This is a genomic window from Butyrivibrio sp. XPD2006, assembly GCF_000420865.1.
GTDB lineage: Bacteria > Bacillota > Clostridia > Lachnospirales > Lachnospiraceae > Butyrivibrio.
Genome location: NZ_ATVT01000003.1, coordinates 345322 through 402992 on the forward strand (window position 1 = coordinate 345322; position 57671 = coordinate 402992).

The 57671-nt window shown below is 43.8% G+C and carries 53 protein-coding genes and 1 tRNA gene (2 of these 54 only partly in view); 53 read left to right on the forward strand and 1 reads right to left on the reverse strand.

Annotated features, from left to right (window positions below; translation table 11 throughout):
* The 51 genes from G590_RS18525 to G590_RS0105575 form a co-directional block, all read left to right on the forward strand.
* On the forward strand, positions 1-497 hold the 3' portion of the coding sequence (locus tag G590_RS18525) for a MurR/RpiR family transcriptional regulator (protein ID WP_022764641.1). Its footprint begins 445 nt before the window's first position; 497 of the gene's 942 nt are visible here — the last part of the coding sequence; its start codon lies off the left edge, out of view; it ends in the stop codon at positions 495-497.
* A gap of 1 nt (position 498) precedes the next feature.
* Positions 499-1767, forward strand: a complete 1269-nt coding sequence (locus G590_RS0105330) for an NAD(P)/FAD-dependent oxidoreductase (protein WP_022764642.1) — start codon at positions 499-501, stop codon at positions 1765-1767.
* Between the two features lie 17 nt (positions 1768-1784).
* On the forward strand, positions 1785-2456 hold the full coding sequence (cmk, locus tag G590_RS0105335; protein WP_022764643.1) for a (d)CMP kinase: 672 nt from the start codon (positions 1785-1787) through the stop codon (positions 2454-2456).
* A gap of 1 nt (position 2457) precedes the next feature.
* Entirely contained in the window at positions 2458-3309 is an 852-nt protein-coding gene (gene ispH, locus G590_RS0105340; protein WP_022764644.1) for a 4-hydroxy-3-methylbut-2-enyl diphosphate reductase, read from the forward strand.
* Positions 3290-4438, forward strand: a complete 1149-nt coding sequence (gene rpsA / locus G590_RS0105345; protein ID WP_022764645.1) for a 30S ribosomal protein S1 — start codon at positions 3290-3292, stop codon at positions 4436-4438. Before ispH ends, rpsA begins: the two co-directional genes overlap by 20 nt.
* Before the next feature lie 159 nt (positions 4439-4597).
* Positions 4598-5383 carry a CheR family methyltransferase gene (locus tag G590_RS0105350; protein ID WP_022764646.1) on the forward strand — a complete coding sequence of 262 codons (786 nt, stop codon included), beginning with the start codon at positions 4598-4600 and terminating at the stop codon, positions 5381-5383.
* Positions 5384-5508: 125 nt separating this feature from the next.
* Positions 5509-6699 carry a ribonuclease H-like domain-containing protein gene (locus G590_RS0105355; protein WP_026493947.1) on the forward strand — a complete coding sequence of 397 codons (1191 nt, stop codon included), beginning with the start codon at positions 5509-5511 and terminating at the stop codon, positions 6697-6699.
* 128 nt (positions 6700-6827) lie between these two features.
* Positions 6828-8144, forward strand: coding sequence for an electron transport complex subunit RsxC (gene rsxC, locus G590_RS0105360; RefSeq protein WP_022764648.1), 1317 nt, complete (start codon positions 6828-6830; stop codon positions 8142-8144).
* A 13-nt stretch (positions 8145-8157) separates the two neighbouring features.
* Complete coding sequence (locus tag G590_RS0105365; RefSeq protein WP_022764649.1) at positions 8158-9108, forward strand: RnfABCDGE type electron transport complex subunit D; 951 nt, start codon at positions 8158-8160, stop codon at positions 9106-9108.
* Positions 9105-9713: an RnfABCDGE type electron transport complex subunit G gene (locus G590_RS0105370; protein WP_022764650.1), complete on the forward strand. Its 609-nt coding sequence runs from the start codon at positions 9105-9107 to the stop codon at positions 9711-9713. Before G590_RS0105365 ends, G590_RS0105370 begins: the two co-directional genes overlap by 4 nt.
* Before the next feature lie 5 nt (positions 9714-9718).
* On the forward strand, positions 9719-10498 hold the full coding sequence (rsxE, locus tag G590_RS0105375) for an electron transport complex subunit RsxE (RefSeq protein ID WP_022764651.1): 780 nt from the start codon (positions 9719-9721) through the stop codon (positions 10496-10498).
* Positions 10498-11085 carry an electron transport complex subunit RsxA gene (gene rsxA / locus G590_RS0105380; RefSeq protein ID WP_022764652.1) on the forward strand — a complete coding sequence of 196 codons (588 nt, stop codon included), beginning with the start codon at positions 10498-10500 and terminating at the stop codon, positions 11083-11085. The genes rsxE and rsxA overlap by 1 nt, the downstream gene beginning before the upstream one ends.
* A 17-nt stretch (positions 11086-11102) precedes the next feature.
* Positions 11103-11897: an RnfABCDGE type electron transport complex subunit B gene (locus G590_RS0105385; protein WP_022764653.1), complete on the forward strand. Its 795-nt coding sequence runs from the start codon at positions 11103-11105 to the stop codon at positions 11895-11897.
* A 120-nt stretch (positions 11898-12017) separates the two neighbouring features.
* Complete coding sequence (locus tag G590_RS18530) at positions 12018-12236, forward strand: hypothetical protein (RefSeq protein WP_022764654.1); 219 nt, start codon at positions 12018-12020, stop codon at positions 12234-12236.
* Between the two features lie 104 nt (positions 12237-12340).
* Positions 12341-13018: a DUF4230 domain-containing protein gene (locus G590_RS0105395; protein WP_022764655.1), complete on the forward strand. Its 678-nt coding sequence runs from the start codon at positions 12341-12343 to the stop codon at positions 13016-13018.
* The gene (locus G590_RS0105400; protein ID WP_022764656.1) at positions 13008-13733 is read left to right on the forward strand and encodes a hypothetical protein; all 726 of its coding nucleotides are present in this window, start codon (positions 13008-13010) and stop codon (positions 13731-13733) included. The genes G590_RS0105395 and G590_RS0105400 overlap by 11 nt, the downstream gene beginning before the upstream one ends.
* 287 nt (positions 13734-14020) lie before the next feature.
* Positions 14021-18007: a hypothetical protein gene (locus G590_RS0105405; protein WP_022764657.1), complete on the forward strand. Its 3987-nt coding sequence runs from the start codon at positions 14021-14023 to the stop codon at positions 18005-18007.
* Between the two features lie 150 nt (positions 18008-18157).
* Positions 18158-18229, forward strand: a tRNA-Glu gene (locus G590_RS0105410).
* A gap of 121 nt (positions 18230-18350) precedes the next feature.
* On the forward strand, positions 18351-19496 hold the full coding sequence (locus G590_RS0105415) for a GGDEF domain-containing protein (RefSeq protein WP_022764658.1): 1146 nt from the start codon (positions 18351-18353) through the stop codon (positions 19494-19496).
* A 45-nt stretch (positions 19497-19541) separates the two neighbouring features.
* Positions 19542-20006 carry a PaaI family thioesterase gene (locus G590_RS0105420; protein WP_022764659.1) on the forward strand — a complete coding sequence of 155 codons (465 nt, stop codon included), beginning with the start codon at positions 19542-19544 and terminating at the stop codon, positions 20004-20006.
* Between the two features lie 18 nt (positions 20007-20024).
* Positions 20025-21224, forward strand: a complete 1200-nt coding sequence (locus G590_RS0105425; protein ID WP_022764660.1) for a hypothetical protein — start codon at positions 20025-20027, stop codon at positions 21222-21224.
* A 119-nt stretch (positions 21225-21343) separates the two neighbouring features.
* Positions 21344-21805 carry a ribosome maturation factor RimP gene (gene rimP / locus G590_RS0105430; RefSeq protein ID WP_022764661.1) on the forward strand — a complete coding sequence of 154 codons (462 nt, stop codon included), beginning with the start codon at positions 21344-21346 and terminating at the stop codon, positions 21803-21805.
* A gap of 23 nt (positions 21806-21828) precedes the next feature.
* Positions 21829-22989: a transcription termination factor NusA gene (nusA, locus tag G590_RS0105435; RefSeq protein ID WP_022764662.1), complete on the forward strand. Its 1161-nt coding sequence runs from the start codon at positions 21829-21831 to the stop codon at positions 22987-22989.
* A 23-nt stretch (positions 22990-23012) separates the two neighbouring features.
* Positions 23013-23270 carry an RNase P modulator RnpM gene (gene rnpM, locus G590_RS0105440; RefSeq protein WP_022764663.1) on the forward strand — a complete coding sequence of 86 codons (258 nt, stop codon included), beginning with the start codon at positions 23013-23015 and terminating at the stop codon, positions 23268-23270.
* Between the two features lie 2 nt (positions 23271-23272).
* Positions 23273-23611: a L7Ae/L30e/S12e/Gadd45 family ribosomal protein gene (locus tag G590_RS0105445; RefSeq protein ID WP_026493949.1), complete on the forward strand. Its 339-nt coding sequence runs from the start codon at positions 23273-23275 to the stop codon at positions 23609-23611.
* A complete protein-coding gene (infB, locus tag G590_RS0105450) occupies positions 23598-26483 on the forward strand; it encodes a translation initiation factor IF-2 (protein WP_022764664.1) in 2886 nt (961 codons plus the stop codon). The genes G590_RS0105445 and infB overlap by 14 nt, the downstream gene beginning before the upstream one ends.
* A 16-nt stretch (positions 26484-26499) precedes the next feature.
* A complete protein-coding gene (gene rbfA / locus G590_RS0105455; protein WP_022764665.1) occupies positions 26500-26922 on the forward strand; it encodes a 30S ribosome-binding factor RbfA in 423 nt (140 codons plus the stop codon).
* Positions 26919-27872: a DHH family phosphoesterase gene (locus G590_RS0105460; RefSeq protein ID WP_022764666.1), complete on the forward strand. Its 954-nt coding sequence runs from the start codon at positions 26919-26921 to the stop codon at positions 27870-27872. Before rbfA ends, G590_RS0105460 begins: the two co-directional genes overlap by 4 nt.
* A gap of 44 nt (positions 27873-27916) precedes the next feature.
* Positions 27917-28876 (forward strand): tRNA pseudouridine(55) synthase TruB, encoded by a 960-nt coding sequence (gene truB / locus G590_RS0105465; protein WP_022764667.1) that lies wholly within the window; start codon positions 27917-27919, stop codon positions 28874-28876.
* A 34-nt stretch (positions 28877-28910) separates the two neighbouring features.
* Positions 28911-29819 (forward strand): bifunctional riboflavin kinase/FAD synthetase, encoded by a 909-nt coding sequence (locus tag G590_RS0105470; RefSeq protein ID WP_022764668.1) that lies wholly within the window; start codon positions 28911-28913, stop codon positions 29817-29819.
* 15 nt (positions 29820-29834) lie between these two features.
* Positions 29835-31553, forward strand: coding sequence for a 6-pyruvoyl-tetrahydropterin synthase-related protein (locus G590_RS0105475; RefSeq protein ID WP_022764669.1), 1719 nt, complete (start codon positions 29835-29837; stop codon positions 31551-31553).
* A gap of 122 nt (positions 31554-31675) precedes the next feature.
* A complete protein-coding gene (gene rpsO / locus G590_RS0105480; RefSeq protein WP_022764670.1) occupies positions 31676-31942 on the forward strand; it encodes a 30S ribosomal protein S15 in 267 nt (88 codons plus the stop codon).
* Positions 31943-32132: 190 nt separating this feature from the next.
* Positions 32133-34220, forward strand: coding sequence for a polyribonucleotide nucleotidyltransferase (locus G590_RS0105485; protein WP_022764671.1), 2088 nt, complete (start codon positions 32133-32135; stop codon positions 34218-34220).
* Positions 34221-34327: 107 nt separating this feature from the next.
* Positions 34328-35932: a peptide chain release factor 3 gene (locus tag G590_RS0105490; RefSeq protein ID WP_022764672.1), complete on the forward strand. Its 1605-nt coding sequence runs from the start codon at positions 34328-34330 to the stop codon at positions 35930-35932.
* A gap of 22 nt (positions 35933-35954) precedes the next feature.
* On the forward strand, positions 35955-37415 hold the full coding sequence (locus G590_RS20460) for a transglutaminase domain-containing protein (RefSeq protein WP_022764673.1): 1461 nt from the start codon (positions 35955-35957) through the stop codon (positions 37413-37415).
* 28 nt (positions 37416-37443) lie between these two features.
* Entirely contained in the window at positions 37444-37830 is a 387-nt protein-coding gene (locus tag G590_RS0105500) for an Asp23/Gls24 family envelope stress response protein (RefSeq protein ID WP_242829763.1), read from the forward strand.
* Between the two features lie 15 nt (positions 37831-37845).
* Positions 37846-38247: a transcription antitermination factor NusB gene (gene nusB, locus G590_RS0105505; protein WP_026493952.1), complete on the forward strand. Its 402-nt coding sequence runs from the start codon at positions 37846-37848 to the stop codon at positions 38245-38247.
* Complete coding sequence (gene xseA, locus G590_RS0105510) at positions 38237-39463, forward strand: exodeoxyribonuclease VII large subunit (RefSeq protein WP_022764676.1); 1227 nt, start codon at positions 38237-38239, stop codon at positions 39461-39463. The genes nusB and xseA overlap by 11 nt, the downstream gene beginning before the upstream one ends.
* Positions 39464-39481: 18 nt before the next feature.
* Entirely contained in the window at positions 39482-39706 is a 225-nt protein-coding gene (xseB, locus tag G590_RS0105515) for an exodeoxyribonuclease VII small subunit (RefSeq protein WP_022764677.1), read from the forward strand.
* Complete coding sequence (locus G590_RS0105520) at positions 39707-40651, forward strand: polyprenyl synthetase family protein (RefSeq protein ID WP_022764678.1); 945 nt, start codon at positions 39707-39709, stop codon at positions 40649-40651.
* 22 nt (positions 40652-40673) lie between these two features.
* Positions 40674-42524 (forward strand): 1-deoxy-D-xylulose-5-phosphate synthase, encoded by a 1851-nt coding sequence (gene dxs / locus G590_RS0105525; protein WP_022764679.1) that lies wholly within the window; start codon positions 40674-40676, stop codon positions 42522-42524.
* An 8-nt stretch (positions 42525-42532) separates the two neighbouring features.
* The gene (locus tag G590_RS0105530; RefSeq protein ID WP_022764680.1) at positions 42533-43432 is read left to right on the forward strand and encodes a TlyA family RNA methyltransferase; all 900 of its coding nucleotides are present in this window, start codon (positions 42533-42535) and stop codon (positions 43430-43432) included.
* 9 nt (positions 43433-43441) lie between these two features.
* Positions 43442-44290 (forward strand): NAD(+)/NADH kinase, encoded by an 849-nt coding sequence (locus G590_RS0105535; protein WP_022764681.1) that lies wholly within the window; start codon positions 43442-43444, stop codon positions 44288-44290.
* A gap of 14 nt (positions 44291-44304) precedes the next feature.
* Complete coding sequence (gene argR / locus G590_RS0105540) at positions 44305-44760, forward strand: arginine repressor (protein ID WP_022764682.1); 456 nt, start codon at positions 44305-44307, stop codon at positions 44758-44760.
* Between the two features lies 1 nt (position 44761).
* A complete protein-coding gene (recN, locus tag G590_RS0105545; RefSeq protein ID WP_022764683.1) occupies positions 44762-46450 on the forward strand; it encodes a DNA repair protein RecN in 1689 nt (562 codons plus the stop codon).
* 21 nt (positions 46451-46471) lie between these two features.
* Positions 46472-47119: a DUF1836 domain-containing protein gene (locus G590_RS0105550; protein WP_022764684.1), complete on the forward strand. Its 648-nt coding sequence runs from the start codon at positions 46472-46474 to the stop codon at positions 47117-47119.
* Positions 47119-49560 (forward strand): ATP-dependent helicase, encoded by a 2442-nt coding sequence (locus G590_RS0105555; protein WP_022764685.1) that lies wholly within the window; start codon positions 47119-47121, stop codon positions 49558-49560. The genes G590_RS0105550 and G590_RS0105555 overlap by 1 nt, the downstream gene beginning before the upstream one ends.
* Before the next feature lie 56 nt (positions 49561-49616).
* A complete protein-coding gene (locus G590_RS0105560; protein WP_022764686.1) occupies positions 49617-49883 on the forward strand; it encodes a hypothetical protein in 267 nt (88 codons plus the stop codon).
* An 8-nt stretch (positions 49884-49891) separates the two neighbouring features.
* Positions 49892-51307 carry a 23S rRNA (uracil(1939)-C(5))-methyltransferase RlmD gene (gene rlmD, locus G590_RS0105565; RefSeq protein WP_022764687.1) on the forward strand — a complete coding sequence of 472 codons (1416 nt, stop codon included), beginning with the start codon at positions 49892-49894 and terminating at the stop codon, positions 51305-51307.
* 156 nt (positions 51308-51463) lie between these two features.
* Positions 51464-51862, forward strand: a complete 399-nt coding sequence (locus G590_RS0105570; RefSeq protein WP_155828727.1) for a hypothetical protein — start codon at positions 51464-51466, stop codon at positions 51860-51862.
* A gap of 56 nt (positions 51863-51918) precedes the next feature.
* Positions 51919-53688, forward strand: coding sequence for an ABC transporter ATP-binding protein (locus G590_RS0105575; RefSeq protein WP_022764689.1), 1770 nt, complete (start codon positions 51919-51921; stop codon positions 53686-53688).
* A 4-nt stretch (positions 53689-53692) separates the two neighbouring features.
* On the opposite strand, the gene G590_RS20465 is transcribed toward G590_RS0105575, so the two are convergent.
* On the reverse strand, positions 53693-54850 hold the full coding sequence (locus G590_RS20465) for a PqqD family protein (protein ID WP_022764690.1): 1158 nt from the start codon (positions 54848-54850) through the stop codon (positions 53693-53695).
* 159 nt (positions 54851-55009) lie between these two features.
* Between G590_RS20465 and G590_RS0105585 the strand changes: the two genes are divergently transcribed.
* Both G590_RS0105585 and G590_RS18545 read left to right on the forward strand, forming a co-directional pair.
* Complete coding sequence (locus G590_RS0105585) at positions 55010-57409, forward strand: toll/interleukin-1 receptor domain-containing protein (protein WP_022764691.1); 2400 nt, start codon at positions 55010-55012, stop codon at positions 57407-57409.
* Between the two features lie 149 nt (positions 57410-57558).
* On the forward strand, positions 57559-57671 hold the 5' end (the start) of the coding sequence (locus G590_RS18545; RefSeq protein ID WP_022764692.1) for a C39 family peptidase. It continues 373 nt past the right edge of the window; only the first 113 of its 486 coding nucleotides appear in the window; the start codon lies at positions 57559-57561; its stop codon lies beyond the right edge, outside the window.

Sequence of the window (57671 nt, forward strand, 5' to 3'; positions counted from 1 at the left end):
CTCTTGCTGATTTCCTTCACTTTTATCTGAATATGATAAGGGGTAACAACGTTCTCATAAGGACCACCAGCGTCAGTGAGATGTTCGAGCAGATGATAAGGATTGGCGACAGGGACTGTATCATAGGCATCAGCTTCCCGAGATATTCCATGAGAACATTAAAGTGCATGGAATTTGCCAATGACAGGAATGCCAAGGTTATTACCATCACGGATTCGGTTCATTCGCCGATGAACCTGTACTCCTCCTGTAATATCCTTGCCAAGAGTGAGATGGCTTCGATTGTTGATTCTCTTGTGGCGCCTCTTAGCGTTATAAATGCTCTGGTGGTTGCTCTTTGCATGAGACGACCCAATGAAGTGCAAGCTGACCTCAAGATGCTTGAGGAAACATGGAACAATTACCAGGTATATCTCAATGACGAGATAGACTTTGCTTCTGATGAACTGGGAATGCATCTTATGAATGCACACCTTCGTCATAAGGATAAGGATTGATATGAAAAAGATAGCGGTGATCGGCTGCGGTGCAGCCGGCATGATGGCGGCGCTTGCTGCTGCGGAGAGCGGCGGTAGCGTCACTATTTTTGAGAAAAATGAAAAGCCCGGCAAGAAGATATATATTACCGGCAAAGGAAGATGTAATGTGACCAATGCCTGTGATGTTTCTGATTACTTTGACAACGTCAGAAGAAATCCCAGGTTTTTGTACAGCGCCATATACAGCTATGACAACAGGGCTGTAATGGACTTTTTTGAAGATAACGGATGTCATCTCAAGGTGGAAAGGGGCGACAGAGTATTTCCTGTCTCCGACCACTCTTCAGATATCATCAGAACTCTCTTTAATGCTGTCAAAAAAGCCGGAGTCACGGTTAAACTTGAGGTTGAAGTATTTTCTGTAGAGTCGGCTCAGGGAGCAGTTCAGGCCATAACCTACAGCAAAAAGGATGAGCCTATAACGAGAGAGGAATTCGACAGTGTCATCATTTGTACCGGCGGAATGTCATATCCGTCAACTGGCTCTACCGGAGACGGATACAGATTTGCAAGGGACTTGGGACACACTGTGGTGCCTCTCAGACCTTCTCTGGTTCCGTTTGAGATAGAAGAAGACTGGTGCCCTGATCTTCAGGGACTGTCCCTTAAAAATGTCGGTCTGAGACTCTTTATGGAAGATGCAGAGAAAGGCAAGGCATCTGCCAAAAAGGTTAAGCCTGTCTATGACGGATTCGGAGAGATGCTCTTTACTCATTTCGGAGTGAGCGGACCTCTGGTGCTTACAGCCAGCTGCTATTATGACAAAGACAAAAAGGGACGCCTTTTACTTGATTTGAAGCCGGCGCTGGATGAGCAGCAGCTTGATAAACGTATTTTAAGGGACTTCGACGATGCTCCCAACAGACAGTTTAAAAACTCTCTTGGAGGTCTTTTCCCGTCTAAACTTATCCCTGTTATGATAAGACTGTCCGGAATCGATCCGGAGAAGCCTGTTAACAGCATTACCAGGGAAGAGAGAATGGCCTTTGGCAAACTCATCAAGAACCTTCCGATGACAATTAGGAAGACAAGGGACTTTAATGAGGCTATAATTACTAGAGGCGGAGTAAGTGTAAAAGAGGTAGATCCCTCCACCATGGAATCAAAACTGGTTTCCGGGCTTTATTTTGCCGGAGAAGTTCTTGATGTGGACACGGTGACCGGCGGCTTCAACCTTCAGGTGGCCTGGTCTACTGGACATCTGGCCGGGACATGCGCCGCAAACTAATATTCAGGAGATAATTTATGAGCAGAAGCATAGCAATAGACGGACCTGCGGGAGCAGGAAAGAGCACAATAGCCAAAAAAGTGGCAAAAGAACTTGGATTCATTTATGTGGATACGGGTGCGATGTACAGGGCGATGGCTCTGTATATGATAAACAACGGAATAGATGCAAGTGAATCCGACAAGATCAGTGCAACATGCCAGAGTGCGGATATCACGATCAAATATGAGAACGGAATCCAGGTGGTTTATCTTAACGGTGAGAACGTTAATGCTCTCATAAGGACAGAAGCTGTGGGAAACATGGCATCTGCCAGCAGCGTAAACGGAGACGTCAGGAAGAAACTGGTTGAACTTCAGCAGAAGCTTGCACAGACCACTGATGTCGTAATGGATGGAAGAGATATAGGAACCGTAGTACTTCCCGGTGCCGATCTCAAGGTTTATCTGACTGCAAGCTCCAAGGTGAGAGCTGAGAGGAGATACAAGGAGCTCACTGAAAAAGGCGTGAGTTGTGACTTTGACGCAATAGAAAAAGACATCATCGACAGGGATTACCGTGATATGCACAGGGAGATATCTCCCCTGAAGCAGGCTGACGATGCGGTGCTGCTTGATTCATCGGATATGACCATAGATGAAGTTAAGGACAGGATACTTGAACTGTACCATATTGCTGTGGGAGAATGATATGGAAGTAATCGTAGCTGAGCACGCGGGCTTTTGCTTTGGAGTTACCAAGGCGGTTGAGACCGTATATGAGCAGATTGAAAAAGAAAAATCGAATATTTATACATATGGACCCATCATCCACAATGAGATAGTGGTCTCGGATTTGGAGAAAAAGGGAGTTAAGGTGATCGAGAGTCCTGACGAGCTTAAGGGCATAAATAACGGAACTATCATCATACGCTCTCACGGTGTTACCAAAGAGGTACACAAACAGCTGGAAGAGACCGGGCTTCAGATAATAGATGCCACCTGTCCCTTTGTTAAGAGAATACACAGGATTGTAGAGGAAGAGAGCGGCAAGGGCAAGAGCATCATTGTTGTGGGCAGCAAGAGTCATCCGGAAGTTGAGGGAATTGTAAGCTACGCAACAGGCCCTGTGTATGTCATTGAGTCACCAGAAATGGCCAGAGAATTTTCCGGTGACAAAAAACCGGAATACACAGTTGTGTCTCAGACCACCTACAATAAAAACAAATTTCAAGAAACCATTGAAATCTTTAAAAATGTTGGTTACAATATTAATATTGTGAATACAATATGCAATGCGACTGACGAAAGGCAGTCTGAAGCGGAGGAAATCGCATCCAAAGCTGACGTTATGATTGTCATAGGTGGCGCACACAGCTCCAATTCTAGGAAACTGTACGAAATTTGTGCGCAGAAGTGTGCAAATACATATTTTATTCAGACTTTAGATGATTTACATCTGGAGATACCCGAATCGGCAGAGCTGATTGGGATTACCGCCGGGGCTTCAACCCCAAAGAACATTATTGAGGAGGTTCAGAAACATGTCAGAACAAACTTTTGAACAGATGCTTAACGAATCGTTCAAAACAATTCACACAGGGGAGGTTGTAGAGGGAACTGTTATTGACGTTAAGCCTGACGAGATAATCCTTAACATTGGTTACAAGTCCGACGGTGTTTTAACAAAGAGTGAATACTCAAACGACAACAGTATTGACCTTACAACCGCCGTTAAGGTTGGCGATACAATGGACGTTAAGGTCCTTAAGACCAACGATGCTGACGGTCAGGTTATTCTTTCATACAAGAGACTTGCCCTTGACAGAGGCAACAAGAGAATCGAAGAGGCGTTCAACAACAAGGAAGTTCTTACAGCTAAGGTTGTACAGGTACTTGAGGGTGGACTTACAGTAGTAGTTGATGAAGTTAGAATCTTCATCCCTGCAAGCCTTGTATCAGACAGCTATGAGAAAGATCTTTCCAAGTATCAGGATCAGGAGATCCAGTTCGTTGTAACTGAGTACAATCCTAAGAGAAGAAGATACATTGGTAACAGAAGAATGCTTGTAACAGCTGAGAAGGCAGAGGCTGCCAAGAAGCTCTTCGATACAATCCAGGCAGGCGACATCGTTGACGGTGTAGTTAAGAACGTTACAGATTTCGGTGCATTCATCGATCTTGGCGGAGCAGACGGTCTGCTTCATATCTCAGAGATGAGCTGGGGACGTGTTGAGAGTCCTAAGAAGGCATTCAAGATTGGCGATACAGTTAAGGTTCTTGTTAAGTCTATCGACGGAAGCAAGATCGCTCTTTCAAGAAAGTTCGATAATGAGAACCCTTGGAAGGATGCTACAGAGAAGTATGCAGTTGGAAATATCGTAAAGGGCAAGGTTGCCAGAATGACAGACTTCGGTGCATTCGTAGAGCTTGAGCCCGGAATCGATGCTCTTCTCCATGTATCTCAGATTGCAAAAGAGCACGTTGAGAAGCCTTCAGATGTCCTTAAGGTAGGCCAGGAAGTTGAAGCTAAGATTGTAGACTTCAACGAAGCAGACAAGAAGATCAGCCTTTCAATCAAGGCTATGTTCGCTCCTGAGAAGGAAGAGGAAGCTCCTGCAGAGGACGAGGGCGATGTAGTATCAGTTGACATCGACAAGGTTATCGCTGAGCAGAGTGAAGAGAACGAATAATTAACCTGATTTTAGAGGGGTGGAATTTTTCCACCCCTTATTTTTATGCAATTATTAACGAAATTTTATTTATACTTATTTAATTTTACATACAATTCCAACTAATATAAAATTGAAGTAGTGACACTATTAAATTTGAATTAGGAGGAATTAGGCTTTATGGCAGCTGATTATGAGTGGTTCAAGAAAAATGTTTACGATCTGACCAAGATTGACCTCAATGCATACAAAGAAAAACAGATGAAGAGAAGAATTGATACTCTGATCGGTAAGTATGACGTTAAAGGCTACGACGGATTCTTCGAGCTTATAAAAAAGGACAGAGAGGCGCTGGATTCCTTTGTTACATATCTTACAATCAATGTATCTGAGTTCTTTAGAAACAAGGAACAGTGGGAGCTCATGGACAAGGAGATGGTTCCCGAGCTTATGAAGAAGTTCGGCAAGAACCTTAAGATCTGGAGTGCAGCCTGCTCAACAGGCGATGAGCCTTACACAATTGTAATGATGCTCTCCAAGCATCTTCCTTTGAACCAGATAAATGTCTATGCCACAGACCTTGATGCGGTAGTTCTTGCAAAAGCTAAGGCTGCTATCTATGACAAGAAGGAAGTTTCCGGAGTCCCTGAGGAATTCAAGAAAAAATACTTCACAGAGACAGAAGACGGCAAGATGAAGGTATCCAGTGAGATAACTTCCAGAGTTACCTTCAAACAGGCTGACCTTCTCCGCGATCCGTACCCGAAGGATTGTCACCTTATCGTTTGCCGTAACGTTCTTATCTACTTCACAGAGGAAGCCAAAGATGAGATCTTCAGAAAGTATTTCGCAAACCTCAAGCCCGGCGGAATCCTCTTTATCGGAAGCACAGAGCAGATCGTTAATTACAAGGACATCGGTTTCGTAAGAAAGAACTCCTTCTACTATGAGAAACCGGAAGCATAATTAAGAATTTCAGGGACATCTCTTCTGCAAAAGAGATGTCCTTTTTTGATGGCATAAACCACGCAGCTGCGAGGATTTTATGGTATCATAGATGCTGTAGGAGATCTCGGAAAGTGGGGATAAACATGATTAAAACCAGTGAAATTATTGAAGGAATTAATAGCAGTGCTCTTGAGATGATGCCCGAAATAGTGGGCTGTCCGAGAGAGGACATACTGTTTATTGATATTGAGACCACAGGTCTTTCGCCAAGGAACTCTGATCTGTACCTTATCGGAACAGGTTTTGTAGAAAACGGAAAGTGGGTTGTAAGGCAGTTTTTTGGTGAGAATGCAGATGATGAAGAGAAGGTCTTGTCAGAGTTTTCGGACTTCTCAAGGTCTTTTGCCAAGGTCGTTCACTTCAACGGGGACAGATTTGACATCCCGTTCCTGCAGAATAAGTATCAGGAACACAAGCTTACAGATCCTTTCGAAAGGCTTGAGTCCTTTGATCTGTACAAGTGGGTCAAACCTTTAAAAAGACAGCTCGGTCTGCCGGATTGTAAACAGAAGACTGTTGAGAAGTTTCTCAAGATAGACAGAGAGGACAAGTACGACGGTGGCAAGCTGATAGCAGTTTATAAGGACTATGAGGAGAGTAAGAGCTCGGAGCTTTTGGAACTCCTTCTTCTCCATAATTTCGAGGATGTTAAGGGAATGATGAGGCTGGCGCCTATTCTTCTCTATGCAAGATTTTTTAAGATGTTTGACAATCTTCCCAAGGTTTCTGTCAGAACCGATGAGGAGATAAGTGAAAGCGATTATGTAAGCGGGAATCTTCCGGTTAAGGCAATCAAGGTTCAGGCCAACAGATACAAGGACATCGATGGACAGGAGAAATCTGAGGTGTTCATGAAGCTTGCGCTTCCGATTGAGCTTCCGGCATCCATTTCCGGAAATGTTGAAGGTTGCTTTTTCAAGACTTCGGGAAGTGAGGCTACGCTTCGGGTTCCGCTATATGAGACAGAACTTAAGTATTTTTATTCCAATTACAAGGATTACTATTATCTGCCTCAGGAGGATATGGCGATCCACAAGTCGCTGGCAACCTTTGTGGACAAGGATTTCAGGGAAAAGGCAAGACCCGAGAACTGCTATACCAAAAAGCAGGGACAGTATCTCAGGGAGTGGGACCTCGTATTTACGCCGTTCTTTAAGAAGGACTATGAGGATAAATGCTTTTACTTTGACCTGAATGAGAATATGAAGAAGAGCAGATTTGCAATGAGTCTTTACGCCTCACATGCAATTGCCTATATTTTGGGGATTTATTGACAAAATAATAACTAAAAAAATTGACATTAATCATAAATTTTTAGGCAAAAACGAGTATAATAAATAAGTGTATTATCATCTCAAATTCTTTGAGATAAGATTTCTAAAATCGGAGGAAGGTAGGAAAAATGGCAAGAGGTACTTTTACGGGGGGTATTCACCCTTATGAAGGTAAAGAACTTTCTAAGGATAAACCCATCAAATCAGTAATGCCAAAAGGGGATCTGGTGTATCCTGTATCCCAGCACATTGGCGCACCTGCTAAGCCTGTTGTTGCGGTTGGTGACCATGTCCTTACAGGTCAGATGATTGCCGAGGCCGGTGGTTTTGTTTCTGCACCGATCTTTGCAACCGTATCCGGAACTGTTAAGGCAATCGAGCCCAGAAGACTGGCAACCGGTGCAATGTGCAACAGTATCATCGTCGAGAACGATGGTAAGTATGAAGAAGTGGAGTTTAAACCGGCAAAGCCCTACGAGGAGATGACTCCTCAGGATAAGATCGATGCTGTGAGAGCAGCAGGCGTTGTCGGAATGGGAGGAGCAGGATTTCCTACTGCTGTCAAATTTGCTCCAAAAGAGCCGGACAAGATCGACTATGTCATCGCTAACTGTTCAGAATGTGAGCCTTATCTTACATCTGACTACAGAAGGATGATCGAGGAGCCCGAGCTTCTTTTAGAGGGTCTTAAGATTGCTGTAAGTATCTTCCCTAATGCAAGAGGTATTCTTGCAATCGAGGATAACAAGCCCGATGCAATCGCCAAATTCAAAGAATTAACTAAAGATGAGGACAAGATAAGCGTAAAAGCCGTTAGGACCAAGTATCCTGAAGGTGCTGAGCGTATGCTTATTTATGCCTGCACCGGAAGAGAGATCAATTCTTCAATGCTTCCTGCTGATGCCGGATGCATAGTTGACAACGTTGATACTCTCTGTGCAGTATGCAGAGCTGTAAAAGAGGGCAGACCTCTTATGGAGAGGATAGTAACCATCACAGGTGATGCTGTTGCTGAGCCCCAGAACTATAAAGTCAGGATCGGAACCAATTACCGTGAGCTCTTAGAGGACGCCGGTGGATTCAAGACTGAGCCTGCCAAGATCATTTCAGGTGGTCCTATGATGGGATTTGCCATCTTTGATCTTGATGTTCCCACAACCAAGACTGCTTCTGCTTTGACCTGCCTTACCAAGGATGAGGTTGCAGCAATGGAGCCATCTGCATGCATCAACTGCGCACGCTGCGTAGAGGTATGCCCTGAGAGACTGGTTCCCAAGAACCTTGCAGATGCGGTTGAACACAACGATGAGAAGGCATTCCTCAATATGTACGGAATGGAATGCTGTGAGTGCGGATGCTGCTCTTATATCTGTCCTGCAAGACGTCAGCTGACACAGCTGATCAAGGGCATGAGGAAGATCCAGCTCGGCAAGAGAAAGAAGTAAGGGGGACATTTGAATGAGCGATTTAAGAAGAGTGTCATCCAATCCGCATGTTAGAAGCAAGACCACCACATCCAATATCATGATGTGGGTAGTTATTGCGCTTCTTCCTACAACAGGTTTTGGTATTTACAACTTTGGACTGAATGCACTTATCATAGTTTTATTATCAGTAGCTTCCGCAGTGCTTGCGGAGTTCCTTTATGAGAAGGCACTGAAAAAGCCCATCACAATAGGTGATTTTTCAGCGGTGGTAACAGGTCTTTTGCTGGGCCTTAACCTTCCTTCAACTGTGCCGTGGTGGATCCCGGTTCTCGGAAGTATCTTCGCCATCATTATGGTCAAGCAGATCTTCGGCGGACTTGGTCAGAACTTCATGAACCCGGCTCTTGGCGGAAGATGTTTCCTTGTAATTTCCTTCCCGGCCATTATGACAAACTTCATCACCAACACATACACTGGTGCAACACCTCTTCAGAATCTCAAGAACGGTGTTGAGCCCAATGTCATGGATATGATTATTGGTAGAACAGCCGGAACAATCGGTGAGACATCAATGCTTTGTATCGTGCTTGGTGCAATGATACTTTTTGCTGTAGGTGTAATTGATTATGTTATTCCGTTTACCTACATCATCACATTTTCATTGTTCGTAGTTCTCTTTGGCGGATATGGCTTCAACTTCGCATATCTTGCTGCACACCTTGCAGGTGGCGGACTTATGCTCGGTGCTTTCTTCATGGCTACCGATTATGTGACATGCCCTATCACACCTAAGGGAAAGGTTATCTACGGCGTGATCTTAGGACTTCTTACAGGTATATTCCGTATACTGGGAGCTAATGCAGAGGGCGTTTCTTTTGCCATCGTAATTTCAAACCTGCTTGTTCCTCTTATTGAGAAGTACACAATTCCGAGAGCCTTCGGTATTAAGAAAACAGCAAAGAAGGAGGCGAAAAAAGCATGAATGACACAAAATCAATGATCAAAAATGCGCTTATCCTTTTTGCTATCACATTAGTTGCGGGTGTTCTTCTGGGACTTGTATATCAGGTTACCAAAGATCCTATCGCATACCAGGAGAAGCTTGCACAGGATAAGGCTAACCAGTCTGTATTTGCAGCAGCTGCTACCTTTGATGATGTAGCTCTTGACGATGCTGCAGCTGCACAGATCGCATCTGAGTTTGCAGGTGTGACAATCGAGAGTGTAAAAGAGGCTAAGGATTCTTCCGGAAACGGACTTGGATATGTTATCCAGGTTAAGTCCAAGGGCTATGGTGATTTCATCACCTATACAGTTGGTATCACAAATGAGTCATCCATAAACGGTATCTCCATCATCAAGATCGCTGAGACACCCGGACTTGGAATGAATGCTGAGAAGGTTCTCGTTCCTCAGTTTGTAGACAAGGCAGCAAGTGCTCTCACAGTTGCCAAGAACGGACAGGTTACCGATGCAAACTCACAGATCGAGGCAATCTCAGGAGCCACCATTACATCAAGAGCTGTTACAAACGGCGTAAATGGTGCGGTTTCATATTTTGAAAAAGTATTGAAAGGAGGACAGTGATAAGCATGGAAGCAAAAAAAGGCGCTTTAGGCTTTAAACAGAACACTCCTGCCGAGAGATTTTTTAACGGACTTGTTGTTGAGAATCCTACACTGGTCCTTATGATTGGTATGTGTCCCACACTTGCTGTTACATCATCAGCAATAAACGGAATCGGTATGGGACTTGCAACTACATTTGTACTTGCACTCAGTAATGCTGTTATTTCAGCACTCAGGAAGACAATTCCTTCTACAGTCAGAATTCCTTCCTTCATCGTAGTTATAGCTTCTTTTGTAACACTGGTTGAGCTTCTTATGAAGGCTTATGTTCCTGCTCTTAACGCAGCGCTGGGAGTATACATTCCTCTTATCGTTGTTAACTGTATCATCTTTGGCAGAGCGGAAGCATACGCCAGCAAGAACGGCATTGTTCCGGCATTCTTTGACGGAATCGGTATGGGAATCGGATTTACCTGTGCCATTACATGTATCGGTCTTGTGAGAGAGTTCATCGGTGGCGGAACAGCCTTTGATGTTCAGATCCTCGGAGAGGGAACAGTGGTTCCCGGAGCTGTTGGTCAGTTCCTTTCACAGTATCAGCCTGTAAGTATCTTTATCCAGCAGGCCGGTGCATTCTTTGTTCTTGCATTCCTTATTGCGATAATGAACAAGATCAAGATGAACATGGCTGCCAAGGGCAAAGACACATCGAAGTTTGGTCAGGGCTGCTGCTCATCAGCTGAAGAAGCTGCAGCAGACAAGATCATGGCAGATAAAGAAGCAGGAAAGGAGGCTAAAGGATAATGGCAGAAACAATTCTTAGTCTTGTGGGGCTCATGATATCAGCTTCACTCGTTAACAACGTAGTACTTAGCCAGTTCCTTGGACTTTGTCCTTTCCTTGGTGTTTCCAAGAAAACAGACACTGCTCTTGGAATGGGAGCAGCGTGTATCTTCGTAATTACCATGGCTTCACTGGTTTGTAGCATAATTTATAAGTTCATACTTGCACCTTTGGATATTTCATATCTTAAGACCATCGTATTTATCCTTGTTATTGCGATGCTTGTACAGTTTGTTGAGATGATCCTCAAGAAATTCGTAGTTTCGTTGTATCAGGCTCTTGGTGTATACCTTCCTCTTATTACAACCAACTGCGCAGTTCTCGGTGTAGCACTCAACAACGTAACAGATGGATATTCAATCCTTCAGAGTGTGGTTTGCGGATTCGCAACTGCAGTTGGATTTACAATTGCCATCGTTATTCTTGCCGGACTTCGTGAGAAGATGGAGTACAACGATATTCCCGCACCTTTCAAGGGAATGCCTCTTGTACTTCTTACATCAGGACTTATGGCAATAGCATTTACAGGATTTAGCGCACTCAAATAAAACAAGGAGATAAGACTATGGTAACAGGAATAATCATTGCGACTTTGGTAGTTGCCGGTGCCGGAATCATAATCGGACTGATCCTGGGTGTGGCAGACCTGAAGCTGCATGTTGATGTAGATGAAAAAGAAGCTGCAATCTTAGAGGCTCTTCCGGGTAACAACTGTGGCGGTTGCGGATTCCCGGGATGTAGCGGATGTGCAGCAGCGATTGCCAAGGGAGAGGCAGCGGTTAACCAGTGCCCTGTTGGTGGTGCACCGGTAGCTGAGATCATCTCAGGAATCATGGGCGTAGAAGCCGGAGATTCCACCAAAATGGTGGCTTATGTTCACTGTCAGGGTGATTGCGACAAGGCAAAGAGTCAGTATGAGTACAACGGTGAGGCTGATTGCAGACTTCAGACTCAGCTTCCCGGAGGCGGTTCCAAGACATGTACATACGGATGCCTCGGCGGCGGAAGCTGCGTATCTGTATGTCAGTTTGATGCCATCCATGTAGTTAACGGTGTGGCAGTGGTTGATAAGGACGAGTGTAAGGCCTGTGGCAAATGTATCGATATCTGCCCACGCCATCTCATCGATCTTATCCCGTATGATGCGACATGTGTTGTATCCTGCAAGTCTCAGGATATGGGTAAGCTTGTTAACCAGTATTGCAGTATCGGATGTATTGCTTGTCACATCTGTGAAAAGAACTGTCCGGCCGGCGCTATCACTGTTGAGAACAATGTTGCTCATATAGATCAGGAGAAGTGCACACACTGTGGAACATGCGTGGAGAAATGTCCAAAGAAAGCTATTAAATCTGTGTAATTTTTGTGAATTTATACATTTTTTATAAAAATGTCAAAAATTCTTTATATTATGATTGTTCTTATGATGGGTGATTCATAAAATAGATTATGACAGTATATTTATGCGAGGAGAATTTGTATGAATCAGACACCACAGAATAACGTTAATAGTAACGGGACATTTGTAGTTAAGATAGAGCGCTGCAACAATAAGACATGGCAAGGCGAAGTCGTTTGGGCAGAAGAGAACAAAAAAGAGAGGTTCAGAAGTGCACTTGAACTTATAAGGCTCATGGACGAAGCCATGAAGTATTCACAGGGCGAGCAGGAAGACTATCAGCACTTTAATATTGGCTGATGATACAGTTCCTGCAACATAACAACAGAATTTGAGATATAATAATAATATCCTCGCGGAGCGTATGCTCTGCGGGGATATATTAGAATTAAGGGAGTGGAATCATGAAGAATATAAAAAACCCAAAAGACGTATTTTATATTTCAGTTATTACACTTGCGCTTATTGTGGCCATAGTTTTATGTGTTAAATACACCAGAGATATGGCAGGCAGACAGACGGCCGGTTCATCGGCCCCATCCCTTGCTCCCAAAGAGGAGAAGGTACTTGTTACCATGAATGTAGAAACCATCGAGGATGGTCTTGAAAACATGGGAGTACTGGTTACTCAGGAGTATTACTTTACACAGGTAGAGACCTATACCAAGGAAAAGAAAATTCTGAACTTCATTAACTCTGAATCCGGATTTACTTACAGCTATGATGGTAAGGTAACAGCAGGAATTGATTTTGGCAAGATTACTGTGACCAAGGATGAGGAGACTAAAACTCTTAAGGTCGAGATCCCATATTCAGAGCTTCAGTCAACAGATATAGATAGAGATAGCTTTCAGATTTATTCTGAAAAAGAGTCTTTGTGGAATTCACTTAATATGGAAGATTACAATATGTCCATGGCAGAGTTTGAAGAAACCGCCGAGAGAAAGGCTATTGACAGCGGAATCCTTGAGAGATCCAACGAGCAGGCCAAAGAGCTCATAAGGAATTTCATTACGAACATGCCGGGAACAGAAGAATATACTATAGAATTCGAGCAAAGGAGTAACCCATATGAGTCTTAAAAAGTATGCTTTAGTGGCAATACTGCTTCTTGCAGCCGTTATTTCTTTTACCGTAATAGCACCCTGGGCGGCAGATCCGGCCCATCACGTTTCCTCTATAGAAAAAACCGAAAACAAGATTTCAACAGTTATGACGCTATCGGGCGGAGCAGCCGGTACATCAGCCACGCTGTCAATACTTCCGGGAGATATGTGCACGCCTCTTGCTGAGCAGCTGGCTGAGCTTGCCAAGTATTTTCTCCTCATATTGAGTGCTCTGTATCTGGAGAAATTCATGATAACCATAACGGGATACATCACATTTTCCGTTTTGATTCCGCTGGCACTTGTAATTGTTGCGGCAGTCATAATAAGCGGCAATAAAAAGTTCTTATCCGTGGCAGGTAAAATTGCTCTTATCGGGTTTATAATTTACCTCATTGTACCTGCTAGTGTGGTGCTTTCTGATAAGATCTATCAAACCCAGGAGGATACTGTATCTCAGACAATAGAAGAGTATAACAACCTTGATGTTTCGGGAGATTCCGATTCCGGAATCATCGGAGAGATAACAACCATCACAACCAGCACCATCGACAAGGTGACGGAATTTATCAGCAGCTTAATGGAATCGCTTGCTGTCATGATCGTCACAGCCTGCGTGGTTCCTGTGCTTGTGTTCGTTTTCCTTGTCTGGATCATGAAAGTCATGTTTTCCCCGGGAGGGAATTTATAAAGTTAACAGCGATAAGGGCGGATCGAGAGATCCGCTCTATTTTATTATGCATAAAATCTGCATTGAAAAAAATTTGGATTTGGAACCCGCTTGATTACTGAGCAAATCATATTTATATATTGAATATACAAAAATAATATAAATTATGATGATTCTTATGATAGGGCGTATTGTAAAATTCTTTTCGTGAGAAAAAGAAAAATCAAGGAACGACCATATGAGCCTTGAATTTCTATCGCAAGATTTTAGTGTGTTTGATTATTAAAAAGGGAAGGAAACAAAAAGTTATGAAAAACAAGAACGTCATTAAAGCTATGGCAATCGGAATCAGTGCAAGCATGGCACTCCAGCCTGTAACAGTACTTGCTGAGAATGTGAATGAAGGGGAGACATCTGAGGAATCACAGGTTAATTCTGAAAACAATAAGTCTGCTGATGTAGTTGCCAGTGATATTGTAGAAGGTGCTACAGCAGAGGATACTTACGTTAACGGAGCAGTAAAAGAAGCTGTAGATAACGTAAATAGTAAAGAAGCAAAAGTTTCAGAAAATGATTTTTCTGGAACAGTAAACAGCGAGATCAATACATCTTTTGATAATCTCGTTGATAACACCAGAAATATTATTGAAGATGTCAATTCTTCTGAAAACAGCGTTGTGAATGATGTAAGCAGCTTAAATGGCGCTACTGAAGATATCACAAACGGATTTGATGATGCGGACAGAGCTCTTGAAGGTATGCGCAATACATCAGAGAGTATAAAGACAGTTGTTGAAACAGCAAATACAAATTTGGATACAGCTAATAACGATATAAAGAATGCTGTAAACGAGACTGATGCAGCAAGAGCATATGATAAAGCTGTTCAGATTGCTGCAGCAGCACAGGAAGCATATGATACAGCTTCAAGTGAATATGAAGCTTACAAGAGTGATTATGATACAGCGGTAGCTGCAGTGAGAAGTGCACAGATTGCATTTGATGCAGCAAAGAATAAATCTGAGATAGAGCTTGCAGCTGCTAAAGCAGAGCTTGAAGAGGCACAGAGTAATGCGAATGATCTTGAAACCAAGGCTAAAGCTGCAGCTGACAGGCTGACTGAAATGCACCAAGCGTCTGTATCAAGCCAGGCTCAGTTACAGGCTTCATATGATCAGCTTGTTATTGATCAGACTGAAAAGGCAGCTGAGATCCAGGGCCTTACTGACGAAATTTCAAGCCTCAATACTCAGCTGGGAAATCTTAATGATTCCCTTAATGCTAAAAATCGCACAAAGGGTTCAAAAGAGACTGAGCTTTCCAATCTGGAATCTGATATTTCAACACTTAGTGACCAGATTTCTGAGCTTGAAGGAAGAATAGGAAAAGCTAGTGCGCAAGGTTCAATAGCTACAGGTCTTAATAAAGAATTGGAAGATCTTAAGAACCAGCTTTCAGAAAAGCTTTCTGAGAAAGAAACTAAGGCTGGTGAGATATCCGGGCTTAATGAAGATATTGAATCTCTTGAGAGTCAGATAGGAACGATTGAGAATACACTTGGTAATGATGGAACTGATGGAAAAGCTAAGAGCGGACTTTATCAGGAACTTGAAGGTAAGAATAACGAACTTACCGGCATAAACAATGCCTTAGGTAACGACGGAACAAATGGTGAGGCTAAGAGTGGTCTTTATGCAAGCACTTCTGAAAAGGAGGCAGAGCTTTCCGGTGCAAAATCAGATCTTCAGACTAAGCAGGACAATCTGAAAAAGCTTCAGGATCAGTATGATGCTCTGACTAGTGATGAAGCAAAGAATGCGCTTCAGCAAGCTATAGATAATGCTAGGACTGATATTGAAACAGCTCAGGCAAATCTTGAAAAGGCACAGTTCTTGACTGATGCAGAGAATGCTGATAAGGCTGTGACGACGGCTTGGAATAATTACACTGACACAATTAAGAACATTAATACATTAAATAATGAAATAGAAGAGCTTAACAATTTGTTGCCTTGGTCTACAGGTAGAAGGAAACAACAAATTAAAAATCAAATTAATGAAAAAAATACTCAGAAGAAGAATTTGGAAGACGGCCTGGCTTCTCTGGAAAATACATATAAGGAAAAAGACTCAGATCTTGCCAAGATGATGCTTCAGGTACGCTATGCTGATGTTGCAGAAAAGAATAGTATAGATGTACAAACAGGAAAAAATAATAAGTACACTGTGACTTATACAGATAAAGAGACAAAAGAAAAAGTTTCGGTTGAGTATGAACTTAGCTTCTATAATCCTTCAAATAATGTGGGGCATTATCTGCAATTGGATACAGTGGAGAAGACAACTGAGGACAAAACTATATATGTTGATTCAAACGGAAACAGAATAGTAAATAACATAGTTAAAAGTGAGAGTCATGGTTTTTGGCCATTGATGACATGGGAATCATATTATTATATTGATGAAAAAGGTAATAAAATCGACGTAGAAAAGAATCAGATCCCGGCTTCTGCGGATACATATCTTGAAGAGCATTTTATTGAGGCTTTTACTGGACATGATGATGTCGATGAAATAGCAGAATCAATCGGTCGTGCCAGCACAGAAACAGAGGCTGCAACAGGTCTAACCAAGGCACTTGAGGATGCTGTAAAGGCTAAAGAGAATAAAGAGCAAGAGGCAGTTGGAATCAATACATCAATTTCAGCACTTAAGACAGAAATAGCTGGTCTTGAGACCCAAATTGGAAATGACGGAACAGATGGAAAAGCTAAGACCGGTTTGAACAAGGATATTGAGGATCTTCAGAATCAGATTAACGACAATATAAGTGAGAAGCAGGGGCTTGAGCAAACAATCAGTGGTCTTCAGGAGCAGATAAACAGTCTTAAGGATAGACTTGAGAAAAAAGACGGAACCGGACTTAAGAAGGACCTTGTAGATAAGCAGAAAGCTCTTGAAATTGCAGAGGGTAAACTTTCTGAGATAAATAGTGCTCTTGGAAATGATGGCAAAGATGGAAAGGCCAAGTCTGGTCTTTATGCTGATGTGGCATCTAAAGAGACCGAACTTCTTGCGGCTAGTACGGAACTAGGTGAAAAGAATAGTACCCTTGAAGAGTATGGAACCAAAAAAACAACCCTTGAATCAGATATTAGTACTCTTGCTGGTGAAATAGAAGATTTTAATACACAAATCAGTAGTATTAGTACAACAATTGGCTCTAAGACTAACGCTAAGAGCATTGCAGAGACTGACAAGGGAATAATTGATGAAAGTATCAGAACTACATCTAAGGAAATTGGAATCCTTACATCTGCTCAGAGTCAGTATAATCTTGCCAAGGGCAAGTATGATGCGCTTGTAATGGCTGCAAAAGAGGCTCAGAATAAGGTAACAACAACCAAAGAGAGTGTTACCGCTTTGGAAAAAGCTATTGCATCTATGAGCAGGGATCTGATGATTGCTGATCAGAGCATCAATATTGATGATGTTAGACTTGAAGCACTTGAGAGAGCTCTGGCGACAGCAAAGAGGAACCTTGAAGATGCAGAAACTACTCTTGAAACAATAGGTGGTAAGGTTGAAGCTGCTGAAGAGAACCTTAGAAACAAGGAAAGAGAGCTTGAAGAAGCAAGAAGACTTGAAGAGATGAATAATAATGACATCATCTCAAATGGTGATGTTGTTTCAAATGATACAACCAACGGCACAAATAGCAGCACATCAGGTAACGCAACAAATGTTTCATCAAACGAATCAGCTGGAGCATCAAGCGATACAACCGGATCATCATCATCTGAAACACCTGCATCACCTGTAGCATCTACATCAACAGAGGCATCTGCAGTTATCACTACAGTAGCTTCAAACGATGCAGTAGTTGACGGTGCAGAAGTACTTGGCGCAAGAAGATCAACTGCAAATTCAGGAACTACAGCTTCAGCTAAGTCAAACAGCACAAAGACAACAGCTGCAAATGACACTGCAAATGCTACAGCTAACACAGCTGATACTGCAAACGCTACAGCAACTTCTAATGATTCTGCTAACGCTGCAGTAGCAAACGATGCAAACGGCGCAGATAATGCTTCAGCAGAGAAGGAGACAACTACAAACAGCGAAGTAACAACAATCACTGATGAGGCAGCAGCTAAGGCAGCTACTCCAATCGAAGCACAGAAGGGCTTCCCTTATTGGGGACTCATCATTCTCGCAGCAATTGCCGGCGTATCTGTTGAGGAGTATGTAAGAAGAAGGAACGACAAGTCCAAGAACAGCTCCAAGAAAAACTAATCAGCTAATAATCAAACACATATCAATATAGAAAAGAGGCGGATTTACTAAGGATCCGTCTCTTTTTAAAATTTTTTTAAAAAAGTACTTGCATTTTGTTTTGATTTGTAATAATATAAACAAGTCGCCGCGATACGGGCGACACGAAATGCCTCGTTGGTCAAGCGGTTAAGACGCTGCCCTCTCACGGCAGAATCAGCGGTTCGATTCCGCTACGAGGTACTAGCTATTAAGAATAGCCCAACCCGAGAAGCTAGAACACATATGTGTTTTAGCTTTTTTTAATTTCCATAACTGGTATATTTGTGAAATAATAAGATATGAAATATTACAGGAGGTGGACGTGGGTAATTGTTTTAATTATGTACTGGCAAATATAGCATGTGCAGTTTTTCTGGGAACAGTGCTTTTTACCCTTGGAAGAGGTGTTGATAAGCAGATTTCCACAATGATCCTTATACGTATGGTTCGCCTTCTGGTTATTTATTTTGTGGCGGACTCTGTATGGATACTGTTTGAAAGCGGTGTATTTCATGTGAACAAAACAGTTTTCTATATATCAACTATTGTTCCTTACTTGTGTCTGTTGACCAGTGCCTGGCTGTGGTATCTTTACTGTGAGATAATCCAGGGGAACACGGATATTCTTACACCTAAAAAGACATTCATCAGCATTATAGCTTTCTATATTGCGCTGATAATTCTGTTTATCGGAATTTTTACGGATTACCTTATTGCCATTGATGATACAGGACATCTGGAATATGGCCCGTTATATATAGTTGTGCTCTGTGTGCCTTTCGGATATCTGATATATTCTTCAATTAAGGCGTTCTCCAGGGCATATACCAGCAACAGATATTATGATCACAGGCTGTATATGGCTATGGGGCTGTTCCCTATACCGCCAATTATCTGCGGAGTGGTGCAGTCTTTCTTCCTGACTGTCCCTGTCTTGTGCTACGGTGCGACATGTGCTGTTCTGTTTTTGTATATAACTGCTATAGAAAACCACATTTCCACCGATCCGCTGACTCAGATCAATAACCGCCAGGAGATGCAACGATATCTGACTTTAAAGATGAAGTCCAAATCTCAGGGACTTAATCTGTATCTGATGATCCTTGATGTGGATCACTTTAAAGAGATTAATGACAAATATGGCCATATAGAGGGAGACAAGGCCCTGATAACTGTTGCCGAAGCAATGAAAGCTTCTTTTGAAGATTACAGGAGCAGAGCATTCCTGTCGAGATTTGGCGGTGATGAATTCATAGTGATAATGGAAGCTGAAAACGAACAGCAGGTTCAGGCGGCTGCGGATCTGATCCGCTCAAATATTACAAGTTTCAATGAGAATTCGGGAGCAGCTTTCAAGCTTGAGGCCAGCGTAGGATATGCCGCGTATGATTATGACAATCCGGTGACCATCCCCGAGCTGATTGCTCAGGCTGATGAGAAGCTGTATGAAATGAAAAATAACCGGTAGAGCTACAGGATACCGATTATTATACTTAAAAACGGAAGAGTTGACATGAGACCAACACGTACTGAAAAAGAAAATGCCATAAGAGAGAAGATGATTGCCGAGCTGTATGCCAACAAGTACAACCAGTTCATAGGCTTTGAAATCCTGGAACTCAGCGCGACCTACAGCAAATCAAGAGTTAAGTGTGATGAGAGGCTTCATAATACTTACGGAAGTATCCACGGCGGAGCGCTGCTGTCCTTTGTTGATGCAATGGCAGGCGCAACCGGAAGTATGAGCGGATATTACGTCACAACCGTATCGGCTAATCTTAATTTTCTTTTACCGGCGGTGAATACAGAATACATATACTGCGAGTGCATGAAACTCAAGACAGGCAAGCACATTCTGGTATTTGATATCAGAGTAACTGATGATGCGGGGAATCTGCTGGATAGCGGAGAATTCTCTTTTTATGCAAGTAAGGTTCCTGTGCTTGAGGGAAATCTGCAATTCGGTGAAAAGAAATAAATAACCAGGGAGAGATTTATGAAAAGAGTGAAGAAAGTTTTGGCTGTATCAACTGTATTGGTTGCAGCTATGGGATTATGCGCATGTGAGGACGGAGCACCGGCAGAGCTTGGTTATGCAGAGACAGAAAGCTCTGACAGCATCAGCGCCGAAGCTGCCTCTAAGGAGCAGAGCAGCGTTGCTGTAGAAGATACCGATGCAGAAGAAAACTCAGATACAGATGTTTCTGCAGAAGCTGATTCAAAAGCAGATTCAAGTGTAGATTCCGATGAAAACGAGGAGTTGTTTAAGGCTTTTATAGACGATGAAATTCCTGCAATCCGCATAAGCGAAGATGGAACAGAAGATACCTTTATGTATTCGGATCTCCCACATGATCCTGAGGACTGGGATAATGTCACTGTCAGCGATGAGAGGATCGATCTTGACAACGACGGTGAGAATGAGCTGATTCTTACAGGAGCAAACGGCGGAATGTATCTTGATGCGAGAGACGGTAAAGTTTATGTCCTTGCAGAGGGAGACGGTACAGCGTTCAGGCTTGACCATGCAGAGTATGAAGGTTCAACTTACGTTGTTCACAGCGATACGACCCATGGCGGAAGACAGACCTATACCCTGGACAAATACAACGGAAAGGGTGAGATTGAGGATTCCTTCCAGCTGGCTGCTATGTACTGGGATAATGAGTACGACTTATATGATCACGACAGTGAGTTTATTTTCCGCGACAAGAACATCACAATGGAAGAGTATGAGGCTCTGGCAAAAGAGATACTGGATGTGCCTACAAAGCTGGAGTGGGCTGAGAAAGTCGCTGAAAACGATATCAATTATCCTGATACGAGAAAAGAGCCTGTAAAGAATGACGGCACTGAAGCTTTTACAATGCTCATTGATGAATTTGCCGGAGAATATACATATGTAAAAGATCAAAACGGACTGGGCGGAACTCTCAGCATTCGCCTGAACGAACTTGGCTATGATATAAATGACAATAATTCAAACGGCTACAGATTCCTTGCTAACGACAGTAATGTTGAGTACATTCAGGGCAACAGGATGATGATTGCATATCCCGGGATGGTTTATTCGGATGGAGATGCTACCTTTAATTATTATGTTATAGTTAAGCACAACGGCTATTTATCAGTGTTTGAGGCGGATAGTAAATACGAAAATCTGCAGTTTCTCTACACGGCATGGGTTAAATACTGAAAAACCCTTGACGAAATCGCATAAACATGGTATTGTCTACATGTAAATTGTAAGTGGGCTTGAGCAGAGCCCACTTTATTTATGCCCAAAAAGGCATAACACATATGAGGAATAGAATAATGAAGAAAAGCGAAATTGAAGCAAAGACTGAAGCAATGCTCGCACCAATCTGCGAGAAGTACGGTGTTAAGGTCTACGATGTCGAGTACGTCAAAGAGGCAGGGGAATGGTACCTCAGAGCCTACATTGACAAGGAAGGCGGCGTCAACATCAATGACTGTGTCGATGTAAACCACGCACTTTCCGATGCGCTTGATGCAGATGACTTTATTGAGGAAGCTTACACCTTGGAGGTCAGCAGTCCCGGACTTGGCAGACAGCTCAAGAAGGACAGGCACTTTGCGAACAGCATCGGTCAGGATGTTGAGCTTAAACTCTTTAAACCAAGAGACGGAGTTAAGGAGTTTGCCGGTACACTGAAGAGCTTTGATGACTCAACGGTTACCGTAACTATAAATAATGAAGACGAAACTTTTATAAGAAAAGAGATATCAGTTATTAAGCTTGCTCTGGATTTTTGATCCGGACGGAAATGGAGATTACGATGAGTAAAGAATTAATGGATGCCCTTGAGCTACTTGAGAAAGAGAAGAACATCAGCAAGGATTCACTTTTTGATGCTATTGAGAACTCTCTTATCACAGCATGCAAGAACAACTTCGGCAAGGCTGAGAACATCAGAGTAGAAGTTGACAGAGAGAGCTGCGATTTCAAGTGCTACGCAGACAAGGAAGTTGTTGAAACTGCAGATGATGTAATGGATCCTAACCTTGAGATCTCACTTGACGATGCCAAGAAGATTACCAAGAAAGCCAAGGTTGGAGATATCGTTCCTGTATCTCTCAATTCCAAGGAGTTTGGACGTATCGCAACACAGAACGCCAAGAACGTTATCCTTCAGAAGATCCGTGAGGAGGAGCGTGGCGCTATCTATAATGAGTACTTCGAGAAGGAGCATGACATCGTAACAGGTGTTGTTCAGAGATTCATCGGTAAGAACATCTCTATCAACCTTGGAAGAGCAGATGCGATCCTCAATGAGAATGAGCAGGTTAAGACTGAGGTTTACAGACCTACACAGCGTCTTAGAGTATATGTACTTGAAGTTAAGAACGGTTCAAAGGGACCAAGGATTCTTGTATCCCGTACACACCCCGATCTTGTAAAGAGACTCTTCGAGCAGGAAGTTGCTGAGATCCAGGACGGTACTGTTGAGATCAAGTCAATTGCAAGAGAAGCAGGAAGCCGTACAAAGATTGCTGTTTATTCCAAGGATCCTAATGTAGATGCGGTTGGCGCATGCGTAGGTGTTAACGGAAGCAGAGTTAACCTCATTGTTGATGAGCTCGGCGGCGAGAAGATCGACGTTATCAACTGGGATGAGAACCCCGGTAACCTCATTCAGAATGCTCTTTCACCTGCCAAGATCGTAGCAGTATTTGCTGATCCTGAGGAGAAGAGTGCCAAGGTTGTTGTTCCTGATTATCAGCTTTCACTTGCCATCGGTAAGGAAGGTCAGAATGCAAGACTTGCAGCAAGACTTACAGGCTACAAGATCGATATCAAGGATGAGACACACGCTAAGGATGCACCCGGATTCCGTATGGAAGACTACCTCGATGATGAAGATGAGTACGATGAGGAGTATGAGGGCGAGTACGAGGAAGAATACGAAGAGGCACCTGAAGAGGGCGCTGAGGAGTAACTCGCACTTCGATTGGAGAATACATGCAAAAGAAAATTCCCATGAGAAAATGTGTCGGCTGTGGTGAGATGAAGGAAAAGAAGGAACTGATCAGGGTCATCAAGACACCTGAAGATGAGATACTTCTTGATACCACCGGAAGGGCCAATGGCAGAGGAGCATATATATGCTGCAATGCCGAATGCCTGAAAAAGGCAGTTAAGAACAGAGGCCTGGAGAGATCACTGAAGTCGCATATACCGACAGACGTGCTTGAGCGAATGGAAAAGGAGCTTGGCTAAAGTTGGATTTAAATAAGGTTTATTCTTTGCTTGGTCTTTGTATGAGAGCAGGTAAAGTTAAAAGCGGGGAAACAGCCGTGATGGATGCGATCCGCAAAAGAAAGGCCTGTTTGGTCATCGTTGCAGAAGATGCATCGGAGAATACCACCAAACAGTTTAGCGATAAGTGTAAGTATTATAACGTCCCGATAGTTTTCTTTGGAGACATGGAAAAACTGGGACATGCAATTGGTAAGGATGTTCGAACTAGTCTGGCAATAACGGACAAAGGTCTGTCTGAGTCACTTCGGAAGAACTTACTCGAAGAAACAAGTGGAGGAAATGCGAATGGCAAAAATTAAAATATCCGAACTTGCGGGAGAGCTTGGATGCGAGGCAAAAGAGCTGATAGCTTTTTTGCAGGAAAAAGGAATAGAAGCAAAACGCTCTAACAGTTCAATAGAAGAGACAGATGCTGAGGTTGCCAGAAAGAAATTTGGTAAGACTGAGGAAAAGAGCGCTTCTGCAGAGAAGCCAAAGAAGGCTGTAGAAGCACCAAAGGCAGAGGAAGCTCCCAAGGCTGCAGAGCCTAAGAAAGAGGCTGCAAAAGAGCCTGAGAATCAGGCTCCCAAGGCTTCTGACCAGGCACCTGTTAAGAAAAAGAAGAAGATCATTGTTGTTACAAACAACAACAATTCCCAGAGAGGCGGTCAGAGCCAGCAGGGCGGAAACGGAAACAGGGATTTCGGAAACAGAAACCGTGACAACAGAAACCAGGGCGGTAACGGTCAGGGACAGAGAAGACCTACATTTGCTCAGGCTCAGAATACATATCGTCCTATCAAGCCTCTGACAGCACCATCACAGATGGAGAGCTACAACCAGCCTATCAATAAGTCAGTGCAGCCTAAGCCCGCTCCCAAGAAGGAAGCACCGGTTACCGAGGCACAGACAGCACCTGTACAGAACACAGCACCTGTTCAGCAGAGTGCACCTGCTCAGCAGCAGGCACCTGCAAGACCTGCACAGCAGGCACCTTCAAGACCTGCAGCACCTGCACAGGGAAGGGATAACAGAGACAACAGAGACAATAGAGATAACAGGGATGGCAGGGATAACAGAGACAACAGAAATTCTCAGAGAGGCGACAGACCTGCATTCCAGGGCGGAAGAAACGACAGAAACGATAGAAACGACAGAAATGACCGCGGCCCTTCAAACGGCGGTGGAAAGTTCGGCGGCAAGGACAACAGATTTGGCGGCAAGAACGACAACAAGGGTGGCCAGAGAGGCGGCTTTGATGGCGCAGCTGACAGACCTGAGGGCGGACATGATCAGAGACGCCGTCAGAACCAGGATAAGGATAAGAGAAACAAGAAGGACTTTGCTCTTGAGCAGGAAGAGATGATGCCAAGAAGCAAGAGAGTCGGCAGATTCATCAAGCCTGAAGTTAAGAAGGTAGAGGAGCCTGAGGAGCAGATCAAGGTTATTACAATTCCTGAGAAGGTTTCCATCAAAGAGCTTGCTGAGAAGATGAAGATGCAGCCTTCTGTTATCATCAAGAAGCTCTTCATGGCAGGTCAGATTTCAACTGTTAACACAGAGCTTAGCTATGAGGATGCTGAGAATATCGCAGCAGATTATGATATCCTTTGCGAGAAGGAGATTCCTGTAGACGTTATCGAAGAACTTCTTAAGGAAGAAGACGATGCACCTGAGACACTCAAGAAGAGACCTCCTGTTGTCTGCGTAATGGGTCACGTTGACCACGGTAAAACATCACTCCTTGATGCTATCCGTAAGACATCCGTTACAGACAGAGAGGCAGGCGGAATCACACAGAGAATCGGTGCTTATACAGTATCTGTTCATGATCAGAAGATCACATTCCTTGATACTCCCGGTCATGAGGCATTCACAGCAATGCGTATGCGCGGTGCCAATTCAACAGATATCGCAGTACTTGTAGTTGCTGCCGATGACGGTGTAATGCCTCAGACAGTAGAGGCTATCAACCATGCCAAGGCTGCAGAGGTTGAGATCATCGTTGCCGTAAACAAGATTGATAAGCCCAATGCCAACATCGACCGCGTTAAGCAGGAGATGACAGAGTATGGTCTTGTATCCACAGACTGGGGCGGAACAACTGAGTTCGTACCTGTTTCTGCTAAATCAGGCGAAGGTATCGAGGACCTCCTTGAGACCATTATCCTTACAGCAGACATCCTTGAGCTCAAGGCTAATCCTGACAGAGAGGCAAGAGGACTTGTCCTCGAGGCAAGACTTGATAAGGGCCGTGGTCCTGTAGCTAACGTTCTTGTTCAGAAGGGAACACTTCACGTAGGTGACTTTATTTCTGCCGGAGCAAGCTCGGGTAAGGTTAGAGCCATGGTTGATGATAAGGGCAACAAGCTTAAGGAAGCTCGTCCTTCACAGCCTGTTGAGATCCTTGGTCTTTCAGATGTTCCAAATGCCGGTGAGGTATTCCTTGGACACGAGACAGATAAAGAAGCTAAGCAGTATGCAAACACATACCTTCAGCAGCACAAGAAAGACCTTATTGAAGAGACTAAGGCTAAGATGTCACTTGATGATCTTTACTCCAAGATTGAGGAAGGAAGACTTCAGGAACTCAACATCATCATCAAGGCCGATGTACAGGGTAGCGTAGAGGCCCTCAAGCAGAGTCTTCTTAAGCTTTCCAACGAGGAAGTTGTTGTTAAGGTTATTCACGGTGGCGTTGGTGCCATCAATGAGTCTGATGTAACCCTTGCTGCAGCATCAAATGCTATCATCATCGGATTTGATGTTCGTCCTGATGCAACAGCCAAGAGCATGGCTGAGCACGAAGGCGTAGAGATCAAGCTTTACAAGGTTATCTATCAGGCAATTGAGGAGATTGAGTATGCTATGAAGGGTATGCTTGCTCCTATCTACGAAGAGAGAGTTACAGGACACGCAGAAGTTCGTCAGATATTCAAGGCATCCAAGGTTGGTAACATCGCCGGTGCATTTGTCAAGGACGGTGTCATCAAGAAGGATTGCAAGGTACGTATCTACAGAGAAGACGACATGATCTTCGAGGGAGACCTTGGTTCACTTAAGAGATTCAAGGACGACGTTAAGGAAGTTAAGGAAGGCTTCGAGTGCGGTCTTGTATTTGACGGCTTTGACCAGATCCATGAAGGAGACAGGGTAGAAGCTTATGAGATGGTTGAGGTACCTCGTACCTGACCACTGAGGTTACAGAATGAGAAAAAACAGCAATAAAAACAGAAGAATAAACGGTGAGGTTATGAAGGTCATTTCCGAGGCAATCCGTTATAGCAAGGATCCGAGGATAAGCCCCTTTACATCCGTAATGGATGTAGAGGTTGCACCTGACCTTAAGACCTGTAAGGTATGGGTTACCGTAATGGGCAACGAAGAGGACAGAGCAAGAACCCAGGAGGGACTTAAGTCTGCTTCGGGATACATTCGTTCAACCCTTGCCAAGGAACTGAACATGAGATACACACCGGAGCTCCGCTTTATCATGGATGACTCCATCGAGTATGCAATCAATATGTCCAAGAAGATTGATGAAGTTACTGCCAAGGATAACGAGGCAAGACTTGCTCGCGGAGAGAGCCTTGATGAAGAGGAATCCACTGAGGATCAGGAGGAAGAATGAAGATTGACCAGCTGATTGGTAATGCTAAGACAATCGGAATAAGTGGCCACATCAGACCTGACGGCGACTGTATCGGATCCTGCATGGGATTGTATCTTTATCTTAAAAAGAATTATCCCCAGGCCAGATGCGATGTCTTCCTTGAAACAATTCCTCCGGAATACAGAATTATCAAAGATATCGATGATGTAAAAAGTGACTTTGTCACTGATGTTGATTCATACGATCTTTTCTTTGTTCTGGACTGTTCCAAGGACAGGATCGGAGATGCAGAAAAATATTTTGATGCAGCGAAGAGAACGGTTAATATTGACCATCATGTGAGTAATACGGGAAGCGGCGACGAGAATTATATAGTGCCGACTGCAAGTTCAGCATGTGAACTGGTATTTGACGTAATCGATCCGGATAAGATTGACGTAGAAATTGCCAAGTCTCTTTATATGGGAATGGTGACAGATACAGGTGTGTTCAAATACAACAACACATCGCCTAAGACTATGAAGGTCGCTGCAGAACTTATTTCCTATGGCTTTGATTTTGGCAGCCTCATAGATCATGTTTTCTATGAAAAGACCTATATCCAGAATCAGATTCTCGGAAGAGCTCTTTTGGAGAGCATCCTGCTTATGGATGGAAGATGCATTGTTTCTGTTGTTTCCAAACAGACAATGGAGTTCTACGGAGTAGGAAGCAATGATCTGGACGGAATAGTTAATCAGCTGCTTCTTACAATAGGAGCAGATTGCGCTATATTCATGTACGAGCTCGCACCCCTTGAATACAAGGTGAGTCTTCGCAGTAACGGAGCTGTCAATGTGGCTTCTGTTGCAGAGATGTTTGGCGGCGGCGGACATGTTAGAGCATCAGGTTGCACTGTGTGCGGAACAAGCCACGATGTGATCAACAACATTACCAAATATATTCACAAACAGTTATACAATGAATAAAATGAGGCAAGTGGTACCACTTGCCTTTTATGCTATGAGGAACTATGCAAAACAGATATAATGGACTTATAAATATTTATAAAGAACAGGGCTTTACATCCAATGATGTGGTGGCCAAGCTAAGGGGAATCTTTAAGCAAAAGAAGATAGGACATACAGGAACTCTTGATCCTGATGCCGTAGGTGTTCTTGTGGTATGCCTTGGAACAGGAACCAAGCTTGTTGAGATGCTCACAGATCATGACAAGGAGTATATCGCTGTGTGCAGACTTGGTGTAACAACTGACACTCAGGATATGTCCGGACAGGTTCTTGAGACACAGGATGTAAATGTGACGAGGGAAGAGCTGCGAGATGCAGTTAAAGCCTTTGTCGGAGATTACGACCAGATTCCCCCTATGTTTTCTGCGATCAAGCAGAACGGCAAAAAGCTCTATGAGCTTGCCAGAGAGGGCATAGAAGTTGAGAGAAAAGCCCGCAGGATACATATAGATGCCATAACGATCCTGGATGATTCACATCTTGAATCCGATCATATCTTTACCATGGAGATCAAGTGCTCCAAGGGAACATATATAAGGACATTGTGTCACGACATAGGCCTTCGCCTTGGATGCGGAGCAGCAATGCAGCATCTTACAAGAACCCGTGTCGGTGCGTTTTCTCTGGACAGTGCTGTTACACTTTCTCAGGTAGAGCAGCTCAGAGACGCCGGGACTCTCGATGATGTCATCGAATCTCCTGAGTACATTTTCAGAGATCTTGATAAGATACATGTAAAAGACTCTGCAAGAAAGCTTTTGGAGAACGGAAACAGCTTCAGAAGAGACAATGTTCTCAATGAAGATCCTGCCGGGGTCAATGACACTGAGTACGATGAGGAAATGTTTAAGGACGGAAATTCCTTCAGGGTATATTCCGAAGACGATACCTTCTTCGGAATATATACTTACAGCGAGAGAACAAAGCTTTTTAATGTAGAAAAGTTCTTTTATGAAGTATAATAGTATTACAGATCAATTCGGAAGATATTTATAAATGGAGATAATTACAGGAACAACCAAGTTTCATATAGACGGTAAAAGCGCTGTGGCCATCGGTAAGTTTGACGGTGTGCATCTGGGTCACAAGAAGCTCCTTAAATACATTTTGGAACAGAAAAAGGATGGTCTTAAGAGCGTTGTCTTTACCTTTGATCCGTCCCCTGAGGAGTTCTTTACGGGACACACTGTACGTCAGCTTTTTACGAAGGATGAGAAGAGAAGAGAGTTTAAAAAGCTCGGCATTGATATACTCATAGAATTTCCGCTTACGGAGCAGACTGCTGCTACAGAGCCCGAAGATTTTGTGAGGCGTATTCTTGTGGGACAGATTAATGCCGATTATATAGCTGCAGGCACTGATGTAACCTTTGGGGCAGGCGGAAGAGGTGATCAGTATCTGTTAAAGAGCCTTGCGGGAGAGCTCTTTTACGAACTGGCTCTTATTGATAAGGTCAGAATGGACGGCGCAGAGGTCAGTTCAACGAGGGTCAGGAATGAAGTTGCCGACGGTAATATGGTCATGGCAGAAAGGCTCCTTGGAAGCTACTACAGCGTCAGCGGAATAGTGGAGCACGGAAGGCATATCGGTCACACCATCGGAATTCCGACAGTGAACATACTTCCGCCGGAGGATAAGCTCCTTCCTCCCTTTGGAGTGTACTCCAGTAAGGTACATCTGGGCGGTAAGGTGTACGATGGAATGACCAATATCGGCAGAAAACCTACTATTTCCGAGAAGGAAAAAGTCGGAGTCGAAACCTACATTTATGACTATGATGGCGATGCCTATGGGGAATTTATAGAGGTTGAGCTATTAAGGTTTGTCAGACCCGAAATGAAATTTGATAATTTAGACATGCTCAAGGCACAAATAAACAGCGACTTAATAAATTCTAGAAATTAACCGGGGGAGTTAATTATGGGGGAAAAGATTAAGAAGTTCCTGAAAGAAGATGGCTTGATTTATCTTATTATCTGTATAAGTATTCTGTGTTTCTGGCTTCCTTTCATTCCTAAGGGGCTTGTGGCAGGTGCTGAGATTGATTTTCAGTATTCTCGAATACTTACTCTTATTCAGTCTATGCAGGAGGGGATATTTCCTCCCAAGGTAAGACCTATGCATATGCTGCATTATGGATATGGCGTCGGCCTTTTTTATCCGGATTTCTTTTTCTATCCGATTGCTTTTGCTGCTTTTTTGGGAGCGGACCCCATGGTGGCAACAAAGGTGGTTTTATTTCTGCTGATCGCAGCAGGAGGAATCACTTCCTACAGGCTTTTGTATAAGATTTCAGGGAACAGATTCGCTGCACTTGTGGGTGAAGTTCTGATAATGGGCAGCTGGATCAATTATGAAAATCTTATTTATGGAGCCGGACTTCCGCATCTGATAGCGTATCTGGCTATTCCCCTGACAATCATAGGACTTCTTGGCGCCCTTGAGGGTGACAGGAAAGGATATATCGAATACTGCATCGGTGTAGTCACACTGGTTCTTTCACACCATTTAATATTCTTTACTGTTGTGGTGGCTATGGTCATCATAGTTCTGGTTCATATTAAGGTAATCTTCAAAAATCCCGGAAGGATTGCTAAGATAATCGGATGGAGCATGGTGGGAGTTGTTTTCACTACTGCCTACTGGCTCCCTGCTGTAGAGCAGGTTACAAAGTTTACACCCAAGGTTCTGGTTGAAGTAAACTGTGATGTGCTGGAGCATATTCTGAGCTTTGAAGCCCTTGTCAAAAGACAGATCGGACTGCCTCTTAGTATTCTGTTCTTCCTTTCAGTCATCGCCTTTGTGATCCTGGTGATAAAGCGCAGAAAAATGGGGCTCGATGTCTGGAGCCTTTTTGCGACAAACGTTGTCATTATAGTGATGACATGCTCCAAAACTCTTTGGCTTAGCGGATTTGGTGAAGTGTTCAGCTTCTTTGAGAGAACACAGAGATTTATCTTTGTAATGACAATTACAATGATTATATTTGTGGTAATGATGATCCGGGAGGTGTTTGCTGTATCCACACCGGCCTTTTTGGAGGACAAAAGAGCTACAGGAGTTATTCCACTTGCAATCTGCCTTGCGCTGATCCTCGTCATGAATCTGTACAACAATCCGCAGTTTTATGATGTTGGAAGCTTTAAGAGATTAACTGCTTCCTATGAACTGCTTGAAAAAGACTGGAATGTATCCGGAGGCGAATGGGTGCCGAAAGAGTGCGAGCCCACAGAATGTAAAGATCCTGATACCTCAAGGGCCAATGACGGTTCAAGTGCCGATGGCTTTAAGCACGATTATGACAAGTACTACGAGGTATGGGTTGATCTTTCAAAAGAGTATTATGATGTACCTTACGTATATTATTACGGCTACAGGGCGTATCTGGTGGATGAAAATATGAATCCTACTCAGGAACTTAAGGTTACACTTGCTGACAGTTATAACGGCCTTGTCAGGGTGTATATGCCTGAGGATGGAGAAGGCATCGGCCACATCATGGTGACTTACAGGAAGACTGCGGTTCAGAAGATATCTTATGTGATAAGCATGGGATGGGCTTTGTTAATGATCGGGGCAGCTATTTTTACCTTAAAAAAAGATAAGGCTTTACACAAAAGACTTTGTATGCTAACATAAATTGGTTGCAAAGTCACTTCTTGCAACAGTAACAGAAACGACCTTTACTAACGGTCATGGACACTCCAACCGGACCTTGGTAACAGGCGAATTCAGGATTAAAGATTTAAAAGGAGAAGAAAATGATCACAAAAGAGAAGAAAACAGAAGTTATCAACAAGTTTGCCAGAAAGGCCGGCGACACAGGATCACCTGAGGTTCAGGTAGCAATCCTCACAGAGAGAATTCAGGAGCTCAACGAGCACCTTCAGAAGAATCCTAAGGATCACCACTCAAGAAGAGGTCTTCTTAAGATGGTTGGTCAGAGACGTAGCCTTCTTGGATACCTCAAGAAGAAGGACATCGAGGCTTATCGTAAGCTCATCGCTGATCTTGGTCTGAGAAAGTAATTATTGACTGCAAAGGCGGGATATGGCTGATTAACGTCGGCTTATTCCGCTTTTCTACGTTTATGAGAATTTGCGCTTTTTTAGCGCTTTTCTATAGAAGAGTAAACATGTTTAAATGCACACGCACCCGAAGTACGGCTGAGCTTTTTGGCTGTGGATGAGGGAAGGCGGATGAGCAGAAGGAGAAAAAATGGTAAAAACTTATTCAATGGAACTGGCTGGTCGTACACTTAAGGTTGAGATTGGCAAGGTAGGTAAGCAGGCAAACGGATGCGCATTCATGCAGTACGGAGATACAACTGTTCTCTGCACAGCTACAGCATCAGCTAAGCCAAGAGATGGAATTGATTTCTTCCCACTTTCAGTAGAGTACGGTGAGAAGTTCTACGCAGTTGGTAAATTCCCCGGAGGATACAACAAGAGAGAGGGTAAGCCATCTGAGAACGCTATCCTTACAAGCCGTGTAATCGATCGTCCTATGAGACCTCTTTTCCCTAAGGATTATCGTAACGACGTTACAATCGAGACTATGGTTATGTCAGTAGATCCCCAGTGCAGACCTGAGCTTGTAGCTATGCTGGGCGCATCTGTTTCAGTTTCTATTTCAGATATCCCGTTTGATGGCCCTTGCGCTATGACACAGATGGGTATGATCGATGGCGAGCTTATCGTTAACCCTACTCAGGAACAGTGGAACACCGGTGACCTCAAGCTTACAGTTGCATCTGTAGGTCAGAAGGTTATCATGATCGAGGCCGGTGCCAATGAGATCCCTGAGGAGAAGATGAAGGAAGCTATCTACAAGGCTCACGATGTGAACCTTCAGCTTATCGAATTCTTCAAGGGCATCGTAGCTGAGGTTGGTAAGCCCAAGCACGAGTACACAAGCTGCGCAGTTCCTGAAGAGCTCTTTGCTGCAATCAAGGAAGTTGTTCCTCCTGAGGAGATGGAGAAGGCAGTCTTCACTGATGACAAGCAGACAAGAGAAGGAAACATTGCAGAGATTACAGACAGACTTACAGAGAAGTTTGCAGACAACGAAGAGTGGCTTGCAATCCTTGGTGAGGCTATTTATCAGTATGAGAAGAAGACCGTTCGTAAGATGATCCTCAAGGATCACAAGAGACCTGACGGACGTGAGATCAAGCAGATCAGACCTCTTGCAGCTGAGGTTGACCTTATCCCAAGAGTACACGGAAGTGCTATGTTCACACGTGGACAGACACAGATCTGTGACGTTGTAACTCTTGCACCTCTTTCAGAGGCTCAGAAGGTAGAGGGTCTTGATGCATTTGCTGCAGATAAGAGATATGTACACCAGTACAACTTCCCTGCTTATTCAGTAGGTGAGACTAAGGTTTCAAGAGGACCCGGACGTAGAGAGATCGGACACGGTGCACTTGCAGAGAGAGCACTTCTTCCTGTTCTTCCAAGCGTTGAGGAGTTCCCATATGCAATCCGTGCAGTATCAGAGACATTTGAGTCAAACGGATCAACATCAATGGCTTCAACATGTGCATCTTGCATGTCACTTATGGCAGCAGGTGTTCCTATCAAGAAGATGGTTGCCGGTATCAGCTGCGGTCTTGTAACAGGCGATACAGATGACGATTTCGTAGTTCTTACAGATATCCAGGGTCTTGAGGACTTCTTCGGAGACATGGACTTCAAGGTAACAGGAACTAAGGACGGTATCACAGCAATTCAGATGGATATCAAGATCCATGGTCTTACAAAGCCTATCGTTGAGACAGCTATTGCACAGTGCCGTGAGGCTAGATTCTTCATCATGGATGAGTGCATGAGCAAGGCTATCGCTGCTCCTCGTGCTGAGGTTTCACAGTACGCTCCTAAGATCGTATCTCTCCAGATCGATCCTGAGAAGATCGGTGATGTTGTTGGTCAGAGAGGTAAGACAATCAACGAGATCATTGCAAGAACTGGCGTTAAGATCGATATCACAGACGATGGCAAGGTTTCAGTTTGCGGTGAGGACAAGGCTATGATCGAGAAGGCTGTAGAAATGGTTAAGACCATCGTTACAGATTTCGAGAAAGGTCAGGTATTCACAGGTAAGGTTGTAAGCATCAAGGAATTCGGTGCATTCGTAGAGTTTGCTCCCGGCAAGGAGGGAATGGTTCACATCAGCAAGATCTCCAAGGAGAGAATTGAGCACGTTGAGGACGTTCTTACACTTGGTGACACTGTTAAGGTTGTATGCCTTGGCAAGGACAAGATGGGACGTATTAGTTTCTCCATTAAGGATTGTGCACAGTAATCTACTGTAATGACATAATACGGGGCTGCTGAAAACTATGTTTGTCTTCTTGGGGCGACAAACATAGTTTTCGCAGCCCCTCGTTTTAGGTAATAAGGGACATAATAATGAGTAATTCTAAAGATGTAATTAACGAAATCAATAAAAGAAGAACCTTTGCCATAATTTCTCACCCGGATGCAGGTAAGACTACTCTTACCGAGAAGTTCCTTCTTTATGGTGGAGCTATTAATATGGCGGGATCTGTAAAGGGTAAGGCAACAGCAAGACACGCTGTTTCTGACTGGATGGAGATTGAGAAGCAGAGAGGTATCTCTGTTACTTCATCGGTTCTTCAGTTTAATTTTGAAGGATGCTGCATCAATATCCTTGATACACCCGGACACCAGGATTTCTCTGAGGATACATACAGAACACTTATGGCTGCGGACTCAGCGGTCATGGTAATTGATGCCAGTAAGGGTGTAGAGGCTCAGACCAGAAAGCTTTTCAAAGTCTGCGCGATGAGCCATATTCCGATCTTTACCTTCATCAACAAGCTGGACAGAGATGCAATGGATACCTTTGATCTTCTTGATGATATCGAGAATAACCTTGGTATTGCAACATGCCCAATGAACTGGCCTATCGGCTCGGGTAAGAACTTCAAGGGCATCTATGACAGAAGAGAGGGACACATTGTTACTTTCTCCGAGACCCAGAAGGGTACCAAGGAAGGAAAAGAGACAATCATTTCCATGAACGAGAAGGACATGATCGACTCAGAGATCGGGCAGGATGCTTTTGATAAGCTCACAGGCGAGATCGAGCTTTTAGACGGAGCAGGTGCCGAATATGATCTTGAGAAAGTCAGATCAGGTCAGCTTACACCGGTATTTTTCGGATCAGCTCTTCAGAATTTCGGCGTAGAGCTCTTTTTACATCACTTCCTTAAGATGGCAACACCTCCCACAGGAAGAGTTTCTGCAGACGGAACCAAGATAGATCCTCTTGAGAACGATTTCTCAGCCTTTGTCTTCAAGATTCAGGCCAACATGAATAAGGCTCACAGAGACAGGGTCGCATTTATGAGAATCTGTTCCGGAAGATATGATGCAGACAAGGAAGTTAAGCACGTACAGAGCGGCAAGGTAATGCGTCTTTCACAGCCTCAGCAGCTTATGGCTGATGAGCGTAAGATCCTTTCAGAGGCATATGCCGGTGATATCATGGGCGTATTTGATCCGGGTATCTTCTCAATCGGAGATACGGTATGCATGCCCAAGGACAACGTTGTATACGAGGGTATCCCTACCTTTGCTCCCGAGCATTTTGCAAGGGTTCGCCAGGTTGATACCATGAAACGTAAGCAGTTCGTAAAGGGTATCACACAGATTGCACAGGAAGGTGCCATTCAGATATTCCAGGAGTACAACACCGGACTTGAAGAAATTATCGTAGGTGTAGTTGGTGTCTTGCAGTTTGATGTATTAAAGTTTAGACTTGAAAGTGAGTACAACGTTGAGATCATTCTTGAGAGCCTTCCTTATGAGTACATCAGATGGGTTGACAATGAGGATGTCGACATGTCTTCTCTTGTAGGAACCTCAGACATGAAGAAGATAAAGGATATGCACGACAGACCACTTCTGTTGTTCATCAATGAATGGAGCGTTGGAATGACCATGGAGAGAAACAAGGGGCTTGTTCTTTCCGAGTTCAAGAAAAACTAAGACAAGTTTTGGAGGGGCGCTTTTGAAGAAAGCTGTCATGACAATTAAAAGGGGATTTGCTCTTATACTTGCTACGGCAGTCACTGCTGTTACTCTGTCCGGATGCGGATATGCAAGCTTTGACGACTATCTCAAGGCTCTTGGCATCAAGGATCCGATGGAGTATGATGACATTTTTGAGGCTGCAAGCGTAGAGGATATTGCTGACGTGGCTACGGCTCCGGAAGAGGTTCCGGCTGAGGAAGCTGAGCAGGAGGCAGAAGAGATCTCTTTTGACATAGGAACCCTTGAGAGTTCAGAGGAAGAAGCTGCCACTGTGGATCTCAGTCAGGCTGAGCCTGCAGATCTTTCTCTTGAAGCCAAGTACAAGAATGCATCTGATGCAGATCTTGATGAGGACATGAAGGCTGCAAGGGTGGCTATCGGTCTGACAGACGAAGGAATCGCCTCCCTCAAGAAGCAGCAACAGGGGCTTTATGCTTATGAGCATCTGACAGATGCAGGCAAGACCCTGTATGTTGAGATGCTGACAGTTATGAATACGCTATCCAAAGACATTATAGTGTCTACCACCAGCGATGATGCGGTGGAGCTGGTCTTTGAATATATTATGGCTGACCATCCCGAGATTTTCTATGTGGATGGTTATCAGTACACCAACTATTCCGTTGGAGATACCATAACCAAGATATCTTTTACAGGTAATTATCTCTACGATGCCAACGAAGTAGAGAGAAGGCAGGCACAGATAAATGATGCGGTTCATTTGTGTCTTGCCGGCGCACCTTCATCAGATGATGATTACTACCTTATCAAGTATGTGTACGAGTACCTGATAGCCAATACCGAATATGATATAAACGCTGCTGACAATCAGAATATCTGCTCGGTGTTCATTAACGGCAGAAGCGTTTGCAACGGTTATGCCAAGGCCGCTCAGTACCTTCTTAACAAGATGGGAGTTAAGTGTACTTTGGTAACCGGTACAGTTAATACCAAGAACAACAAGGGCATAAGGCATGCCTGGAATCTGGTCCTTTGTAACAATACTTACTATTATCTTGATGTGACATGGGGAGATGCTTCCTATCAGACGGTTTCGGGAGAGAGTGCTGATTCTATGAGGCTTCCTGAGGTTAATTATGATTACCTCAATGTTACAACATCAGAGATAATGCACAACCATACAATCTCTGACACAGTGCGCATGCCTGTATGCAACAGCATGAATGACAATTTTTATGTCAGAGAGGATGAGTACTTCACATCTTCGGAGATGGCTCTTGTGGGAGATCTGTTCGACCGCAGATACGAGGATGGAAGCAGGAATGTGACCATAAAGTGCGCAACAGACAGTGTTTATGACTCACTTTTCGAGGAGCTTATAACAAACAGAAGGGTATTCGAATTCCTTCAGGGAGATACGTCCCAGGTATCATATACGACTTTTGAAGACACCAGGACCATTATATTTTGGCTCTAAAGCCGGGTGATGTGATATAATGAGTGATATGGTATATCACGAAAGAATGAAAGGAACTGAAATGGGAAAAGAAATAGCAGAAGTTGGATCAGTTAAGATTGCAGATGATGTTGTTGCCAGAATTGCAGCTCTTGCAGCCCTCGAGGTTGATGGCGTTTCAGCAATGGCAGGTAATTATACAAGTGAAAATCTTGAGAAGGTCAGCAGAAAGAATCTGTCTAAGGGTGCCAAGGTTATCGTTGGACAGAGTGAGGTCAAGGTGGATCTGGCGCTTATGATGGCTTACGGATTTAATATCCCGGCTACTTGCCAGCAGGCACAGACCCGTGTTAAGGCTTCTGTTGAGAATATGACAGGACTTGAAGTAACAGATGTCAACATCAGGATTGCCGGCATTACAATGCCAAAAGCATAAGAAGGACAGTGAATGATGAACAGAACAGAACTTAGGGAGCAGGTTTTTGAACTGCTCTTTCGTGTTGAATTTAATTCAATGGAAGATATGTCAGAGCAGGAGGAGCTCTTTACCCAGACCTCTGACAAAGAGATAAGTACCAAGGACGCTGATTATATCAGGGACAAGTACGAGAAGATTGCCGAGAAGCTCCCGGAGATCGACGAGGCAATAAATAAAGAGACTACCGGATGGAATACAGGCAGGATTGCCAAGGTGGATCTTGCCATCATCAGGCTTGCCATCTATGAGATCAAGTATGATGATTCGGTTCCCACCGGAGTTGCTATTAACGAGGCTGTTGAGCTTGCCAAGAAGTACGGTCAGGATGGCTCACCTGCTTTCGTAAATGGAGTGTTAGCTAAATTTGCGCAGTGAATATACAGTCACACAGGTTAATACGTACATCAAGAATATGTTTACTCAGGACTTTCTCCTAAGGAGCCTTACGGTCAAGGGAGAAGTGAGTAACTGCAAGTACCATTCATCCGGTCACATATATTTTACTATCAAGGATAATGGTGCTGCTTTAGCCTGCGTGATGTTTTCCTCTGACAGGACCAGAGGTCTTACCTTCGAGATGAAGGAAGGACAGCAGGTCAAGGTCACAGGATCTGTAAGTGTATATGAAAGAGATGGTAAATACCAGCTTTATGCCAGGAGAATTGAACTGGATGGAGCTGGAGTTCTTTATGAGAGATATGAAGAGCTAAAGAAGAGATTACAGGAATCCGGTATGTTTTCAGAGGATTACAAGCAGCCGATTCCTAAGTATATACGAACTCTCGGTGTTGTGACGGCACCAACAGGGGCTGCGGTACGCGATATTATCAATGTTGCTACTAGGAGAAACCCTCATATCCAGATCATTCTTTATCCTGCCATAGTACAAGGCGAGAAGGCCGCCGAGAGCATAGTAAAGGGGATAGAAACTTTGTCCCGCTCAGAGGCTGATGTTATAATCGTCGGACGTGGCGGAGGTTCTATAGAAGATTTATGGGCGTTTAATGAAGAGATTGTCGCTCAGGCAATTTTCGATTGCCCCGTTCCGATTATTTCAGCAGTTGGACATGAAACAGATACTACAATCGCAGACTTTGTCTCTGACAGGAGAGCACCTACGCCTTCTGCAGCAGCGGAGATAGCGGTATTTGAATACAGCAGATTTATCCAGGATATTGAGGATTATCAGAGCACTCTTTTAACCCTGATAGACAGAAAGATAAGCCGTCTGACCAATGAGGAAAAGAGATATGCACAGGCCCTCAGGCACTTAAGTCCCATGGGGAAGATCAGGGACAAGCTCCTTAGGATGGATCAGTATCAGGACAGCCTTAAGATGCTTATGGAAAAGAGATTAAAGGCTGCAAGGCACGAACTGGAAGTGGATATAGAGAGGCTTAAAGGTCTTTCACCACTGGACAGACTAAAGACCGGATATTCCTACGTGGCTGATGAAAATGGCAGAAACGTCAAAAGCATCGGGGATGTAAGCATAGGGGATGAGCTTTCGGTATATGTGAGCGACGGTCTTATAAAGACGAGTGTCACAGGAACTGGCAAGGTCGGATTTTTATCAGGCCGGGAGGATTAATGAGAAAAGGAGCCGCTTATGGCAGCTAAGAAAAAAGAAGAAAAAATGACAATCGAAGAGGCTTTTGCTGCGATTGATGAGAAGATAAAAGCCCTTGAGGACGAGGATATTTCCCTTGAGGAGTCTTTTGCGCAGTACAAGGAAGGCATGGAGCTTTTAAAGCTGTGTCATGAATCCATTGAGAGCGTTGAGCAGAAGGTAAAAGAAATCGCCGAAGATGGCAGCTTGGAGGACTTTGAGTAAATGAGCGGTATTTCCATAGAGGATGAACTTTTAAAGAGGGCAGCCTATTTTGAAGATATACTGGGCAAGGCACTTCCAGCTGAGGAGGGCTATGCCCGTACTGTTATAGAGGCGATGAACTACAGTCTTCTTGCAGGAGGTAAGCGACTTCGTCCTGTTATGATGCTTGAGGCGTTTAAGCTGTTTGCAGGCGAGGAAGCTGATGACAGCGTTCTTAGGCCGTTTATGCTGGCAATTGAGATGATCCACACCTATTCACTGGTGCATGACGATCTTCCGGCTATGGACAATGACGAATACAGACGAGGCAGGAAGACCACTCATGTGGTGTACGGACCCGGAATGGCAACTCTGGCAGGAGACGGACTTCTTAATCTTGCCTTTGAGACTGCGATCAAGGGTGCGGCTCTTGGAAAAGAGCTGGTCTATTACGACGGGGATACATCGAACAGATATCTTGCAGCCCTAGACGTTCTTGGAACCAAGGCCGGTATTTACGGCATGGTAGGAGGACAGTGTGCAGACATCTGTGCCGAGAACAATCATGATATGGACACAGAAACCGCACGGGATGTGCTTCATTATATCGATGAGAATAAAACCGGAGCTCTTATTGAGAGCAGTCTTATGATAGGTGCCATAATAGGTGGAGCGTCAGAAGCTCAGGTCAAACAGGTTGAAAAGATGGGAAGCAATGTTGGAATAGCTTTCCAGATTCAGGACGATATTCTGGATATCGAGGGTGATGCTGCTGAGCTTGGTAAGCCCATCGGTTCGGACCTTAAGAATGACAAGACTACCTATGTCAGTCTCAACGGCATGGATGAAGCCAAAAAGAAGGTAAAAGAACTATCGGATGAGGCTTCGGAGATATTAAAGAGCTTTGGACAAAGCGGAACATTTCTTGAGGGACTCTTTGAATATCTCATTTACAGAAAGAAATAACTTAGGTTAATTGGAGTGAATTATGCTTCTTGATCAGATAAATCAGACAGGCGATATAAAGGCAATAGCTCGAGAGGATTACCCTGAGCTTGCCGGCGAAATAAGAGAGTTTCTTATCGACAAGATTTCCAAAACAGGCGGACATCTTGCCTCTAATCTTGGTGCCGTTGAACTTACAATGGCTCTTCATATCGCACTGGATCTGCCAAAAGATAAGATTATATGGGATGTAGGACATCAGTCCTATACACACAAGTTGCTCACAGGACGCAAGGAAGGTTTTGATACGCTTCGCCAATTCGGTGGTATGAGCGGCTTCCCAAAGAGATGTGAGTCTGATACCGACTGCTTTGACACCGGACACAGCTCCACATCTATTTCTGCAGGGCTCGGTATGGTCAAGGCCAGAGACCTTAAGGGTGAGGACTACGCAGTTGTTTCTGTTATCGGCGACGGGTCTCTTACCGGAGGACTTGCTTATGAAGCCCTCAACAATGCGTCAAGGCTTGAGACCAATTATATAATCATCTTAAACGACAATGAGATGTCTATCTCAGAGAGCGTCGGAGGAATGGGCAAGTACCTGAACAATGTTCGTACAGCGCAAGGATACCTTAACCTCAAAGAAGATGTGTACGCTCAGCTTCGTACCAGCACCAAGGTTGTCGATTCCATCAGAAGGGCCAAGAACTCTTTTAAACAGCTCTTTGTTCCCGGCATGGTATTCGAAAACCTGGGTATCACATATCTTGGACCTGTAAACGGACATGACACCGCAGGCCTTGTGCGCGCCATCAAAGAGGCCAGAAAGGTCAAGAAGGCTGTTATGATCCACGTTGTGACCAAGAAGGGTAAGGGATATGAGCCTGCCGAGAAGCACCCGGCAAGATTCCATGGAACCGAACCTTTTATCGTGGAGAACGGACTTCCCAGAAATCCCAGAACCACTGCTAATTATCAGGATATCTTTTCAACGGTAATGTGCAAGCTTGGTGCAAGGGATGACAAGGTTGTGGCTATTACGGCAGCCATGGCCGACGGAACGGGACTTAAGAGATTCAGGAACATTTACCCTGACAGATTTGTAGATGCCGGAATTGCAGAAGAGCATGCGGTTACATATGCTGCTGGTCTTGCTATCGGTGGATACAAGCCGGTATTTGCGGTTTATTCATCGTTCCTTCAGAGAGCCTATGACCAGATATTGGAGGATGTATGTCTTCAGAATCTTCCTGTGGTCTTTGCCATAGACAGAGCAGGACTTGTTGGAAGTGACGGCGAGACCCATCAGGGTATATTTGATCTTTCATATATGTCATCAATGCCAAACATGCATGTAATGGCGCCCAAGAATAAGTGGGAACTGTCAGACATGCTTAAGTTTGCGGTAGGTTTAAACGCACCGGTAGCAGTCAGATACCCAAGGGGCAATGCATACGATGGCCTCGAGGACTTCAGGGCACCTATCGAAATGGGCAAGTGTGAGCCTATTTACGAGGAGAAGGACATATGCCTTCTTGCTGTGGGCAGCATGGTCAAGATAGCAGAAGAGGTAAGGCTTATCCTCAAGGACAGAGGATACAAGTGCTCCCTTGTAAATACAAGATTTGTTAAACCTATTGATACGGATTACATTCACAGAGCAGCAGCAACTCACAGGCTCTTTGTCACCATGGAAGAGAATGTGGCATCAGGTGGATTTGGCGAGAAGGTGAGAAGCTATATTGATGAAAAGAGACTTGATGCAAATGTCCTTTCCATCGCTATACCCGATCAGTTTATTACCCACGGCAGCGTAGACAAGCTCCTCAAGGAACTCAGAATGGATGCGCAGTCAGTGGCAGAGAGAATTATTGACGAAGTACAAAGGTAAGAGAATTTATGGCAAAAGATAAAGAGCGTCTTGACGTTCTTCTTGTAAACAGAGGCCTTGCTCCATCGAGAGAAAAGGCAAAAGCCCTCATAATGGCCGGAGATGTATTTGTAAACGGTCAGAGGGAAGATAAACCCGGCACAACCTTCGAGGAAGCCAAGATTACTTCTCTGGAAGTCAAGGGAGATACACTTCCCTACGTCAGCAGAGGCGGACTTAAGCTTGAGAAGGCAGTCAAAAACTTTGGCTTTTCACTTGAAGGCAAGGTGTGCATGGATATTGGGGCTTCCACCGGAGGTTTTACGGACTGTATGCTTCAGAACGGAGCAGCCAAGGTTTATTCCGTTGATGTGGGACACGGACAGCTTGACTGGAAGCTTAGAAGCGATGAAAGAGTGGTCTGCATGGAAAAGACCAACTTCAGATATATGGTCAGGGACGACATAGATGATGACCTTGATTTTGCATCATGTGATGTATCTTTTATCTCGCTGACCAAGATCCTGCTTCCCGCCAGAAGACTTCTTAAGGACGGAGCAGAGATGGTATGTCTGATAAAACCTCAGTTTGAAGCCGGCAAAGAAAAGGTCGGTAAAAAGGGAGTAGTAAGAGATCCTGAAGTTCATTCTGAAGTAGTTCACAGGATATTTGATTTTATGGGGGTTGCAGGTTTTGAAGTTCTTCATCTGGACTTCTCACCTATCAAAGGGCCTGAGGGCAATATTGAATATCTGATCCATATCAGAAAGGATCCTGAGAGAAACGCAGAAGTTGAACAGCTGACAGAAGCAGACGGGGAAAAGAAGCTTTCTGAGATACAGGCTGATAAGAGTGGTATTTCTTTTGAAGCAGAGAATAATAAGCTCATAGAGGATGCGGTCTTAAGGGCAGCGGCAGAGCTTAAATAGGGGGCGCTTATGGAGAAGTTTTGTATTGTTACCAACAAGATCAAGGATAAGGACTTAAAGGTTACCAAACACATTAAGCACTATCTTGAGAAACGTGGCAAGACAGTTACCATTGCTGAAGAGAAAAGAGAGGAAGATGACCCGCTCTTTATCACAAGAAAGCATCTCAGCGTTATTCCTGAGGATACGGATCTTGTTATTGTTCTTGGCGGAGACGGTACAATGCTTCAGGCAGCCAGAAGTATCGCATATCAGGACATTCCCCTTGTGGGAGTAAATCTTGGTACCATGGGATACCTTGCCGAGGTAGAGGAGAGCGGAATAGACGATGCTCTTGAGAGGATCCTCAAAGGCTGGTACGAGATTGAGGACAGGATGATGTTAAGGGGTGCTCTTGAGGGCAAAAAAGACTACTCCTTAAATGATATTATTGTGACCAGATATCAGGGCATTGCTACTATCGGTTACAATATCTATGTAAATGATCAGTTCCTTTGCAGCTATTATGCAGACGGTCTTGTGGTGTCGACACCTACAGGTTCAACCGGATATAACATGTCGGCCGGAGGTCCCATTATTGAGCCGTCAGCCAATATGATCCTGGTCACACCTATTTGTCCGCATACGCTTAATTCCAGGAGCCTTGTCTTTTCACCTAATACCAAGATAGATGTTGAGCTGCTTCCGGGAAGGGACGGAAGCCCCATGACGGCCATCAGCAGTTTTGATGGCAGCGGAACACTCCTGATGAATACAGGAGATAAGATTGAGATTAAGATGTCCAAGAAGACTACCAAGATTCTGCGATTGAATAAGGTAAGCTTCCTCGACGTCATAAGTAAAAAATTTGAGAAATAAGAAAGGAGATTGTCATGAAGAAGAACAGACATGACAAGATTATCGAGCTCATCAACAACCATGAGGTAGAAACTCAGGAGCAGCTTGCATCACTTCTAAAAGAAGCTGGCTATGATGTTACCCAGGCTACGGTTTCAAGGGATATCAGGCAGATGAAGCTGACCAAGCAGGTAACTCCTGACGGAAGACAGAAATATGTTTATACCACTGCAGACCCTGAAGTCATGCATGATAAATACGTAAGCGTAATCAAGGCCGGCTATGTGAGTATGGACGTTGCTGGAAATCTTCTTGTTATCAGGACGGTTTCAGGTATGGCCATGGCGGTTGCTGCAGCAATAGATGCTCTTGATATGCCTGAGATTGTTGGCTGCATTGCAGGTGACGATACAATATTCGTGGCGATCAAGTCCAACGAGGTAGCTTTAGAGCTCATGGATAAGTATAAGAGCGTTTTAAACAGAGGATAAGATGTTATATAGTTTACACGTTAAGAATCTTGCTCTTATCAAGGAGCAGGAGATTGAGTTTTCAAAGGGACTTAACATACTCACCGGTGAGACGGGTGCAGGTAAATCCGTTGTCATCGGGAGTGTGAATCTGGCCCTGGGAGGTAAGGCAGATGCCTCGCTCATTAGAACCGGCGAGGAGTATGCCCTGGTAGAGCTTGTTTTTGGGGTGGAGAATGACCTCCAAAGACAGCTTCTTAAGGAGATGGATATTCCTGTTGAGGAAGACGGAACACTTATTATGCAGCGCAAGATCATGCCCGGAAGAAGTGTTTCGAAGATCGGGGGAGAAAACGTATCAGCAAGACAGCTGAAGGATATCTCAAGTATTCTAATCAATATTCACGGTCAGAACGACCATCAGGAGCTTCTCCACAAGAAAAAGCATATTGAGATTCTTGACAATTACTGCGAGGCTGAACTGGCAGCTCTTTTTGCTGAGCTCACAACCTCGTATTCGCATATGAAAGAGTTGGAAAAAGAGCTTTCGGAGACCGATATTGATGAGAGCGCAAGGCTCAGGGAGCAGGAACTTTTAGAGTATGAACTTGGAGAGATTGAAGATGCAGCCCTGGTACCCGGCGAGGATGAGGAGCTGGAGAGCAGCTATCGCAAGATGGTAAATGCCCAGAAAATATCGGGGGCGGTTTATCAGACAGCTGCCATGGTAAACTCAGGTGAGGGTGAAGATAGCGCATCCGATATGATCGGAAGGGCTGTGAGAGAGCTGTCATCTGTTGTATCCTATGATGAGGAGCTTGATGATCTTTTGTCGCAGCTTTCGGATATTGAGAATCTTCTTACAGATTTCGGACATTCAATTTCCGACTATATAGACGGTCTTGAGTTTGATGATGAGAAGTTCAGGACCACAGAGGACAGACTCAACACTATCAATCATCTGAAGGACAAGTACGGCGGAAGCATAGACGCTGTGCTTAAATACATGGAAGAGAAGCAGAAGAGGCTTGACGCACTTAGTGATCTCGGAGCACACAGAGATGGGCTGCTCAGGGAACTTAGTGAGGAGAAATCAAAAGCTCTTTTGCTCTGCAGGAAGATCTCTGATGTGAGGAAGAAGGGAGCAAAGGGGCTATCCGAGAAACTACGGGCGGCACTTGTTGACCTTAACTTCCTGGATGTAAAATTTGAAATTGATGTTAAGAGTGATGAGGACAAGATAACTTCAAGGGGCTACGATGATGTTGAATTTATGATATCAACCAATCCGGGTGAGGCACTTCGTCCGCTGGATCAGATAGCAAGCGGTGGTGAGCTCTCCCGTATCATGCTGGCGCTTAAGACCGTGGTCGCTGACAAGGACGATATAAGTACGCTCATCTTTGATGAGATTGACGCCGGAATAAGCGGCAAGACTGCATGGAAGGTTTCTCAGAAGCTTGGAGAGCTCTCAAGAGAGCACCAGATAATCTGTATTACACATCTTCCGCAGATAGCAGCCATGGCGGATACTCATTTCATGATTGAGAAGGGACTTGAGGACGGAAGGACTGTTACAAGCATTTACGGCCTTGATGAAGAGGCGAGTGTCAGGGAACTTGCAAGGCTTCTTGGCGGAGATACCATCACTGATGCGGTTATAACCAATGCGCAGGAGATGCGCAAGATGGCTATGGACAGCAAGAACTGAGAATAGATACGAGGCTTACAGATGACAATAGACAATGATGATCTTTTGAACAGCATAATGGCTTCTCTTGGAAGGATCGATACGATCTCACTGGATGAGATACCAAATATTGATCTTTATATGGATCAGCTGACTTCTTTTATGGATGAGAGACTCAAGAAGACAACCCGTCATCCGGGCGAGGACAAGATCCTTACAAAGACCATGATCAATAACTATGCCAAGAATGATCTGCTTCCTCCCCCTATTAAGAAGAAGTATTCCAAGGATCATCTGATCTTGCTTATAGTAATTTACTATCTCAAGAATATTCTGTCGATCAGCGACATACAGACTCTGATAGAACCCCTAAAGCGCAGATATTATGGGGCAGAGGACAAGCTCGATCTTTCAAGGATATACGAGACCTTGTACCAGCTTCAGGAGGAGTCTTTAGATCCCGTCAAAGAGGATATCACCAAGAGATATGAAAGGGCTATGGAGACCTTTGATGATCCGGACATCAATGAAGAAGAGCAAAAGAAAATGCGTCTTTTTTCATTTATAACTCTCCTTAGCTATGACGTTTACGTCAAAAAGCTGCTTATAGAGAAGATTCTGGACAATATGACAGAAAATGATGATAAGCCGGACAATAAAAAAGAAAAGAAAACCAAGGATAAGAAGTAATGGGAATTTACGATACACTCAATTCGCAGCAAAAGAAAGCAGTGCTGCAAACTGACGGACCGGTGCTGATTCTGGCCGGTGCAGGAAGCGGTAAGACCAGGGTACTTACCCACAGGGTGGCTTACCTGATTGATGAATGCGGAGTCAACCCCTGGAATATTATGGCCATCACCTTCACCAACAAGGCAGCAGGTGAGATGAGGGAAAGAGTAGATAAGATTGTAGGCTTCGGAGCGGAGAGCATCTGGGTTTCTACCTTCCACTCGAGCTGTACCAGAATGCTAAGAAGATATGCAGACAAGATAGGTTACAGCAATAATTTCACAATTTACGATACAGATGATTCCAAAGCACTTATGAAGGATGTATGCAAGAGATTTCAGCTGGAGACTCAGCAGCTCAAGCTCAGGAATATCATGGGCATTATATCCAAGTGCAAGGACAATCTTGTAAGTCCTGAAGAGTATGCACTCTCGGCGGGCAATGACTATATCAAGACAAGAGTTTCCAAGGCATATACTGAGTACCAGCTGGCGCTCAAAAAGAACAATGCCTTTGATTTTGATGACCTGATCATGAAGACCGTGGAGCTGTTCAGGAAGAATCCTGACGTCCTGGACTCATACCAGGAGAGATTCAAGTACATCATGGTGGATGAGTATCAGGATACCAATAATGCGCAGTTTGAGCTTATAAGGCTTCTTGCTGACAAGTACAGAAATCTCTGCGTAGTAGGTGATGATGATCAGAGTATCTACAGGTTCAGAGGAGCGAATATCAGGAATATCCTTGACTTTGAGAAGGTATATCCTGATGCTACGGTTATCAAGCTCGAGCAGAACTACAGATCAACCCAGCAGATCCTTGATGCTGCCAATGCGGTTATAAGCAATAACTCCGGGCGTAAGGACAAGGCACTCTGGACTGACATCAAGGATGGAGAGAAGGTTAAGCTCAGGGAGTTTGATACTGCTCAGGAAGAAGCTGAGTTTATTGCCTCTGAGATTGGCAAATTAAAGAGAAATCACAAGCTTTCCTACGATGAGACAGCGGTTCTTTACAGGACCAATGCTCAGTCCAGACTTTTGGAGGAGCGCTTTGTTTACGAGGGTATCCCATACGATATTGTGGGTGGTACCAATTTCTATTCAAGACGTGAGATTAAAGATCTTCTGGCATACCTCAAGACCATTGACAGCGGACTTGATGATATTGCAGTCAAGAGGATCATCAATGTTCCAAAGAGGGGAATCGGTGCTACTACAATAGAGAATGTTCAGGCCTATGCCGATGAGAGACAGATAAGCTTCTTTGAGGCTCTGTGTGAGGCTGACCAGATCATGACAATCTCCCGTGGAAGTGCCAAGCTCACGGACTTTGTGACCATGATCAGGGCTTTCAGGACCAAGAGTAAGAGCTATTCTCTTGAGGAACTTCTTAAGGATGTCATTGATGTTGTCGGATATATGGACTATCTGAAGACTTTGGATGACGATGATGACAGCGGAGACAATGACAGAGCAGCCAACGTGGATGAGCTTATATCCAAGATAGCTGCTTATGAGGAGAACGAGGAAATTGAACAGCCTACTCTTACAGGCTTCCTGGAAGAAGTGGCTCTCGTTGCTGATATAGACAGAATAGGTGAGGACAATGAGAAGGTTCTTCTCATGACACTTCACAGTGCCAAGGGACTTGAGTTTGAGAATGTATACCTTGCAGGAATGGAAGAGAATGTATTCCCGAGTTATATGACACTTCAGTTTGAGGATTCAGACCCGGAGGGCATCGAGGAAGAGAGAAGACTTGCTTACGTTGGAATCACAAGAGCCAAGAAGAACCTAACTCTCACAGCCGCAAGGCGCAGAATGGTAAGGGGAGAAACCCAGTACAACCGTCTTTCGAGGTTTGTTCAGGAAATCCCGAGTGAAATGCTTGATCGCAACAAGCCACTTACCGCAGCTTCATTTTTATATGACGGCGGAGAGTCAATTGATGATGACTTTGAATATACCGGTGATGATGATTTCGCAGGCGGCGGATATTCCGGAATCAAACCGTCATTTGCTAAGGGACTTGCCAAGAGTGCGTCCAAGAGCTCTTTTGACAACGGGAAATCAGAGCTGGCCAATACTTATAAATTAAAGGCCAAGCCCAAGCCTAAGGTGACTAAGCCAAGAGCGGTACCGGATAAGCCATATATCGCCGGCGCCGGAGCGACCCACGCCAAGGGACAGCTGGCAGGTATTTCAAAGGGAATGCCTATGAAGGCTGAGACACCGGACTACGTTGTCGGTGACAGAGTCTCTCATGTCAAGTACGGAGAAGGCACCGTTACAGGATTGGAGCAGGGACCCAGGGACTACAAGGTTACTGTAATGTTCGATGGGCCGGGACAAAAAGTAATGTATGCAGCTTTCGCAAAACTTAAGAAAAATTAAGCTGTATATCATGTTATAATGATTACATCAAACAAATTTTTATGGAGGGGTTACAAATGGAAGTTAAATCTAAAATCGAAGACATAATTGAAATGACACGTATTAACGAGCTCCTGGATAAGAGAGAGGCAGCAAATGCCAAGAAGCCTTCCAACGTGATCCTTTGGATTCTGGCTGTACTTGGAGCAATTTCTGCAGTTGCAGTTATTTCATTCCTTGTATATCGCTATATGACTCCTGCGTTTGAAGATGATTATTACGATGATGACTTCGATGATTTCGAAGATGATTTTGAAGACGAGGACTTCATCAGAGAAGGCTAAAGTTTATTGTGAAGAAAAAAGATATTATTGAGGGAATTGTAAAGAAAGTTGAATTCCCCAACAAAGGAATTGTTGAAACTAATGAAGGGAAGGTCATCGTTAAGGGTGTCCTTCCCGATCAAAAGGTATCTGTCCAGATCACCAAGCTGAGAAAGGACAGGGCTGAGGGAAGAGTAGTGGAGGTCCTTGAGGAATCTCCGGACGCTCATGAGAGTCCCTGCATACATTTCGGAAAGTGCGGTGGATGCAGCTATCTCACCATGCCCTATGTCAAGGAGCTTGGCCTCAAGGAACAGCAGGTCAAGACTCTTTTAAAGCACGCCATGGACAGACAGGAAGGCAAGTTTACCTGGGAAGGCATCAAGACCAGCCCGGTTAAGTTTGCGTACCGTAATAAAATGGAGTTCACCTTTGGTGACGACTCTATAGGAGGCCCCCTTTGTCTTGGTATGCACAAGAGGGGCAGTTTTTATGATATCGTAACGGTCTCGGGATGCAGAATCGTGGACGATGATTACAAGGCCATTCTCTCAGCTACGCTGGACTATTTTGCGCCCATGTATGAGAGAAAGGAAATCTCTTTCTACCACAGAATGAAACAGGTGGGATACCTCAGGCACCTCCTTGTCAGGAAGGCAGTCAAGACAGGAGATATCCTTGTTGATCTTGTTACCACAACCCAGGAGGAGCATGATCTTAAAGGCTTTGCCGATGCGCTTTTGTCCTTGGATCTTACAGGCAGAATTGCAGGCATTCTTCATACCAGGAATGACTCGTTGGCTGATGCCATAATCGATGAGGGCACGGAGATCCTCTATGGACAGGACTTTTTCTATGAGTATCTGCTGGGACTCAAGTTCAGGATCACTCCGTTCTCATTCTTCCAGACTAACAGTTTGAGCGCTGAAGTGCTTTATACTACGGTCAGAGGATACATCAGAAGTCTGTATGATCAGAAGAAGATAAGTCAGGATGAGGTCATCTATGACCTGTACTCAGGAACCGGCACCATTGCCCAGCTCCTGGCTCCTGTCGCCAACAAGATAATCGGTGTTGAGATCGTTGAGGAAGCTGTTGAGGCAGCCAGAGAAAACGCCAAGCTCAACAACCTTGATAACTGCGAGTTCATCTGCGGAGATGTCCTCAAGGTCCTTGATGAGATCGAGGACAAGCCTGATTTCATCATCCTTGATCCGCCTCGTGACGGCATTAATCCCAAGGCTCTTCAGAAGATCATCGGCTACGGAGTTCGTTACATGATCTACGTCTCCTGTAAGCCTACATCCCTCGCCCGCGACCTCGAGATACTTCAGGACGCCGGCTACGAGATGACCAGAGCTGTGGCTGTGGACCAGTTCCCCTGGACAAGCCATGTTGAAACTGTCGTGCTTTTAACAAAGACGACTGATAAGGAAATTTCTTAAGGAATAACAATCTTACAATTTTGTTAGATTATCGATATTTCATTGTTATTTGTTATAAATCATTTTATAATTTCACTATTAAAAAAAAGGAAATGGATGATATAAAATCCATTTTAATGGGGGGAAATAATGAAGACTTATGAAGCACCACAGTTAATGGAACTTGGTATCGAATTTACGGCTGAAGGCACTTTCGGCGGAAGTGGGACTCCTGTTGAGAATCCATCCAACGCATGGGTTAATGACGATAACAACAATGGCGGATCTCATACAGACGTCAGAGTACACTTCCAGAATCCATTAAATGAGGCTTGTGAGAGATACAGTATCTATATTGATTCAACAGTACCAATTAAGAGCTTTGGAAGTTCTGAGTATCCAATAACAAAAGAATCTGATACATCTTATCGTATTGATGTTAATAGACATCTTAATGCTAACGAATGGACAGATTTCATATTCCAAGTTGTTGGTGAAAACGGTGCTATTCGTGAATCAGGTACAAGTGGTACAATGACTGAACTTAAAATAAGAGATGTACAGCCTCTTAACTAATTATTAAAGATTTTTATTGGAGCACCACATATGAACGTGGTGCTTCTTTTTTTGATATGGGGAAGATAAGATATTATTTCAACAAAATTAAAGAAGGAAAGCTAAAAGACAAGCTATTGATATTCAAGTGGATATATGGATATGCAATAAACCATATACCCGCTATTGTAATATACACTTTACTTGGCATGACCGGCATAATACTTGGTCTTTTTACAAGCCTTAATTCACGAGACCTGGTAGATATAATCACAGGACATCGCACAGGGGAACTTTTGCGCACATTTATAATCATGATTGTACTTACAGTAGTGAATACTTGTGTTTCGCAGATATCAAGTTACCTTTCCACCAAAATCAGTCTTAAGGTTAATAATGAGATAAAGGCGCAGATCTTTGAAGGAATATTACGAACGGATTGGCAATCCCTGTCTAAATATCATTCCGGTGACCTTGTTATGAGATGCGGAAGTGACGCTTCCAATATTGCATCAGGAATTTTGACACTTGTACCAAACCTTATAATCTATATTTTCAGATTTGCATCCGCTTTATATATGGTTTGCATATACGATTGGACATTTGCAATTTTTGCGCTTGCCAGCATCCCGATAACACTGATCAGTTCGCGCTATTCTATGAAGATGATGAGAAAGAGCGGAATGGGAACTATGTCAGCATCCGCTAGAATGAACGGTTTTCATCAGGAGACCTTCTCGAATATTCAGACAATAAAAGCTTTTGATATGCTGTCATATCACATAGACAGGCTAAAAGAAATTCAAAAAGGATATTCAGAAGCTACGCTTAAGTACCAGAAGATATCAATGCTCAATACTTTTATACTGACATTTGTATCTATGCTTGTATCCTACTCTGCACAGGCATGGGGCGTATACAAGGTTTGGAGCGGAGCTATCACATACGGAACAATGACCATGTTTATAGGCCTTTCAAGTTCTCTTACAGGCTCAGTTTCTAATCTTATCAGTTTTGTACCAACGTCTCTTAGCTTGTTTAACTCAGCTGACCGAGTTAAAAGCATACTGGACCTTCCAAGAGATGATTATTCCAATGCCGAAGAGGTTGAAAGATTTGGGCAGGAGCATGCAGGTAAGGGAATAGGAGTAGAAGCCAGGAATGTGTCATTTGCTTACGAAGGTGCAGAAAATGTCTTTTCCAAGGCTGAATTTAATGCTAATCCTCATGAGACAGTTGCATTTGTCGGACCTTCAGGCGAAGGAAAGACAACTATGCTAAGACTACTTCTTGCTATAATAAGGCCCGGTGAGGGACAGGTGCGTATAACGACCGGTGATGGGAAACTTGAAGATAGTCTCTATGCAACAGCTGCAACGAGAAGTCTTTTTGCATATGTTCCACAAGGAAATACAATGTTCTCGGGAACTATAGCTCAAAATATGAGAAATGTAAAAAAGGATGCAACGGATGACGAGATCATCAAAGCCCTGAAAATGGCTTGTGCGTGGGACTTTGTCAAGAAACTTCCTGAAGGCATTAACACTGAGATGGGAGAGCACGGCAGTGGCTTTTCAGAGGGACAGGCCCAGAGGTTGTCTATTGCCAGAGCAATCCTTAGACAGTCACCTATACTTCTTTTGGATGAAGCAACCTCTGCTCTTGATGTATGGACAGAAAAAGAGGTCCTTAAGAATATCATGGCAGATGAATATCCTAGGACCACTATTATTACTACACATAGACCTTCAGTATTAAAACAATGCGATAGAGTATATGCTATCAGAAACGGCAACTGTTGTAAGTTATCTGATGAGGAAATCAGCGAGATGGAAAGCATCGCCTGAATACTTAAGCTGTTGTACTATCGATTTGGGACTTTATGAATGCAGCTGCATCATCTGAGGTGTTGCAGCTGTAATTCCATACAGGATAGTCAGCGCTAACTTCCTGCGCGAAGCGAATAACGCTTAAGGACATCTCACTATTCCACATCGGAGAGATGATTCGGTTCCTAATAGCAAGAGCTTTAGCTTCCGGCTGCAAATGACTTACAAAATTCTTGGGATCCTGACGAAGCAGTACTATTCCTTTAAGCTCATAGGCTTTAGCATCATAGATTCCTGAAGATCCACACCATGGCATGCCATACGCATATATTTTGCCATCATCACCTTTTCCCAATAAATTCAAATCGCCGTTGATCTGTCTTACGCCGTACAACCTATTCCAAAGCGCTGCATGTGTACTTTTGCCGATTCCGGATCCGGCAGAAAAGAGAAGAGCCTTGTGATCATACTCTACAGAAACCGAATGTATGGCAAATAAGTTATGGATTCTTGCCATATAAAGGAAAGCGTGACGAATAGCCCAGAATACTTCTTCCTTGGCATTATCAGTATCTTTAACAAAAACAGATACCTTCTGTCCGTCCGGTGATATATGAAGCTCGTCAACATGCTCCCATAACGGGAAAATGAGAATATATTTATCACATGTTTTTATAACGGAGACCTCTTTATCACGAATGATCAGTTCACCGGATTTATGTATTACAGGTGCAATATGATAGACATAAATATTCTGGGTTTTATCAGCTGAGCAAGTGTATTCATCATCAGCAAAAGACATAAAGCTATCATCAAACAGTTCTTCCTTGCCGAACAGATTTACGCAGATACCGGCAATATTCATGCTGACATATTTCTTGAGTTTAAGCTTTTTATAAAAATCAGTATCTATAACCATTCCTGAATAACAAAGGGAATCCATAAAGCTTTGAATGGAACGCTTTGCGTCAGGACGATCTGCCTCGTCTATCTCAAAGTGTTCATAGCAACTATCAAAGACTTCTTCAATTGTCAGATCTTTGGAGAGTAAATTCCAGATAAAAACACCGGTATCATTTAGAAATAAGCTTTTCTTCCTATCTGCTGCGCTTTGACCATGCGTTAGCAGACAAGGAGTGTCGCCGATATATTCAAGAGTAAAATCGTTATTTCTGATCATAGGTTCCCCACTCTTAAGAAAATAAGGTTAATACGAATAATACCAGCATATTATAGCATATTTTAAAATGTTTTAATTGTTTAAATTATATATAAAAAACAGTATAATTATCATGCAAGTTACCGTTATTCCGTTAGCTGCTGATAAAGGAGTCAAAAAATGTCTGACCAAAACGTTTTTCATTATGATGCGTTTATAAGCTATAGACACAACGAGTTTGACAGCTTTGTGGCTGAGAATCTTCACAAGAAGCTTGAGAATTTCAAGCTTCCTAAGTCTGTGCTTTCAAAGGTAAAGAGTGGAAAGACAAAGATTGAGAGAGTATTCCGCGATGTGGATGAGCTTCCTCTTACGGATAATCTTTCGGATCCTATCAGCAAGGCATTATTAAATTCCGATTTCCTGATAACCATCTGCACGCCCAGATATCTTGAGTCCAGATGGTGCATGAAGGAAATAGAGGTCTTTCTTCAGACTCATCCCAGGGATCACATCCTCGTGGTACTTGCTGAGGATGAGCCGGCAAACTCTTTTCCCGAAATACTGCTTTACGACGAGGTGAAAACCACCAACGAGAATGGCGAGACTGTCATTACAAGGCGTGAGATGGAGCCTCTGGCTGCCGATACCAGGGGAGAGAATAAGAAAGAAGTTTTAAAGGCCATGGATATTGCTGTTATCAAACTCTGTGCTGCAATATTCGGGCTTAACTATGATGACCTTAGGCAGCGCCACAGGGAGCAGAGGATACGAAGACTTGCTATGATTTTTGGAAGTATTGGTGCTGCTGTTCTGGCCTTTGCCATCTTTGCTACAATAATGCTTATCAAGATCAGTAGCCAGAATCGCCAGCTTCAATATGATCTGGCAACAACAATGGCTAATGCATCAGATAATCTGATTGCTGATGGAAGGATAAAAGATGCAGTATATGCTGTAAGGGGAGTACTTCCCGGTGATGACCGGAAAGCCTATAATGAGAATGCGCTTAAGGCTCTTTATTCAGACATGGACATATACAAGGTTTCAAATGCATATTCACCTGTAAACACTTATGATGCAGAAAGCTGGGTCATGAAATTTGATGTTTCGGGTGGCGACAGATATGTCCTTTTAAATCAGGGCAATGCAGCATATGTATATGATACTGAAAACGCAGAAGTGCTTTATCACATTCCTGCTGACTATACAGACGGCATGGAAGCGGAGTTGTGCAGCGAAGGAGTTTCGTGGAGTACACATCTGGGCAGTCATTTCTATTCCTTTAAGACCGGTGAGAATACTTCCGCAGAGTTTACTGATTCCGCAGAAATCTTTTCTAATGATGACGGATCCTTGGTGATCATGAATGATGAAGGCATGTTACAGGGGATGGACGGCTCAGGTAACATTCTGTTCATGACTGACCTTGGCCCGATCTTTCACGACGCTGCATCTTATCTGACAGGCGCCGGCTTCTATGAAAAGGAAATCCAATGCTATTTCAGCACTGATGACGGTTGGTATTGCCTTTTGATCGATCCGGATAACGGACAGATACTGAGCTCATTTGATGGAATAATTGAGTCAAATTACTATCCGAAATTTGGATATGATAATGGCAGGCTCTATACTGCCGTGACGACAGATAATGACATAGGATTAACTACTGAAATTATTGCAACCGACACGGCCTCCAAAGATGAAATCTGGAAGCTTTCTTTGGAAGATTTCGAGGCTCAAAACGGTATGATCCGGATTTCTGATGAATATCTTTTCCTATGCGGGGATAATGAAGTTGCTGTTATCGAGCCGGCGACGGGAAAGCTTACAGCCCGGTATACATACAATGAATATGTGATTGAAGCCTGGCTGGATGAAGGAAACCTTCGCTTCATATCAAGTGAAGGCAGGGTATATGAGTGCAGCGCTCTTTACGGGCAGCAGGAAATAACAGGATCATTCTTTAAAACAGCACCGGATCAGAACGTGACTGATGCTGAATTTGTTGACGGAAGTCTGTACTGTCATTTCAAAAACGCCGGCTATGTAACACGATATTCGAATGATGTAAGCAGGCTTGCAGAGAACGAAGATGGCGAATTTGAGCGCACCACAGTTGAAATGTACTGGCCTGATCAGGTCTTTGGAGACGAGGACCTGTATGACTTCAATACGGATTTTGTCGATAATATTGCCTTTTACTCCGATGATGGAAAATACTCTTTTGGCTTGTTCACAGATCATACAGCCAAGATTTTTGATGCAAAGACAGGCAAATTGGTTATTTCTTTTGAAACCGCAGATGAACACTTTGACGATTTCAGATATAGCGCACTTACCGGAAGCTATATCTTATCCGGCGAGAAATCAATCATCTTCGACAAAGAAATGAGAATAATCTGCGAGAGTGACAGGATAATCTGTGAAGACGGCAACGACTTTATAATGGAGAATCCTGAGTCTGGTTATTACCGAGTACCTTACGTTGACTATAGCACGCTCTGTCAGATGGCAGACGAATACCTTGGTGATTACACACCGTCTGCAAATGTAAAGCAGAAATACGGACTATACTGAAGGGAAATAATGGTGCGATGGGGACACTGATCATACTAAAAATACTTAGAGAAATCTTATGGATATATATTTGGGTGACAGTAATAAATATAATTTTATACGGACTTCCGATCCCCAAAATAATCCGAAAATGTAAACACAAGGAATACATGATAGATGCTGATAACAGATTTGAATATCAGCAGGGGAGCGAGTGCAGCGGTTATTCCACAGCTTTTGTTTTAAGACACCTTGGAATAGATATAGACGGGCTTTCAGCGTA

Bases quoted from the DNA above. Each gene is read 5' to 3' on its own strand.
- argR (WP_022764682.1), top strand. From the start codon at position 44,305: ATGAAGAAGAACAGACATGACAAGATTATCGAGCTCATCAACAACCAT.
- G590_RS0105530 (WP_022764680.1), top strand. From the start codon at position 42,533: ATGGCAAAAGATAAAGAGCGTCTTGACGTTCTTCTTGTAAACAGAGGC.
- G590_RS0105550 (WP_022764684.1), top strand. From the start codon at position 46,472: ATGACAATAGACAATGATGATCTTTTGAACAGCATAATGGCTTCTCTT.
- G590_RS0105460 (WP_022764666.1), top strand. From the start codon at position 26,919: ATGAAGATTGACCAGCTGATTGGTAATGCTAAGACAATCGGAATAAGT.
- G590_RS0105350 (WP_022764646.1), top strand. From the start codon at position 4,598: ATGGCAGCTGATTATGAGTGGTTCAAGAAAAATGTTTACGATCTGACC.
- rpsA (WP_022764645.1), top strand. From the start codon at position 3,290: ATGTCAGAACAAACTTTTGAACAGATGCTTAACGAATCGTTCAAAACA.
- G590_RS20465 (WP_022764690.1), bottom strand. From the start codon at position 54,850: ATGATCAGAAATAACGATTTTACTCTTGAATATATCGGCGACACTCCT.
- G590_RS0105555 (WP_022764685.1), top strand. From the start codon at position 47,119: ATGGGAATTTACGATACACTCAATTCGCAGCAAAAGAAAGCAGTGCTG.
- dxs (WP_022764679.1), top strand. From the start codon at position 40,674: ATGCTTCTTGATCAGATAAATCAGACAGGCGATATAAAGGCAATAGCT.
- ispH (WP_022764644.1), top strand. From the start codon at position 2,458: ATGGAAGTAATCGTAGCTGAGCACGCGGGCTTTTGCTTTGGAGTTACC.
- G590_RS18530 (WP_022764654.1), top strand. From the start codon at position 12,018: ATGAATCAGACACCACAGAATAACGTTAATAGTAACGGGACATTTGTA.
- rbfA (WP_022764665.1), top strand. From the start codon at position 26,500: ATGAGAAAAAACAGCAATAAAAACAGAAGAATAAACGGTGAGGTTATG.
- infB (WP_022764664.1), top strand. From the start codon at position 23,598: ATGGCAAAAATTAAAATATCCGAACTTGCGGGAGAGCTTGGATGCGAG.
- G590_RS0105560 (WP_022764686.1), top strand. From the start codon at position 49,617: ATGGAAGTTAAATCTAAAATCGAAGACATAATTGAAATGACACGTATT.
- nusA (WP_022764662.1), top strand. From the start codon at position 21,829: ATGAGTAAAGAATTAATGGATGCCCTTGAGCTACTTGAGAAAGAGAAG.
- G590_RS0105355 (WP_026493947.1), top strand. From the start codon at position 5,509: ATGATTAAAACCAGTGAAATTATTGAAGGAATTAATAGCAGTGCTCTT.
- G590_RS0105500 (WP_242829763.1), top strand. From the start codon at position 37,444: ATGGTATATCACGAAAGAATGAAAGGAACTGAAATGGGAAAAGAAATA.
- G590_RS0105420 (WP_022764659.1), top strand. From the start codon at position 19,542: ATGAGACCAACACGTACTGAAAAAGAAAATGCCATAAGAGAGAAGATG.
- xseB (WP_022764677.1), top strand. From the start codon at position 39,482: ATGGCAGCTAAGAAAAAAGAAGAAAAAATGACAATCGAAGAGGCTTTT.
- G590_RS0105400 (WP_022764656.1), top strand. From the start codon at position 13,008: ATGAGTCTTAAAAAGTATGCTTTAGTGGCAATACTGCTTCTTGCAGCC.
- G590_RS0105535 (WP_022764681.1), top strand. From the start codon at position 43,442: ATGGAGAAGTTTTGTATTGTTACCAACAAGATCAAGGATAAGGACTTA.
- G590_RS0105475 (WP_022764669.1), top strand. From the start codon at position 29,835: ATGGGGGAAAAGATTAAGAAGTTCCTGAAAGAAGATGGCTTGATTTAT.
- G590_RS0105330 (WP_022764642.1), top strand. From the start codon at position 499: ATGAAAAAGATAGCGGTGATCGGCTGCGGTGCAGCCGGCATGATGGCG.
- G590_RS0105425 (WP_022764660.1), top strand. From the start codon at position 20,025: ATGAAAAGAGTGAAGAAAGTTTTGGCTGTATCAACTGTATTGGTTGCA.
- G590_RS0105520 (WP_022764678.1), top strand. From the start codon at position 39,707: ATGAGCGGTATTTCCATAGAGGATGAACTTTTAAAGAGGGCAGCCTAT.
- G590_RS0105570 (WP_155828727.1), top strand. From the start codon at position 51,464: ATGGAACTTGGTATCGAATTTACGGCTGAAGGCACTTTCGGCGGAAGT.
- rsxA (WP_022764652.1), top strand. From the start codon at position 10,498: ATGGCAGAAACAATTCTTAGTCTTGTGGGGCTCATGATATCAGCTTCA.
- rnpM (WP_022764663.1), top strand. From the start codon at position 23,013: ATGCAAAAGAAAATTCCCATGAGAAAATGTGTCGGCTGTGGTGAGATG.
- G590_RS0105385 (WP_022764653.1), top strand. From the start codon at position 11,103: ATGGTAACAGGAATAATCATTGCGACTTTGGTAGTTGCCGGTGCCGGA.
- G590_RS0105585 (WP_022764691.1), top strand. From the start codon at position 55,010: ATGTCTGACCAAAACGTTTTTCATTATGATGCGTTTATAAGCTATAGA.
- G590_RS0105370 (WP_022764650.1), top strand. From the start codon at position 9,105: ATGAATGACACAAAATCAATGATCAAAAATGCGCTTATCCTTTTTGCT.
- rsxE (WP_022764651.1), top strand. From the start codon at position 9,719: ATGGAAGCAAAAAAAGGCGCTTTAGGCTTTAAACAGAACACTCCTGCC.
- G590_RS0105365 (WP_022764649.1), top strand. From the start codon at position 8,158: ATGAGCGATTTAAGAAGAGTGTCATCCAATCCGCATGTTAGAAGCAAG.
- nusB (WP_026493952.1), top strand. From the start codon at position 37,846: ATGAACAGAACAGAACTTAGGGAGCAGGTTTTTGAACTGCTCTTTCGT.
- G590_RS0105490 (WP_022764672.1), top strand. From the start codon at position 34,328: ATGAGTAATTCTAAAGATGTAATTAACGAAATCAATAAAAGAAGAACC.
- G590_RS0105485 (WP_022764671.1), top strand. From the start codon at position 32,133: ATGGTAAAAACTTATTCAATGGAACTGGCTGGTCGTACACTTAAGGTT.
- G590_RS0105405 (WP_022764657.1), top strand. From the start codon at position 14,021: ATGAAAAACAAGAACGTCATTAAAGCTATGGCAATCGGAATCAGTGCA.
- cmk (WP_022764643.1), top strand. From the start codon at position 1,785: ATGAGCAGAAGCATAGCAATAGACGGACCTGCGGGAGCAGGAAAGAGC.
- rsxC (WP_022764648.1), top strand. From the start codon at position 6,828: ATGGCAAGAGGTACTTTTACGGGGGGTATTCACCCTTATGAAGGTAAA.
- rpsO (WP_022764670.1), top strand. From the start codon at position 31,676: ATGATCACAAAAGAGAAGAAAACAGAAGTTATCAACAAGTTTGCCAGA.
- truB (WP_022764667.1), top strand. From the start codon at position 27,917: ATGCAAAACAGATATAATGGACTTATAAATATTTATAAAGAACAGGGC.
- G590_RS0105575 (WP_022764689.1), top strand. From the start codon at position 51,919: ATGGGGAAGATAAGATATTATTTCAACAAAATTAAAGAAGGAAAGCTA.
- rimP (WP_022764661.1), top strand. From the start codon at position 21,344: ATGAAGAAAAGCGAAATTGAAGCAAAGACTGAAGCAATGCTCGCACCA.
- recN (WP_022764683.1), top strand. From the start codon at position 44,762: ATGTTATATAGTTTACACGTTAAGAATCTTGCTCTTATCAAGGAGCAG.
- G590_RS0105395 (WP_022764655.1), top strand. From the start codon at position 12,341: ATGAAGAATATAAAAAACCCAAAAGACGTATTTTATATTTCAGTTATT.
- G590_RS0105470 (WP_022764668.1), top strand. From the start codon at position 28,911: ATGGAGATAATTACAGGAACAACCAAGTTTCATATAGACGGTAAAAGC.